Origin of the sequence: Nonomuraea sp. 3N208, from assembly GCF_052245935.1 — a bacterium.
GTDB lineage: Bacteria > Actinomycetota > Actinomycetes > Streptosporangiales > Streptosporangiaceae > Nonomuraea.
The window spans coordinates 166,663-224,333 of the sequence record NZ_JBQQBR010000002.1; the positions used below are offsets into that span (position 1 = coordinate 166,663).

Below are 57,671 nucleotides of genomic sequence, written 5' to 3' on the forward strand. Positions count from 1 at the left end.
CGGGCGTCGCCCAGCGCATGTCCGTCACGCCCGCGCGTATCGGCCGCCTGGCCGGGCAGGGACAGCCGCTGGAGGTCGGGGCTCCGGCCAACATCACGCTCTACGACCCGGCCGTGCGCACCGAGGTGGATCCGTCCGCCTTCGCGTCGAAGAGCAGGAACACCCCGTACGAGGGGATGACGTTGCCTGGCAGGGTGGTGGCCACGTTCCTGCGCGGCAGGCCGACCGTACTCGAAGGGAAGCTGGTTTGAACACAGCGGTGCTCGTCCTGGAAGACGGCCGCGTCTTCCACGGATCTCCATACGGCGCCGAAGGCGAGACGTTCGGCGAGATGGTCTTCAACACCGGCATGACCGGCTACCAGGAGACCCTCACGGACCCCTCCTACCACCGGCAGATCGTCGCCATGACGGCGCCGCACATCGGCAACACGGGCGTCAACGACGAGGACCCCGAGTCCCGGCGGGTCTGGGTGGCCGGCTACGTCGTGCGCGAGCCGTCCAGGATCGTCTCCAACTGGCGGGCCAACCGCTCGCTGGACGACTACCTCAAGGAGCAGGGCGTCGTCGGGATCGCCATCTCGGGCACCCGCGCGCTCACCCGTCACCTGCGCGAGCGCGGCGCCATGCGCGCCGGCATCTTCACCGCGCCCGCGGCGCCGGTCCAGGAGCTGGTCGAGCGGGTGCGGCAGTCGCCGCGCATGGAGGGCGCCGCCCTGGCGCCCGAGGTGGCCACGACCGAGCCGTACGTCGTCCCGGCGATCGGTGCGAAGAAGTTCACCGTCGCCGCCGTGGACCTCGGCATCAAGGGCATGACGCCGCACCGGATGGCCGAGCGCGGCTGCGAGGTGCACGTGCTGCTGGCGGACGCCACGTTCGAGCAGATCATGGCGGTCCAGCCGGACGGGGTGTTCCTGTCCAACGGGCCAGGGGACCCGTCCACCGTGGACGTCTCCGTCCTGCAGAAGGTCCTGGAGGCCCGGGTGCCGTTCTTCGGCATCTGCTTCGGCAACCAGATCTTCGGCAGGGCCCTGGGACTGTCGACGTACAAGCTGCGTTACGGGCACCGCGGCGTCAACCAGCCGGTGCAGGACGTTCGGACCGGGAAGGTGGAGATCTCGGCGCACAACCACGGGTTCGCGGTGGACGCGCCGCTCGACGGACCGTTCGACACCCCGTACGGGCAGGCTGAGGTCAGCCACGTCAACCTCAACGACCGCTGCGTGGAGGGGCTGCGCCTGCTGGACGGGCGGGCCTTCAGCGTCCAATACCACCCCGAGGCCGCGGCCGGGCCGCACGACGCCGCCTACCTTTTCGACGAGTTCTGCTCGGTGATGGCGTCCGTGCAGCACGACGCCGCACAGCGTCCGATTTCGACGAGTTCTGCGAGGTCATGAGCCGTGCCCAAGCGTGAAGACATCAGGTCTGTCCTGGTGATCGGGTCGGGCCCGATCGTGATCGGCCAGGCGTGCGAGTTCGACTACTCGGGCACCCAGGCGTGCCGGGTGCTGCGAGCCGAGGGCTTCCGCGTCATCCTGGTCAACAGCAACCCGGCGACGATCATGACGGACCCCGAGTTCGCCGACGCGACCTACGTCGAGCCGATCACCCCCGAGTTCGTCGAGAAGATCATCGCCAAGGAGCGGCCCGACGCGCTGCTGCCGACCCTGGGCGGCCAGACCGCGCTCAACACGGCGGTCGCGCTGCACGAGTCGGGCGTGCTGGAGAAGTACGAGGTCGAGCTGATCGGCGCGGACTTCGACGCGATCCAGGCGGGCGAGAACCGCGAGCGGTTCAAGGAGATCGTCGCCAAGGTGGCCCGCGAGCACGGGCTCAACGCCGAGTCGGCCAGGTCGGTCATCTGCCACACGATGGACGAGGTCCTGGCCGCCGCGGACGAGCTGGGCTACCCGCTCGTCGTCAGGCCGTCGTTCACGATGGGCGGCGTCGGCTCCGGCTTCGCCTACGACGAGACGGAGCTGCGGCGCATCGCCGGGTCCGGGCTCGACGCCTCGCCGACCACGGAAGTGCTCCTGGAGGAGTCGATCCTCGGGTGGAAGGAGTACGAGCTCGAGGTCATGCGCGACAAGCACGACAACGTGGTCATCGTGTGCTCCATCGAGAACATCGACCCGATGGGCGTGCACACCGGTGACAGCGTCACCGTCGCGCCCGCGCTGACCCTGACCGACCGCGAATACCAGAACATGCGAGACGTCGCCATCGCGGTCATCCGCGAGGTCGGCGTGGACACCGGCGGCTGCAACATCCAGTTCGCGGTGGACCCGCGCACCGGGCGCATGATCGTCATCGAGATGAACCCGCGTGTGTCCCGGTCGAGCGCCCTGGCCTCGAAGGCCACCGGGTTCCCGATCGCGAAGATCGCGGCCAAGCTGGCCATCGGCTACACGCTCGACGAGATCCCCAACGACATCACCAAGGAGACCCCGGCCTCCTTCGAGCCGACGCTCGACTACATCGTGGTCAAGGTGCCGCGGTTCGCGTTCGAGAAGTTCCGCGGGGCCGACGAGACGCTCACGACGCACATGAAGTCGGTGGGCGAGGCGATGGCCATCGGCCGGTCCTTCCCCGAGGCGCTGCAGAAGGCGCTGCGGTCGCTGGAGAAGAAGGACTCGTCCTTCACCTGGGCGGGCTCGCCCGGGGAGAAGTCCCAGCTGCTGGAGGCGTGCCGCACCCCGCACGACGGGCGGCTGCGCACCATGCAGCAGGCCATCCGCGCCGGCGCCACGCCCGAGGAACTGTTCACGGCGACGAATGTCGACCCGTGGTTCATCGACCAGCTCTTCCTGCTCGACGAGGAGGCGCGGGAGATCGCCGGGGCGGCCGAGCTGACCGCCGAGGTGCTCCTGCGGGCCAAGCACCACGGCTTCAGCGACGCGCAGATCGGCGAGATCCGCGGCATCGACGAGGCCCGGGTCCGCGACCTGCGGCACGCGCTCGGCCTCCGCCCGGTCTACAACACCGTGGACACGTGCGCGGCCGAGTTCGCCGCGAAGACCCCCTACCTCTACTCGACCTACGACGAGGAGAGCGAGGTCCCCTCCGGGGAGCGGCAGAAGGTCATCATCCTCGGCTCCGGGCCCAACCGCATCGGGCAGGGCATCGAGTTCGACTACGCGTGCGTGCACGCCTCGTTCGAGCTGTCCAGGGCCGGGTTCGAGACCGTCATGGTCAACTGCAACCCGGAGACCGTCTCCACCGACTACGACACCTCCGACCGGCTCTACTTCGAGCCGCTCACGCTGGAGGACGTCCTTGAGGTGGTGCACGCCGAGCAGCAGACCGGGCCGGTCGCGGGCGTGATCGTGCAGCTCGGCGGCCAGACGCCGCTCGGCCTGGCGCAGGCGCTCAAGGACGCCGGCGTGCCCGTCGTGGGCACTTCGCCGGAGTCGATCCACCTGGCCGAGGAACGCGGCGCGTTCGGGCGGGTGCTGGCCGAGGCGGGCCTGCCCGCGCCCAAGCACGGCACCGCGCTGACCGTGGCCGAGGCGCTGGAGATCGCCGACGAGATCGGCTACCCCGTGCTCGTGCGCCCCTCGTACGTGCTCGGCGGGGCCGGCATGGCCATCGTGTACGACGACGAGACGCTCACCACCTACATGGCGGCCCAGGAGGGCGGCCACCCGGTGCTGGTCGACAAGTTCCTCGACGAGGCCATCGAGATCGACGTCGACGCCCTCTACGACGGCTCCGAGCTGTATCTCGGCGGCGTGATGGAGCACATCGAGGAGGCCGGGATCCACTCCGGCGACTCGGCGTGCGCGTTGCCGCCCATCACGCTCGGCGGCCACGACATCAAGCGCATCCGCGCCGCCACCGAGGCCATCGCCCGCGGGGTGGGCGTGCGCGGGCTGCTCAACGTCCAGTACGCCATGTCCGCCGGCGTCCTCTACGTCCTGGAGGCCAACCCGCGTGCCTCCCGTACCGTGCCGTTCGTGTCCAAGGCCACGGCGGTGCCGCTGGCCAAGGCGGCGGCGCGGGTGATGCTCGGCACCACCATCGCCGAGCTGCGGGAGGAAGGCATGCTGCCGGCCACCGGGGACGGCGGCACGCTGCCCATGGACGCGTCCATCGCGGTCAAGGAGGCGGTGCTGCCGTTCAACCGGTTCCGCGGCGTGGACATCGTCCTGGGGCCGGAGATGCGCTCCACGGGCGAGGTCATGGGCATCGACGAGTTCTTCGGGATCGCCTACGCCAAGTCGCAGGCCGGCGCCTACGGCGAACTTCCCACGAAGGGACGCGCGTTCGTATCCGTGGCCAACAGGGATAAGCGTGCGATGATCTTCCCGGTGAAGGCGCTCGCGGATCTGGGCTTCGAGATCCTCGCCACCGAGGGCACGGCCGAGGTGCTGCGCCGCAACGGCGTCCATGCCAAGATCGTGCGAAAGCAGAGCGAGGGACCGGGGCCAGGAGGTGAGCCTACGAGCGTGCAAGCCATTCTCGACGGCGAGGTCGACCTGATCATCAACACGCCCTTCGGCAGCCCGGGGCAGTCGGGGCCGCGGCTCGACGGCTACGAGATCCGCACGGCCGCCGTGCTGCGCGGCGTCCCGTGCATCACCACGGTGGCGGGACTCGCCGCGGCGGCGGCTGGCATCCAGGCCATCGTGCGCGGTGACGTCGGCGTACGGTCTCTCCAGGAGCACGCGCAGGCTCTCCGGGGCTGACACCCGCACGGGAGGTGAAGACGACTGGCCGGCACTCCAGTGCAGGTGACGGGCACGGTGCTGACAACGCGCCGGGTCGACGCCTACCATGCGCTGACGGTGGTGGCGCCCGGCATCGCCGAGCGCTTCCGCCCCGGTCACTTCGTCTCCGTGGCCGTCGGCGGGGCCCACACGTCGATGGTGACGCGCCGCGCGTTCTCCATCCATGACGTCAAGTCCGACTACGGCGGCACGGTCGAGCTCGTCTTCACCGCCGGCGGGCGCGGCACGGACTGGCTGGCCGAACGGCGCGCCCGCGACACGCTCGACCTGGTGGGGCCGCTCGGCCGCCCTTTTCCGCTGCCGCGCGACCCCGTGCACTGCGTGCTGGTGGGCGCCGAGTACGGCTCCGCCGTGCTGTTCCCGCTCGCCGACGCGCTGCTGGCGCGGGGCTGCCGGGTGGACTTCGTGCTGGGCGGGGCCGGGGCGGAGCGGGTCTTCGGTGCCATGCGAGCCCGCAGGATCGCCGAGACCACCACGCTGACCACTGAGGACGGCTCGCTCGGGCTGCGGGGCAAGGTCACCGACGCGCTGCCCTCGGTGATCGCCGACACGCGGGCCGACGCCGTCTATGCTTGCGCGCCCATGGAGACCCTGCGGGCCGTGACGGCGGTGGGGATGGAGTTCGACATCCCGGTGCAGGTGGCGGTCGAGGAGCAGATGGCCTGTGGCATCGGGGTGTGCATGACGTGCGTGATACCGGTCATCGGGGACGACGGGGCCACCAGGATGGTCCGGGCCTGCGCTGAGGGGCCGGTGTTCCGGGGGGAGCGGGTGCGTTTCGAGGACGTGGGAACGATCCCGTTCGACGCGCTCGGCGCCCCCGGAGGCGGTGCACGACATGTCAGTTGATATGCGGACATTTCTGGCGCATGTGGAGCTGGCGAACCCGATCACCACGGCTGCCGGGTGCGCCTCCTCCGGGCGGGAGCTGGCCCAGTTCTTCGACCTGCACCGGCTCGGGGCGCTCACCACCCGCTCGATCACCATGGCGCCGCGCGCCGGGCGGCCCACGCCCCGCATGGCCGAGACGCCCTCGGGCATGCTCAACGCCGTGGGGCTGCAGGGGCCGGGCATCGACGCGTTCCTGGAACGCGAGCTGCCCTGGCTGGCCCAGCGCGGGATCAAGACCATCGTCTCCATCGGCGGCGGCACCGTCGCCGAATACTCCGAGCTGGCCCGCAGACTCGCCGACGCGCCCGGGGTGACCGCGCTGGAGGTCAACCTCTCCTGCCCGAACATGGAGGACCGCGGGCGGGTCTTCGCCCGCGAGGGCAGCTCGGCGGCCGAGGTGATCGCCTCCGTGCGCTCCATCATGCGCTACGACGTGCCGGTCGTGGCCAAGCTCGCGCCCGACGTGGCGGACATCGTCGCGGTCGCGCGGGCCTGCGTGGACGCCGGCGCGGACGCGCTCTCCATGATCAACAACCCGCTGGGCATGGCCATCGACACCGAGACGCTGCGGCCCTCGCTCGCCGCCGTCACCGGCGGGCTGTCAGGGCCCGCCGTCCTGCCGCTGGCCGTGCGGTGTGTGTGGCAGGTCCACGCCGCGCTGCCTGGAGTGCCGCTGATCGGGATCGGCGGGGTGATGAGCGGCAGGGACGCCTTCCAGCTCGTGCTGGCGGGCGCTTGTGTGGTCGGTGTTGGCACCGCGTTGTTCCACGACCCGTACGCGTGCCTGCGCATCGAACGCGAGCTTGAGGACCTGCTGAGGGCTCGCGGGCTCCAGCGGCTCGCCGACGCCGTGGGGCTGGCCCACCGGCCGCCGGGGAGCGCCCCCCGGCACCTGCTCGTCGACACCGAGGAGAGCACGCCTTGACGCACCGACGAGCGCCCCTCGCACCTTCTCGACCCTGGACGCGTCTCGCCGCCCCATATCGACCAGCACCGGTCCAACACCGGGGTGGACGGCTTGATGCCTCCCAGGCCGAGGGCGGCCTCCTGAGTGCTCCTCACGTCCGGGGAGGGCATGTTGTGGCTCCAGGAGGGCACCTCATGTCTTCGCGATGCCGGGGAGGGCGCCTCGTGGCTCCCCCGGTTCGGGGAGAGCACCGATTGACTCCTTGGCTTCGAGGTCGCACGCCTTGACTCAGAAACCGAGGAGAGCACGTCTTGACTTCAGAAACCGAGGAGAGCACGCCTTGACTCCCGCACCGATCGCCGTCGCCCTCGATGCTCCCGACCTGGAGACCGCCGCCCATTGGGCGGCCCTGGTGACACCCCACGTCAGCACGGTCAAGGTGGGCCTGGAGCTCTACCTCCGCTACGGTCCCGACGTGATCGCCTCCGTGCGGGGCGCCAGCGGCGTGCAGGTGTTCCTCGACCTCAAGCTGCACGACATCCCGAACACCGTCGCCGGCGCCGCCCGCGCCGTCGCCCGGCTGCGGCCTGCGATCCTCACGGTCCACGCGGCCGGCGGACCCGCCATGATCCGGGCCGCCGTGGAATCCGCGCCCCACACCAAGATCGCCGCGGTGACGATCCTGACCTCGCTCACTGAGTCCGACCTGGGCCGCATCGGGCTTGCCGGTCCCGCCGACGAGGCGGTGCGCCGCCTGGCCACCCTGTCGGTGGAGGCGGGCGCCACGGCGCTGGTGTGCTCGCCCAACGAGGTGTCGGCGGTGCGAGCCGAGGTGGGGGGCGGCATCACGCTCATCACGCCCGGCGTGCGGCCCGCCGGGGCGGCCACGCAGGACCAGATGCGGGTGGCCACGCCTGAGCAGGCATTGGCGGACGGCGCCGACCTGCTCGTCATCGGCCGCCCCATCACGGGCTCCCCGGACCCGGGCGCCGCAGCCGCCGCCATCGCCGCGTCCCTCCGCCGCGCCTCCTAGCCCGACCTGCTCGTCATCGGCCGCCCCATCGGGCTCCCCGGACTCGTGCGCCGCAGCCGCCGCCGCCATCGCCGCCTCCCTCCGCCCTTCCTGACCCGACACCGACCGCCCTTCCTGACCCGACACCGACCGCCCTTCCTGACCCGACACCGACCGCCCTTCCTGACCCGACACCGACTTCGCCTACATCAGCCGTCGGTTCGGCCGCCCGCGCCTCCGGGCCCGCTTAGTGGTTCTGCGCCGGGGGGCGTGGGCCGTGCGCGCCCGAGCCGTGCGGCGTTTCCTTGCCCCGGTAAGCGGTGTTCCGCGCCTTGGAGGCGCGGTCGTTGCGTGCTGGGGTCTGTCGCCAGGTGCCGGCCGTACCCAACAGAAGATCCTTTACGGCAAGCCACGTTGCCCGCACGCGCCGTACCCCGTTGCCGTCTGTCATGGCCGATCGTGAAGGCTCACGGGTTGCTCGCCGTGACGAACGCGTGCTTGACCGACGCCGTGGTGAGCGGGCGGCCCGTCGCGAGGGTTTGCGCGGGGTTGCTTGCAAGATCATAGCGGGTCTCGCGGACAAGATCCAAATGTTGTTGGCGCGGTTCTTGATCAGGATTTCGGGCCTGGTCCGGGGCTGGTTTCGGACATTGGGTGATGACTGGAATGTGATCATCGTTGCGTTTCGCGACATCGTCGCGCGCCGACGCGTGAACCCTGAAGTGAGGGCGATTTGATCAGCACTGTGTTATTTTGCAATCACGCAAAGTGATGAAGTGGATTTTGTGGGGAGAGAAACCGCGCTTGACGTTGCTAAGAGGGCGATGACCAGCTAGTTTCCCTTCCCGTCCGAGTACATCGACAGAAATTCGAGGTGACCCGGCGTGGCTCTTCCTCCCCTGACCCCTGAGCAGCGCGCCGCAGCCCTGGAGAAGGCTGCCAAGGCCCGTAAAGAGCGTGCCGAGGTCAAGAACCGGCTCAAGCATGGCGCGGTTTCTCTGGCTGAGGTGCTCAAGGATGGGCAGACCGACGACGTCATCGGCAAGATGAAGGTGTCGGCTTTGTTGGAATCGCTCCCCGGCGTGGGCAAGGTCCGCGCCAAACAGCTCATGGAGCGGCTTGCCATCGCCGAGTCCCGCCGCGTGCGGGGGCTCGGTGCGAACCAGAGGGCCTCCCTCGAGCGCGAGTTCGGTGGCAACGAGAGCTAATCTCTGTTCCACACGAAAGCGCAGGTTCAACGGGGGGTAGGAAAGTGACCGAGAGGTCCTGGTCCGGCGATGTCAGTGCCCACGAGGCGCTCGGATCGGGGGCGGAGGTCGGATTCCTGCCCATGAGCGAACGGCGGCTGACGGTCCTTTCAGGGCCGTCGGGCGTCGGCAAGTCCACGGTCGTCGCCGAGTTCCGGCGGGCACACCCTGAGGTGTGGCTGTCGGTCTCGGTGACCACCAGGAGGCCCCGGCCCGGCGAGGTCAACGGGGTCCACTACTTCTTCGTCGACGGCGAGGAGTTCGACCGGCTGGTGGAGGCCGGCGCGCTGCTCGAGTGGGCGGAGTTCGCGGGCAACCGCTATGGCACACCGCGCGAGCCCGTGCTGAAGAAGCTCGCCGAGGGCGTGCCCACCCTGCTCGAGATCGACCTCGAGGGCGCCAGGCAGGTACGCAGGACCATGCCGGAGGCGCTGCTGATCTTCCTGGCCCCGCCCTCCTGGGAGGAGCTGGAGAAGCGGCTGCGCGGGCGCGGCACCGAGCCCGAGGACGTCATCGCACGCCGCCTGGAGGCCGGGCGGATCGAGATGGCGGCCGAGTCGGAGTTCGACCTGACGCTGGTCAACACGAGCGTCCAAGATGTGTGCCACCGGCTGATAGCCTTGATGACTGACCCTCAGGGGGTCACGACAACCACCAACCGAGAGGTCTGACCATCGTGCCAGGCACCACCGCGGCGCCGGAGGGCATCACCAACCCGCCGATCGACGCCCTGCTCGACATCGTCGACAGCAAATACTCCCTGGTGATCATGGGCGCCAAGCGCGCTCGCCAGATCAACGCCTACTACTCCCAGCTCGGCGAGGGTCTGCTGGAATACGTCGGCCCGCTGGTCGAGACGCACGCCCAGGAGAAGCCGTTGTCCATCGCGCTGCGCGAGGTCTCCGAGGGCCTGCTCAACGCCGAGCCCATCGAAGGCGCGGTCTGACCCCTTCGATGAAGGTCGTCCTCGGCGTCAGCGGCGGCATCGCCGCGTACAAGGCGTGTGAGCTGCTGCGCCTGTTCACCGAGTCCGGGCACGAGGTGCGGGTCGTCCCGACCCGCGAAGCCCTCAAGTTCGTGGGCGCGCCCACCTGGGCCGCCCTGTCGGGCAACCCCGTGTCGGCCGAGGTGTGGGACGACGTTCACGAGGTGCCCCACGTGCGGATCGGCAAGCAGGCCGACCTCGTCGTGGTGGCGCCGGCGACCGCCGACGTGCTGGCCAGGGCCGCGCACGGGCTGGCCGGCGACCTGCTCACCAACACGCTGCTGACCGCGACGTGCCCGGTCGTGTTCGCGCCCGCGATGCACACCGAGATGTGGCAGCATCCCGCCACCCGCGCCAACGTCTCGACCCTGCGCGAGCGCGGCGCCGTCGTGATCGACCCGGCCGTCGGGCGGCTCACCGGTGCCGACACGGGGCCCGGCCGCCTGCCCGACCCCGCCGAGATCTTCCAGGTCTGCCTCCGCGTGCTGCGGGGCCGGCCGCGCGACCTGACCGGGCGCAAGATCGTGGTGTCCGCCGGCGGCACCCGCGAAGCGATCGATCCGGTCCGCTACATCGGCAACCGGTCCTCGGGCCTGCAGGGTTACGCGCTGGCCCGCACGGCGGTCGCGCGGGGCGCCGAGGTGACCCTCGTGGCCGCGAACGTCGCGCTGCCCGATCCGGCCGGGGCCACCGTGGTGCGGGTGGAGTCGGCGGCCCAGATGCGTGAGGCGGTGCTGTCCGCCTCGGACGACGCCGACGTGGTGGTGATGGCCGCGGCCGTGGCCGACTTCCGGCCGGCGGCGCGGCACGAGGCGAAGATCAAGAAGACGGATGCGGAGCCGGAGCCCATCCATCTGGCCAAGAACCCCGACATCCTGGCCGAGCTGGGCGAGCGCCGCCGCCAGGCGCGGGACGCCGCCCTCCGGGCGGGGACGGCGGACGGAGCGGCCCTTGTGGGCGGCGACCTGCTCCCGCACGCGGACGGCAGCGTTCGTGCCGAGGTGGGATCGGGCGCCGGTGCGACATCGGGCGGCCAGGAGCAGGGGCAAACTGGGCGAACGGCCGTGGGGGCCGGTGGCGCCGAGCTCGGGCTGGACGCTGAGGGCTCACAACCCGGACGCGGGGCGTACCCGCTGGTGATCGTCGGGTTTGCGGCCGAGACACACGACGTGCTCGCCAATGGACGGGCCAAGCTCGCACGCAAGGGCTGTGATCTGCTGGTCGTCAACCGCGTCGGGGAGGGGCTGGCCTTCGGCACCCCCGACAACGCGGCCACCGTGCTCGTCGCGGGCGGAGAGCCGGTCGAGGTGCCGCTCGGGCCCAAGGAAGACGTCGCCGACGCCGTCTGGGATCTGGTCGCCGCACGCCTCGGCTGAGCGCGGACGGCGCATGACGCATAAGGCGTAGATCGTACAAATAGTGCAAGACCGATTACCCGATCAGATGTTGCAACACCCCCGGACGCCTACGGATACTTGGGTCGAAGGGGGACAGAATGCCGGTGGGTTCCGCTGTCAGGGATCGTTGTAGGACATTGCTCGGGGACCAAGGGGAGATCCAATACGTCTTCCCGGCATTAGCCTCAAGTCCGGCGGGAACGGGGCATTTCCTGATTGTGGTCACGGACGCGTCCATAGCGGTGCTGGCCACCAGAACGCTCAGGAGCGACCGGCCGGTGTCGGTGTTCGCGGAGTTCCCGCGGCACACCAGGCTGGGTCCTATCCTGCCTGGACCGATCATCGAGCTGGGCTCGGTGGCGTTCGAGTTCGACGAGGAGTACGCGGCGGTGGTCTCGGCCGCCGACGCGGAGATCTTCGCTCCGGAGACCCTGCCTCCCGATCCCCTCCCCGACCTGTGATCGGTGACGGGGTAGTGTCGGTTTCACCACCCGGCACCGGGTAGGGCTAGACTTCGGCGAGGCCCTGGCATGTGTTTGTGTTCCGGGCCTTTAAATTCGTCAGCAGCCGCTGCATGAGGAGCCACTGAGTTGTCACGTCGCCTGTTCACCTCCGAGTCGGTCACTGAGGGCCACCCGGACAAGATCGCCGACCAGATCAGTGACGCGATTCTCGACGCCATGCTCAAGGATGACCCCAAGAGCCGGGTCGCCGTCGAGACGATGATCACTACCGGCCAGGTTCACGTCGCAGGCGAGGTCACGACCGAGACCTACGTCGACATCCCCGGCGTCATCCGGGAGAAGATCCTGGAGATCGGCTACGACGCCTCTTACAAGGGCTTCGACGGCGCCTCGTGCGGCGTGTCGGTGTCCATCGGCGCCCAGTCGCCGGACATCGCCCAGGGCGTCGACGACGCCTACGAGCACCGCGTGGACGGCGACGTCGACGAGCTCGACCGGCAGGGCGCGGGCGACCAGGGTCTGATGTTCGGCTACGCCTGCCGCGAGACCCCCGAGCTGATGCCGCTGCCGATCACGCTGGCCCACCGGCTGGCGCAGCGGCTGTCGCAGGTGCGTAAGTCCGGCACGGTGCCTTATCTGCGTCCGGACGGCAAGACGCAGGTCACGATCGAATATGACGGTGACCGGCCGGTGCGGCTGGACACCGTGGTCGTCTCGACGCAGCACGCGGCCGAGATCGACCTGAAGGAGATGCTGACGCCGGACATCAAGGAGCACGTGGTCGATCCGGTGCTCGCGGACCTCGACCTCGATACCGAGGGCTATCGGTTGCTGGTCAACCCGACCGGCCGCTTCGAGATCGGCGGGCCGATGGGTGACGCGGGGCTGACCGGCCGCAAGATCATCATTGACACCTATGGCGGCATGGCCCGGCATGGTGGCGGTGCCTTCTCCGGCAAGGACCCGTCCAAGGTGGACCGTTCGGCGGCGTACGCGATGCGCTGGGTCGCCAAGAACGTCGTGGCCGCCGGACTGGCCGACCGCTGCGAGGTGCAGGTGGCTTACGCGATCGGCAAGGCTCAGCCGGTCGGCCTGTTCGTGGAGTGCTTCGGCACCGAGAAGCTGCCGGTTGAGAAGATCCAGGTCGCCGTGCTGCAGGTGTTCGACCTGCGTCCGGCCGCGATCATCCGGGATCTGGACCTGCTGCGGCCGATCTACTCCGAGACCGCCGCCTACGGGCACTTCGGCCGTGAGGGCTTCTCCTGGGAGTCCACCGACCGCGCCGAGGCCTTGAGGACCGCCGCCGGCCTCTGACAACCCCCTTTTTCCGCCGCCCAGAGGCGTCTCCTTCGCATGATGGGACGCCTCTCGGCTTTGCCGGTCTGACCGGGGTCAGGCGGCGCGAGCGACCCCGGGCGTCAGGTGGGGTGGGGTTCGGGTCGGTGGACCGGTCGCTTTGGCGGTGTCCGGGGCTTGTGGGTGCTTGCGCCATGCCGTTCGTCCGGGCGTTCCCGGTGGTGGCGTCTGGTAGACGTTATTCGTGACCGACTCCGACGACGCCCTTCTGCCGCTCGACGCCGTGCGGCCCCCGGCGTCGTCGAAGGACACGAAGGGCGCCGTCGTCCCCGCTCCGGAGCGGCCGGTGGCCAGGGTGGCCGTGGACAACCCCCTGCCGCACCTCGACCGTGCCTTCGACTACCTGATCCCCGCGTCCATGCACGAGACGGCCCAGCCAGGGGTGCGGGTGCGGGTGCGGTTCGCGGGCAAGCTGGCCGACGGGTTCCTGCTGGAGCGGGTTGAGGAAAGCGAGCACGAGGGCAGGCTGACGCCGCTCGAACGTGTGGTGTCCCCAGAGCGGGTGCTGACGCCGGAGATCGCCGAGTTGGCCAGAGCGGTCGCCGACCGGTACGCCGGCTCCCTCACCGACGTGCTTCGGCTCGCCATCCCGCCCCGCCACGCCAGGGCCGAGGGGGAGACGCCCAAGCCGGACGCGCCGGCCGCCTCGGAGATCCGAGCGGACACCGCCCTCCGGCCGGCCGAACCGGCGCAGGGCGGGAGCGCCTGGGATGCGTACCCGACCGGCCCTTCGTTCCTGGACGCTCTGCGCAACGGGCGTGCGCCCCGGGCCGTGTGGTCGGCCCTGCCCGGCGCCACGGGGTGGGCCGGCGCGATGGCCGAGGCGGTGCGGGCGACGCTGGACGGGGGCAGGGGAGCCGTCGTCGTCGTCCCCGACGGCAAGGACGTGGCGCTGGCCGACGGCGAGTTCGCACGGGTGCTCGGCCCCGGCAGGCACGTGGCCCTCACCGCCGACCTGGGTCCCGCCGAGCGCTACAGGCGGTGGCTGAAGGTGCTGAGGGGCCAGGTACGCGCCGTCGTCGGCACCCGCGCCGCCATGTTCGCCCCCGTCGCCGAGCTCGGTCTGGTGGCCATCTGGGACGACGGAGACGACCTGCACGCCGAGCGCCTGGCCCCCTACCCCCACGCCCGCGAGGTCCTCGGCCTCAGAGCCCACAGGACCGGCGCGGCGATGCTGATCGGCGGATACGCCCGTACCGCCGAGGCCACGCAGCTCATCGCCGGTCGATGGGCCAGGCCCATCGTGGCGGCCCGCACGACGATCAGGAGCCTCGCCCCCCGCGTACGGCCCGCGGGAGAGGACGCCGAGCTCGCCAAGGACCAGGCCGCCCGCCTGGCCCGGCTGCCCAGCCTCGCGTGGCGGGCCCTGCGCCAAGGGCTGGAGAGCGGGCCTGTCCTGGTCCAGGTCCCGAGGCGCGGCTACCTGCCCGTGCTCGCTTGCCGCCACTGCCGCGCCCCCGCCCGCTGCGCCCTTCCACCCACCCGCATGACCCCGGTCCTCTTGGCGGCGGCCGTCCCGCCCCGCGGGGGCGCCGGGGCCGGCTCCCCGACGGCACTCCCGCTGGCCGGGCCGTTCGGCGGCCTTACGCCGGACGAGCCAGGCCTTACGCCGGGCGAGCCAGAGGCTCCTGGAAGGCTGGATGGCCCGGCGTCCATAGGGCCGTTGGGCGGTGGCGTGGCGTCCCTGGTGGCGCAGGACGAGCCGGCGCCCATCTGCCACGGGCCGCTCGCGCTGAGAGGCGGCCACGCAGCCCCCTACTGCCGCTGGTGCGGGCGGGTGGACGCCGACTGGCGGTGCCCCTCCTGCGGCAGCCCGCGCCTGCGCGCCGTGGTCGTCGGCGCCCGGCGCACGGCCGAGGAGCTGGGTAGGGCCTTCCCCTCGGTCCAGGTACGCACCTCCGGCCGCGACGGCGTGCTGGCCACCGTGCCCGCCACCCGAGCCCTGGTCGTCGCCACGCCCGGCGCCGAACCCGTGGCAGAAGGCGGCTACGCGGCGGCTGTGCTGCTCGACGGGTGGGCGCTGCTCGGCCGGGCCGACCTGCGGGCCGGAGAGGAGGCCGTACGCCGCTGGATGAACGCCGCCGCGCTCCTCCGCCCCGCCGCCGAGCTGGTGGTGCTGGCGGACGCCGCGCTGCCCGCCGTACAGGCCCTGCTGCGGTGGGACGCCGTCACCCACGCCGAGCGCGAGCTGGCCGACCGGGCCGAGCTGGGCTTCCCGCCCGCGGTCAGGATGGCGACGCTCACCGGCGCGGCGAGTGCGGTCAGGCAGATGCTCGACGAGGTACGCCTCCCGGCCGACGCCCAGGTGCTCGGTCCCGTCCCCGTGGACGACGCCGGCCAGGAACGCGCCATGATCCGCGTGCGCAGGAACGGTGGCGCCGCGCTGGCCGCCGCGCTCAAGGGGGCCAGTGGGGTGCGCGCGGCGCGTAAGACGCCAGATGTCGTGAGGGTGAGTGTCGACCCTCTCGACCTGATTTAAACCATTTCCCCGATTCGCTCATCTGGGGACCAGCCGTTAGCGTGCCCATGTGTCGATCGAATGGGTGAACCAGGCCATCGACGACCTGCGTGCCTGGGGGCGCGCGCGGGAAGTCGACGTCGATGCGGACGAGGTCCGCCTGCTCTGCGACTACGCCAGCGACTACCTCAACGTCAACGAACTCGGCGATTTCACTCCGGAAACCTTCGACGAGCTGCTCCTTTCCATCTACCCGCGCAAGGTCATCGCGCCTCCGGAGAGCGCGCAGGAGACCATCGCCGCCGCCCGTACGTTCGTCGGCTACCTCAGCGAGGCAGGCGCGGTGCCCGAGGAACGGGCGGCGCGGATGCGCGCGCGGCTCGACGACATCGAGCCGCGCATGCCCGAGGCGCTCGCCGACCCCGCCAACTTCGGCATGGCCAAGAGCCTGTTCAGCGCCATCGGCCCTGAGTCGCTCGAGCAGTCGATCGCCATCCCGTCCGGCGAGCTGCCCGACCTGGGCTCTGAACTGGACGACGCGCCCTGCGACTGCCCGGGCTGCACGCCGTTGCCGCCCGCCAGGCTGGCCCCGCCCGAGGCGCTCCTCGCCGCGCTCAGGACCGTGCCAATGCTGCGGGAGTGGCCGCTGCCGAGCACCGGCGAGCCGCTGCGCGAATGGGCCGAGGCCGTCGCCCGCATCCTCGATCGCGACACGCGCGGCGCGATCACCGGCTCATCCGAAGTCGACGAGGGTCTCTACGACCTGTTCGACATGCTCTACCGGCTCCAGGTACGCGTGCCCGTCAGCGTGATCGGCGAATACCTCGACGAGATCGCCGGCGACGGCGGGCTCGACCTGGCCGCCGTGCTCGACCGGCTGGCCTGGTGCGGCATGATCAAAGTCGAGGGCGACGACGCCGAGCTCACCCCGCTGGCCGTCTGGGCGCTGCGCGAGCACTACCTGTCGCTCGGCCTCGACGCCCCCCAAGCCCCGGACCTGGCCGACGCCGACGCGCACGTCCTCATCGAGGGTCTGCTCGACGGCGTGCCCGCCGAGCTCGCCGAGGACGACATCAGCCGCTGGCTGAGCGGCAGGACGGCCGGCGAGGCCGCAGGCGAGCTGCTGGCCGCCGCCTCGGGCGCGCCCGCCGTGGCCCGCGGCATCGCGATCACCATCGTCGACCGGCTCGGCGCGGAAGCCGAGCCCCACGTCCGCGACTACCTCGACGATCAGGAGCTGCGGCCGCACGCCATCCACTGGCTGGCCGCCCGCGGCCTGTCCGCCCCGCAGCTCACCCAGGAGGAGTTGCTCTGGGTCAGCGTCGACATGCTCGCCCTGGCCATGCCCGCGGCCGAGGAGGACCCCGAGATCTTCGCCGAGAACATGGCCGCCTCCGGCCCGCCCGCCCATATGATCGAGGAGATGTGGCGGGTCGACCACCCCGATGTCGTCGAGGTCCTGGAGCTGCTCGGACGCTCCATCCCCGACGGCACGGTCGCCAAGGCGGCACGCAAGGCCGCGTTCAAAGCCCGCTCCCGCGCCATCCGTTGAGTACGCTCATGTGACGGCTGTGCAGTAAGTTTCGTGGGTGGCCAACAACGTCTTCGACCTCTCCGAGCTGCGCAAGCTGATCGATGAGCAGGCCGCTGTGCCGCCACGGCCGGCCGAGGAGCCTCCCGCGGAGGAGCACGAAGCGCTGACCTTCCCGCCGGTCCTGCTGGCGCCGGACGCCGAGCTGGCCGCGGCGGTGTCCGCCGTGCCGATCGTGGCCGACGCCATCAGGCTCACCACGTGGACGGGCGCCCGCGAGGTGAGCGCCGACGGGCACCTCCGCGAGGCCGACGCGGCGGCCGCCGCCGAGCAGCTCGCTCTGCCCGCCGCCCGGCTAAGGCTCGTCTGGATCGTCGCCGTCAACACCGGGCTGCTCCGGATCATCGGTGGCCGGGTCTCCCGCGGGCCGCTGTCGACGCAGCTCACGGTGGAGGCCACGCTGGAGTTCTGGGACGGCGTCGTCATGGACGTGCTCGACCGCGCCGACGACGGACTGACCGGCTCGGCCGTGGTCGACGGCCACCTGGCGGAGATGCTCGCCACGATCTACTCCGTGCGCTCCGGCGTGGCCACCGCCAACCTCGCCAGGGGCATCCTGCAATCCCACGAGGTCGCCTTCGCACCAGGGCCCGTCGAAATGCGCAGGATCGCCGCCGCGCTGCCCGCCGAGCTGCTCGAGGCGCTGTCGCTGCTGTCGTACTGCGGCCTGGTCGAGCAGACCGCCGCGGGCCGCACCGCGCTCACCCCGCTCGGCGTCTGGGCCATCCGCCGCGATCTGCTGCGCGAAGGCCACGACGCGCCGACGACGGAGGAAGTGGAGGTGTTCGCCGACCTCTCGGCGGCCGAGCTGGTCGAGGCGCTCGTCAAGGGCTCGGCCACGCAGAGCGCCGTCGCCGGCTGGCTGGAGCGCCGCGCACCGGAGTCGGCCGCCCGCGACCTGATCGAGATCGCGGCGTCCGGCACGGCCGGCCAGCGCGGCGCGGTCGGCGCGATTCTGGAGGAGCTGGGCCCAGAGGCCGAGGCACCCGTCAGGCAGGCGCTCGGCCACCCGATGACGCGCCGCTACGCCGCGTCCTGGCTGCACATCCGCGACCTGGAGGCGCCGCCGCTCAGCCCCGAGGATCACACGTGGATCGCGGTCGACTCGCTGGCCGCCCTCATGCATCTGTCCGGCCCCGCCGCGGGCCGGCTCGACCCGCCCGAGCCGGGAGAGGACCTGATCAAGCTCGTCGCCGAGATGCCCGGAGTCGATCACCCTGACACGATCGCCGTGCTCGACATGCTGGCCGCCGCCCACGACGACCAGGCGGTGGCCAAGGCGGCCCGCAAAGCCGCGATGAAGGCCCGCTCGCTCGAGCACACTAAACTGGGCTGATCCACGCTTGCAGAGCTCGAGAAACGGAGTGACCCCTTGGCGATCCAGTCGATCCGGCTGTTCGGTGACCCAGTGCTGCGCACCCCGGCGGCCCCGGTCGTCGACTTCGACAAGGAGCTTCGCAAGCTGGTCAAAGACCTCACCGACACGATGATGGACGCGCCCGGCGCGGGCCTCGCGGCCCCGCAGATCGGCGTCGGCCTCCGGGTGTTCACCTACTACGTGGACGACCAGCTCGGCCACCTGATCAACCCCGACCTCGACCTGTCCTCCGAGCTCGACGAGGAGGGCGAGGAAGGCTGCCTGTCCTTCCCCGGCCTGTCGTTCCCGACGCCGCGCGCGATCCGCGCCGTCGCCAAGGGCTTCAACATGCACGGGGAGCCCGTCGTGCTGGAGGGCACCGACCTCATGGCCCGCTGCTTCCAGCACGAGACCGACCACCTCGACGGCATCCTGTTCATCGACCGCATGGACCCCAAGCAGCGCAAGCTGGCCATGAAGGCGGTCCGCGAGGCCGAGTGGAGCGGCCTGTCCGCCCCGATGGTCAAATACTCGCCGCACGCGACCGGCGGAAGGGCGCTCTGAGAGCATGCGTCTGGTCTTCGCGGGCACACCGGACACGGCGCTGCCCTCGCTGCGCACCTTGATCGACTCGCCGCGGCACGAGGTGGTGGCGGTCGTCACCCGCCCCGACGCCCAGTCAGGGCGAGGACGCAAGGTCCACCCGTCTCCGGTGGCCGCGCTCGCCGAGGAGACGGGCATCGAGGTGCTGCGCCCGCTGAAGGCCGGTGACCCGGCCTTCCTCGACCGGCTGCGCGCGCTTGAGCCCGACTGCTGCCCGGTGGTGGCGTACGGGGCGCTGCTGCCGCAGTCCGCGCTCGACGTGCCCCGCCACGGGTGGATCAACCTGCACTTCTCGATCCTGCCCGCCTGGCGGGGCGCCGCGCCCGTCCAGCACGCGATCCTGCACGGTGACGAGATCACCGGCGCGACCACGTTCCAGATCGTCAAGGAGCTGGACGCCGGGCCGGTCTACGGCGTGGTCACCGAGGAGATCCGCACCGCCGACACGAGCGGGACCCTCCTGGAGCGGCTGTCGGTCTCCGGGGCGGGGCTGCTCGCCGCCACCCTCGACGGCGTCGAGGACGGCACCCTGGAGGCCCGGCCTCAACCGGCCGACGGCGTCACCATCGCGCCCAAGATCAACGTCGACGACGCCCAGGTGGACTGGGCCAAGCCCGCCATGCACGTGGACCGGCTGATCCGGGGCTGCACTCCCAACCCCGGCGCGTGGAGCGAGTTCAGGGGCCATCGGATCAAGCTGGGGCCGGTCGTGCCGGCTCCCGGTGAGCGGCTGGCGCCCGGCGAGATCGCCGCCACCAAAACGAGCGTGCTGGTCGGGACCGCCACCGACGCCGTGCGGCTGGGTGAGGTGCAGCCGCAGGGCAAGCGGCTGATGGAGGCCGTGGAGTGGGCTCGGGGAGTCCGCCCGGAGGGCAAAGAGACCTTTGAGTGACCCGATCGGGGAAGTCTGACGGTATGAGGACCAGGGGGGACCAAACGGCCAGAAGCGGCGCAAGCCGCGGTACGCCTGGCGGCGGCCGTGGCGCGGCAGGTGGTGCTGGCCGGGATGCGGCTGGCGGCCGAGGCGCGGGCAGCGGTGCGGGCCGGGATGCGGCAAGCGGCCGAGGCGCGGGCAGCGGTGCGGGCCGAGGCGCGGGCGGCGGCGGAGGACGTTCGCGTGGGCCGAGCAGGCCGCCGCGCGACCCCGCCCGCAACGCCGCCTACGACGTTGTGCGCGCCGTCGACGAGCGCGACGCCTACGCCAACCTGCTACTCCCTCGCCTCCTCCGCGACCGCGGCATCAAGGGCCGCGACGCCGCGCTGGCCACCGAGCTCGCCTACGGGACGCTGCGTGGCCTCGGCACCTACGACGCGATCATCGAGCTGTGCAGCGACCGCACGCCCGACCCCGACGTACGCGACGCCCTGCGGCTCGGCGCACACCAGCTCCTGCGCATGCGCGTACCGCCGCACGCGGCCGTCGGCACCACCGTCGACCTCGTACGCCTGCGCGTCGGCCCCGGCGCGGCCAAGTTCGCCAACGCGGTCCTGCGCAAGATCGCGTCCAGGACGCTCGAGGACTGGCTGCCCATCGTCGCGCCGGACCCGGCCGACGACCCCGTAGGCCACCTCTCCGTCGCCTACGGCCATCCACGGTGGATCGTCACGGCCTTCCGCGACGCGCTCGGCGGCGACGGCGAGCTGCCCGACCTGCTCGACGCCGACAACGCCCGACCGCTGGTGACGCTGGTCGCACGGCCCGGGCGCAGCTCGGTCAAGGAGCTCGAGGAGGCGGGCGCCGCCCCGGGACGCTACTCCCCATATGCCGCGTACCTGCCCGAAGGCGATCCCGGACGGATCGAGGCCGTGGCCGGGACGCGTGCCGCCGTGCAGGACGAGGCCAGCCAGCTGGTGGCGCTCGCCCTGACCCGGGTACCGGTCGAGCGGGAGGGCGAGGAGCTGTGGCTCGACATGTGCGCCGGGCCCGGCGGCAAGGCAGGGCTGCTCGACGCCATCGCCACCCACGGTGATCCTTCCGGGTTCCCGGGCGGGGCCCGGCTGCTCGCCGCCGACTTGCAGTACCACCGGGCCCGGCTGGTCTGGCAGACCACCCGGCACGCGTCCGTGGTGACCGCGGACGGGACGGAGCCCGCGTGGCGGCCGGGCGTGTTCGACCGGATCATGCTCGACGCGCCGTGCACCGGGCTGGGGGCGCTGCGGCGACGGCCCGAGGCGCGGTGGCGGCGCGATCCGTCCGGCATCGCCGAGCTCGGCAGGCTGCAGCGGCGGTTGCTCGGCGCAGCGCTGGACGCGGCGCGGCCCGGCGGGGTCGTGGCGTACGTCACCTGCTCGCCGCACCTGGCCGAGACCCGGGTCGTGGTGGGGGACGTGACCGGGCGCAGGGACGATGTCGAGCAGCTCGACGCCCGGGACTACCTGCCCGAGGTGGACGGACTGGGAGACGGCCCGCACGCCCAGTTCTGGCCGCACCGGCACGGCACCGACGCCATGTTCCTGGCCCTGCTCCGCAAGAGACCCTGACGCGCGCCTGCTTCTACACGGGACGGATGCAGTCGGTTGAATTGTCGTTCCCGTGGGCAGATGTGGTCGGATCGATGCCGTGGATTTCCTGGACGACCTTCATAGAGCGGAGCTGGAGCCGATCATCTGGCTCCAGCAGTGGCCGGACTGGGTACGGCCGGTGTTGGAACTCGTGTCCGTGTTCGGCACGGACACGTTCTTCCTGCTGTGCCTGCCCGTCCTTTATTGGTGCGTCGACCCCAAACTCGCCCTGCGGCTCGCCCTCACGGTCATGGTGTCAGCGGCGGCCAACGCGATCGGCAAGCTGGCCGCCCACCAGCCCCGGCCGTACTGGATCGACCCCCGGGTGCGCCCGCTCTCCCTCGAAGGGGCCTTCGGGCTGCCGTCGGGACACGCCCAGAACGGCACCGCCGGCCTGGGCCGGCTGGCCGTGACCGCAGGACGGCCGTGGGCGTGGTGGACGGCGGGCGCGCTCACGGCGCTGGTCTGCCTGAGTCGCGTCTACCTGGGAGTGCACTTCATCTCGGACGTGGTGGCCGGGGTGCTCCTCGGTGCGGCCGTGCTGCTGCTCGTGCACAAGCTGGAACGCCCGCTGACGGCGTGGTGGCGCGGGCTGGAGCTCTGGGCGCAGCTGGCGGCCTCGGCCGTGCTCTCCGGGGCGCTGATCGGCGCCGCCGCGCTGGCCAACGCCCCGTACGCCGGCTGGTCCCTGCCCGCGGCCTGGAGCTCGGCAGGCCGGATCGCGCCCGAGAGTCTGATCACGATCGTCACCATGGCGGGCGTGCTGTTCGGCACGCTGGCCGGGGCGTCGATCATGTACAGGATCGGCTGGTTCGACGCGGGCGGGCCGCTCGGACTGCGCGCCGCCCGGTGGCTGCTCGGCACGGCCGTGGCCGTGCTCATCTGGTACGTCCAGGGCGAGCTGCCCCAGACCGGCGTGGTCACGTACGGCGGATACGCGCTGCTGGCACTGTGGGTGCAGCTGGGGGCGCCGCTGACGTTCATCAAGCTCGGGCTGATGTCCCGGGTGAGGCAGGCGCAGGCCGTTCACTAGACTCGGGAGAATCATGGCCGTACAGATCTCGCCCAGCATCCTCGCCGCCGACTTCGCCAGGCTCGCCGACGAGGCCGCCGCCGTGCCCAACGCCGACTGGCTGCACGTCGACGTCATGGACTACCACTTCGTGCCCAACCTCACCCTCGGGCTGCCCGTGGTCGAGGCGCTGCGCAAGGCAACCGCGACGCCGCTCGACTGCCATCTCATGATCGCCGACCCGGACCGCTGGGCGCCACAGTACGCCGAGGCCGGGGCCGGCAGCGTGACCATCCACGCGGAAGCGGCCAGGGCCCCGATCCGCACGCTGCGCGAGATCCGCTCGCTCGGCGCACGGGCCGGCCTCGCGCTCAACCCTGCCACCGCCGTCGAGCCCTACGAGGACCTGCTCCCCGAGATCGACATGCTGCTGCTGATGACCGTCGAGCCCGGGTTCGGTGGGCAGAAGTTCCTCGACGGCGTGCTGCCGAAGATCCGCCGGGCTCGGGCGCTCGTCCAGCGGCACGGCGGGCGGATCTGGGTGCAGGTGGACGGGGGAGTGGACGCCGAGACCATCGGGCGCTGCGCCGAGGCGGGCGCCGACGTGTTCGTGGCCGGCAGCGCCGTCTACGGCGCCTCTGACCCGGTGGCGGCCGTCGACGAGCTGCGTGCCACCGCCACCCGCGCCATGACGTGAAATATCCCCCTTAGTCCGTCTGGCGGGGCCTTTCCGACGGGCGTGCAACAGTTTCCGCAGCCTGTTCCTCTCGGAGGAGAAGGAACGACGAAGGGCGAGAACTGTTGGAAGGCGATCCCCGTTTCGCGGAGTTCGTCGCCGAACGCGGCGACGCGCTGCTGCGCTACGGCTACGTGCTGGCCGGCAATCCGCACGATGCGGCGGACCTGGTCCAGGAGGCGCTGCTCAAGCTGCGCGGCGCCTGGCATCGATTGCGTCTGAAGGACAACCCGGAGAGCTACGCGCGCACCACGATGGCCAGGCTGCACATCGCCGGCTGGCGGTTGCGCAGGCGCGAGCAACTCGCCTGGGACCCGCCTGAGCGGGAGCACCACGACGAGTTGCCCAGCGGCGACGAGCAGAGGATGTGGCAGGCGCTGGCCTCAGCTACACGGTCGGGGACGACCTCTACGTGATCGACCTGGCCAGGATCCGGTAGCCGTTCGCCAGATCGTCCGTTAACGGCACCCCCTAGCTGGGTAATTCTTCACTTATGGGCGACCATGGGATCTTCGGCCCCAGTTCGGTGACGTGGCGGGTGATGGGGGAGCCCATCCTCCTGGTCGGCGGCATCCGGGCTCTGCTCATGCAGGGGCTGCATCCGCGGGCGATGCGCGGAGTGCTGCAGAACTCCGCGCTCATGGATCCGAACGAGGCGTGGTCGCGCTTCGTGCGCACCACCGAGTTCGTCCGCGTGCGCACGTACGGGACCTGCGCCGAGGTCGAGAAGGCCGGCCGCCGGGTCCGCAAGATCCATGCCAGGCTGACCGCCTACGACCCGGACGCCGGCACCACGTTCCGCCTGGACGAGCCGGAGGCACTGCGCTGGGTGCACGTCGGCGAGGTCGACTCCTACCTGTCCGTCGCCCGGCGGGCGGGCGTGCGGCTGACGGACGACGAGGCGGACGCGTTCGTCCACGAGTGGCGGCGGGCCGCCGAGGTCGTCGGGCTTGAGGGTGCGGACGTGCCCGGTTCGGTGGCCGAGCTGCACGACTACATCGAGGCCGCGCGTCCCGGGCTGCGTTTCGTACCCGAGGCCGCCCATCCGCTGCGCCTGTCGCTCAACGCGCCGCTCCCGCGTCTGCTGCTCCCGCTCAAGCCCGCCGTGCCCGCGCTGATGATCCTTGCCTTCGCCACCCTGCCACGCTGGGCCAGACGGTTGTACGGGCTGCCCGCCACGCCCGTCGGCGACCTGTGGGCGACCGCGACGCTGCGTACCCTGCACACCGGGCTCGGCCTGGTCCCCGCCCAGGTCCGCTACTCCCCGGCGGCCCGCCGTGCGCACCGGCTGACCGCCGCCTGAAGCGGACGCTTGGTTAAAAGGGTGGGGGCGGTCGCGTCCGTTGTTTCGGGCATGGCACACTGATAGCGAAGAGAGCTAGCGTGCTCCGGGGTCGGTGAAACTCCGAACCGGCGGTGAAAGTCCGCGACCCGGCCGATGCCATCGGCCGGTTGATCCGGTGAAATTCCGGGACCGACGGTTAAAGTCCGGATGGGAGGTAGCGCGCGAGGTGTCCGGCGTATCGCCGGATGCCTTCTGTGGTGCATCGCGCATCACGTGAGTCCCCCGGGGCCCGCCGTGGCTTGGAGCTACTGGCGAGTAGGAGACCCGGGTGGAGATACCCGAGCGGGACGCCGCGCACATGGCGCGCGCCGTCGAGCTGGCCGGGCACGGACACGGCACCACCAGCCCCAACCCCGTCGTGGGCTGCGTCGTGCTGGACGCCGCCGGAGCAGTGGCCGGCGAGGGGTTCCACGCGTACGCGGGCGGTCCGCACGCCGAGGTCGTGGCGCTGGCGCAGGCGGGGGAGCGGGCCAGGGGCGGCACCGCGTACGTGACGCTCGAGCCCTGCGACCACACCGGCCGGACGGGGCCGTGCAGCGCGGCACTGCTCGACGCGGGGGTCGCGCGGGTCGTGGTCGCCGTCGCCGACCCCAACCCCAAGGCGGCGGGCGGCGCCGTGCGGCTGCGGGCCGCCGGCGTCGCCGTGACGATGGGCGTTCTGACGGGTGCGGCCGAGCGGGTCAACGAGGAGTGGCTCACCTACGCGCGGCTCGGGCGCTCTCACGTGACCTGGAAGTTCGCCGCCACGCTCGACGGCAGGTCGGCCGCCGAGGACGGGACCAGCCAGTGGATCACCTCCCCGGAGGCGCGGGCCGACGTGCACCGGTGGCGGGCGGCCTCGGACGCGATCGTGGCGGGCATCGGCACGGTCTTGTCCGATGACCCCCGCCTCACCGCCCGCCCCGCCGCCGACCCGCGTCTCGCCGCGAACGCCGGCTCCGCTCCGAACGCCGGCCGTGCGGCGAGTCTGAACGCCGGCCGTGCGGCCGGTGCCGGCTCCGGCTTGGACGTCGGCTCTGGCGCACATGCCGATTCCTGGGGTGGCGCGCACGCCGGCGATGGCGGTGGCGCCGGCGGTGAGCATTCCGCGACGGCAGCCGCCGCACGTGCTGCGGCAAGCGGGAGCGGGCGCGTAGCGGGCACTGTGCGCGGGGATGGCGCGGTGGAACCCCTCGCCGGCCACCGCACCACAGGCGTCCACCACGGCGCCGGGCGTGGCGACGGAGCGGGTGCCGGGCACTCGGCGGCGGCTGACGGGCGCGTGACGGGCGTCGGCGGGGCAGCGGGTGTTCGGGCTCCGCTGCGGGTCGTCGTCGACACCGAGGGCAGGACGCCGCCGGACGCCAGGGTCCTCGACGACGAGGCGCCGACGCTGATCGCGGTCGCCGACGACGTCACGACCGATCTCAAAGCCGAGCTCCTGCGCCTGCCCCGCCACGGAGACGGCCTGGACCTGCGCGCCCTCCTGCTCGAGCTGGCCGCGCGCGAGGTCGTCAGCGTGTTCGTGGAAGGCGGCCCCACACTGGCCGGCGCGTTCCTGCGCGAAGGCGTGGTCGACCGGGTGGTCGCGTACATCGCGCCCGCGTTGCTCGGCTCCGGGCGGGCCGCACTCGGCGCTGCCGGGGTGGAGACGATCGGCCGGATGCACCGCCTGACATTTGACGAAATTTCCCCCATAGGGCCGGATATACGACTAATTGCCCGGCCCATCGCACAACCAGGCAGGGAGCAGTGATGTTCACCGGAATCATTGAGGAAAAAGGCGAGGTCGTCGCCATCGACCGGGCCGGCGGCGGCGCCCTGCTGTCGGTACGCGGCCCCATCGTCACCTCCGACGCCAAGCACGGCGACTCGATCGCCGTCAACGGCGTGTGCCTCACGGTCGTGCGGGTCGAGGGCGACGTGTTCACGGTCGACGTGATGAGGGAGTCCCTCGACCGCAGCTCCCTGGGCCGCCTCACCGAGGGCTCGCCGGTGAACCTGGAGCGGGCCGTACGCGCCGACCAGCGCCTCGGCGGCCACATCGTGCAGGGCCACGTGGACGGCACCGCCGTGCTGCTGTCCCGCGACCCCGGCGACAGCTGGGACGACCTGCGTTTCTCCCTGCCGGAGCCGCTGAGCCGGTACGTCGCCGAGAAGGGCTCGATCGCGATCGACGGAATCAGCCTGACGGTGACGACGGTTGATGACGACAGCTTCGGCGTGAGCCTCATCCCGACCACGCTGAAGCTCACCACCATGGGCGAACGCCAGATGGGCGACGAGGTGAACATCGAGGTCGACGTGATCGCGAAGTATGTGGAAAGGCTGGTGGCCAGACAGTGAACTGGGCGAACGCCGGATTCACCGTATTCGGCACACACGTGCTCTGGACGGACCTGATCGGCAACATCGCCGCGCTGTCCACGGTCCTGCTCGCCATACGGAAATCGATATGGACATGGCCGGTCCAGTTCACCGGCTCGGTGCTGCTGTTCATCGCCTCGATCAACGCGCACATCACCGGGAACGCGCTCAAGCAGGCCATGTTCGCGGGCCTGGCGATCTACGGCTGGTGGGCGTGGCGGCGCGGCACGCAGAACGGCAAGCAGCTGGCCATCAGGCCCGCCGAGTGGTGGGAGCGTCTGGTGCTGATCGCCCTCATGCTCCTGGGCACGGCGGCGGTCGGGGTGCTGTTCTTCTACACCGGCCTGTCGTGGGGGGCGCACGTCCCGCTGCCCGAGGGCGCCTTCCTGGTGGCCGCCGACGCCTACATCTTCGTCGGCAGCGCCCTCGCCACCTGGGCCCAGGGCCGGGCGCTGGTGGACTTCTGGATCGTGTGGGTGGCGGTGGACCTGGTCGGGGTGCCGCTGGCGTTCAGCTCGGGGCTGGTCGTCTCCGGCGCCGTGTACGGCGTGTTCTTCGTCCTGGTCCTCATCGGTTTCGTGAAGTGGCTGCGCGAATACCGGTCCTCCCCGCTGGCCATGGCGGAGGCGGCGGCGTAATGAGCGACATCAAGCTCGACCCGATCGAGCGCGCGATCGAGGACATCCGCAACGGCAAGCCCGTCGTGGTGGTCGACGACGAGAACAGGGAGAACGAGGGCGACCTCATCTTCGCCGCCGTGAAGGCCACGCCGGAGTTGTGCACGTTCACGATCAGGCACACCAGCGGGATGATCTGCGTGGCCATGGAGGGCGACGAGCTCGACAGGCTCGGGCTGCCGCTCATGGTGTTCCAGAACAGGGAGCGCATGCGCACGGCGTACACGATCACCGTGGACGCCCGCGACGGCGTCACCACCGGCATCTCCGCCGCCGACCGGGCCAAGACCATCCGCACGCTCGCCGACTCCGCCACGGAGCCCAACGAGCTCGTCCGCCCCGGGCACATCTTCCCGCTGCGCTACCAGGAGGGCGGCGTGCTGGCCAGGCGCGGGCACACTGAGGCGGCCGTGGACCTGTCCAGGCTGGCCGGGCTGTCGGCGGCGGGCGCGCTGGCCGAGGTCGTCAACGACGACGGCACCATGGCCAGGCTGCCCGAGCTGCGCCGCTTCGCCGACGAGCACGACCTGGCCCTGGTCTCCATCGAGCAGCTCGTCGACTACCGGCGGCGGGCCGAGAGCATGGTCGCCAGGGTCGCCGAGACGCGGCTGCCGAACGTGTACGGAATGTGGCGGGCCTACGGCTACTCCAGCGCTCTGGACGGCGGGGAGCACGTCGCGCTCGTCTACGGCGACCTGAGCGACGGCGAGAACGTCTTGGTCCGGGCGCACTCCGAGTGCCTGACCGGCGACGTGTTCGGCTCGCTGCGCTGTGACTGCGGCGTGCAGCTCGACAACGCCATGTCGGCCATCGCGCAGGAGGGCCGGGGCGTGATCGTCTACCTGCGCGGCCACGAGGGCCGGGGGATCGGGCTGCTGGCCAAGCTCAGGGCGTACAGCCTGCAGGACAACGGCAGCGACACCGTCGACGCGAACGTGGAGCTGGGGCTGCCGGTGGACGCGCGGGAGTTCTCCAACGCCGGGCAGATCCTCGCCGACCTCGGGGTCAAGTCGGTGCGGCTGCTCACCAACAACCCGGCCAAGCTCAAGGGCATGGACGGGTACGGCATCAAGGTCCTCGGCCGCGAGCCCATGCCCGTGGCCATGAACCCCTACAACGAGCGATACCTGATGGCCAAGCGCGACCGCCTCGGCCACGACATCTCGGAGGCCTCATGAGTGGGGAAGGACGGCCGGGCGTCACGGCGCCCGATGCCTCGGGGCTGACGGTGGGGGTGGTGGCGGCCGGCTGGCACGCCAAGATCACCGACCAGCTGGTGGCGCGGGCCGTGCAGGCCTGCGACGACAGCGGCGCCAGGGCCACCGTGGTCCGGGTGCCGGGCTCGCTGGAGATCCCGGTGGTCGCCCAGGCGCTGGCCCGCCGCTGCGACGCGGTGGTGGCGCTGGGCGCGGTCATCCGAGGGGAGACTGCCCATTTCGACTACGTCTGCGACTCGGTGACCTCGGGCCTGACCCGGATCTCGCTGGACGAGGAGACCCCGGTCGGCAACGGCGTGCTCACCTGCGACACGCTCGACCAGGCCCTGGACCGGTCAGGCCTGCCTGGGAGCAAGGAGGACAAGGGGTATGAGTCGGCCGTCGCCGCGCTCGAGACCGCCCTCCTCCTGCGGAACCTCCGCTGAGCTGCGGTAGGTTTCCGTTCGTGTCAGAGCCCGTCCCGCCTCCACCCCTGCCCGTCACCTGGCGTCCACGCCGGCCGAGGATCGTCGCGTACGGCTTCGCCCTGCTGATCGTGCTGGGGGCGGTGGTCATGGCCGTCTTCATCGCGGAGCCGTTCAAGCTGCCCGACCGGGTGGCGATCGTGGCATTCGGCTGCGCGGTGGCCTTCGTGCTGCATTTGCTAGGGCGGGTGCGGGTGGAGGCCGACGACGAGGGCGTCACGATCGTGAACGCGCTCCGTACGCATCGGTATACGTGGCCGGAGATCCTGGAGGTCACGCTGCTGGTGGGGGACCCCTGGCCGAAGATCGACTTCTCGGACGGGCGGACCATCGGCGCCATGGGCATCCAGGGCTCCGAGAAGCCCCGCGCCCGCCGGGCCACGGCCGAACTGGAGGCCTTGATCCGGGAGCGCGGGGAGGCGCGCGACAATTAAGCGTTGTCGGCCTTCCGCTTGGTGATCGACAGCTTACTTTGAGCGATCGGCGACCGGCGGGAATGTCATCGAGCCGGGTGGCGACGTAGCCTGAAGGCGTGCTGCGGCGGACAATCAAGGCAATGGACATCGACTCGCCGGAGAAGCTCATCGAGCTTCTCGACCGGCACGCCTACCTGGCCGACCAAGGACTGGCCACGGCCGCCTTCCTGGCGCTGAAGATGGGGCGGCCGCTCTTCCTGGAAGGGGAGGCGGGGGTCGGGAAGACCGAGCTGGCCAAGACGCTCGCGACGCTGCTCAAGGCGCCGCTCATCAGGCTCCAGTGCTACGAGGGGCTGGACGCCGCCCAGGCGCTGTACGACTGGGACTTCGCCCGGCAACTGCTCCATCTCAAGGCCGCGGAGGCGGCAGGGATCACGGACGTGGGCAGGCTCGAGGGGGAGATCTACGATCGGCGGTTCCTGATCGCGCGGCCGCTGCTCAAAGCCATCGAGACGCAGCCGAGCGTGCTGCTCGTGGACGAGGTCGACCGGGCCGACGACGAGTTCGAGGCGTTCCTGCTGGAGGTGCTGTCCGACTTCACGATCTCGATCCCGGAGCTGGGCACGGTCAGGGCGAAGACGCCGCCCGTGGTCGTAGTGACCTCCAACCGGACGCGGGAGGTGCACGACGCGCTCAAGCGGCGCTGCCTCTACCACTGGCTGGAGCACCCCAGCTTCGATCGGGAGGTCGCCATCCTGCTGCGGCGCCTGCCGGACTGCACCGAGACGCTGGCCACGCAGGTGGCGAGGGCGGCCGAGCGGCTGCGGCAGGCCGACCTGGTCAAGCCGCCCGGGGTGGCCGAGACGCTGGACTGGACGGAGGCGCTGCTCACGCTGGGGGCCAAGGAGCTCGACCCGGGCCTGGCCGCGGCCACGCTGGGGGCGGCGTTGAAGTATCGGGAGGACGTCGCGAACGTGCTCGGCAACGGGCTGCTCTCCCATGCGTGATCCCATGGGTGATCCGATGAGTGAGCTCGTCGCCACCGTGACGGGGTTCGTCAGGACGCTGCGCGCGGCGGGGGTGGGGGCCGATCACGACCGTACGCAGAGCATGGTGCAGGCGCTCGACCACCTCGACGTGACCGACCAGGGCGAGGTCTACTGGGCCGGGCGGCTCACGTTGTGCGCGACGCCCGACGATCTGCCCAGGTACGACCGGTGCTTCGCCGCCTACTTCGGCGGTCAGCGGGCGACGATGGCCCGGACGAGCACGACCACCGTCACCAGGCACCTGGCCACCCGGGAAGACGCCGAAGAGGGCTCCGACGACGGCACGGCGGCGCCCGCGACCGCCAGCCGGGCCGAGATCCTGCGCCACCGCGACGTGGCCAGGCTGACCGAGGCCGAGCGGGCCGAGGTGCACCGGATGCTGGCCATGCTGAGGAGCGGCCGGGCGCGGCGGCGCTCGCGCCGGTTCGAGAGCGCCCACCGGGGCAGCCTGGACCAGCGCCGCACCATCCGTGACGCGCTCAGGAAGGGCGAGGTGGCCAGGCTCCGTTACAAGAGGCACACCACCAGGCCCCGCACGGTGGTGCTGTTCGTGGACGTCAGCGGCTCCATGGCCCCGTACGCCGAGACGTTGCTGCGCTTCGCCCACGCGCTGGTCAGGAGCGAGCCGCGGACCACCAGGGTCTACTCGGTCGGCACCAGGCTCACCCCGATCACTGCCGAGTTGCGGCACCGCGACCCGGGCACCGCGCTCAACGAGGTGTCGAAGGTCATACCGGACTGGAGCGGCGGAACCCGGCTGGGGGAGGAACTCAGGGAGTATCTCTCCCGGTTCAGCGCGCGAGGGGCGATCGCGGTGATCGCCTCGGACGGGTGGGAACGTGGTGATCCTGAGTTGCTGGGCACGCAGATGGCCAGGCTGGCCAGGCAGGCGTACCGGGTGATCTGGGTCAACCCGCACAAGGGGTACGAGGACTACCAGCCGCTCACCGGTGGCATGCGGGCCGCCCTGCCGTACCTCGACGACCTGGTGGCCGGGCATAGCCTGGCCGCGTACGAGCAACTCAGCGAAAGGCTCGCCCATGCGTGACGTGCTGCGGGACATCCTGCCGTGGTGGAGGTCGGGGCTCAAGTTCGGGTTGGCGACAGTGGTGGGCACGTTCAGCAGCGCGCCGCGGCCGCCGGGCGCGGCCATGGCGGTGCGCGGCGACGAGGTGGTCGGCAGCGTGTCCGGTGGGTGCGTCGAGGGCGCGGTGTTCGAGCTGGCGACCGAGGCCGACGCCCCGGTCCTGCAGCGGTACGGCGTGAGCGACGACGACGCGTTCGCTGTCGGCCTCACCTGCGGCGGCATTATCGACATCCTGGTCGAACCCATCTCGATTGAGACATTTCCGGAATTGGGGGAGATAGCGGCGTCCGTTGAGGCGCACGAGCCCGTCGCCGTGGCCACCGTCGTCTCAGGCCCCGGCCAGGTCGGCGCCCGCAGAATCATCTGGCCGGACCGCTCGTCGGGCACCCTGGGCCTGGAACGCCTGGACGAGGCCGTGGACGACGACGCCCGCGGCATGCTCGCGCAGGGCCTGACCGGCATCCGGCACTACGGCGGGCAGGGCGAGCGGCGGCTGGACGATCTTGCGGTGTTCGTGAACTCGTTCGCGCCGCCGCCGCGCATGCTGGTGTTCGGCGCCATCGACTTCGCCGCCGCGGTGGCCAGGGTGGGCAAATTCCTCGGCTACCACGTCACGGTCTGCGACGCCCGGCCGATCTTCGCCACCGCCAAACGGTTCCCCGACGCCGACGAGGTCGTGGTCAAGTGGCCGCACGACTACCTGGCGTCCGTGCAGGTGGACGAGCGTACGGTGATCTGCGTGCTCACCCACGATCCCAAGTTCGACGTGCCGCTGCTGGAGGTGGCGCTGCGTACCGACGCCGGTTACGTCGGGGCCATGGGCTCGCGCCGCACCCACGAGGACCGGCTCGACCGGCTGCGCGAGGCCGGCCTCACCGATGAGGAGCTGGCCAGGCTGAGGTCCCCGATCGGGCTCGACCTCGGAGCGCGCACGCCCGAGGAGACGGCCGTGTCGATCGCCGCCGAGCTGATCCAGCTGCGCTGGGGCGGTACGGGCCGGCCGCTGTCCGCCACCGAGGGCCGCATCCACCACGAGGCCCCATGAGATCCGGCAGGGTCGCGGGGCTGCTGCTGGCCGCCGGCCAGGGTGCCCGGCTCGGCACGCCGAAGGCGCTGGTCGAGTACGCGGGCGAGCGCCTGGTCGACCGCGGCGTGCGACTGCTGGACGAGGGCGGCTGCCACCCCGTCGTGGTCGTGCTGGGAGCGGCCACCGTGCAGGTGCGCGGCGCGGTCACCGTACGCAACCCGGACTGGGCGTCGGGCATGGGCTCCTCCCTGCGCGTCGGCCTCGCCGCGCTGCCGGAGGAGGCGGAGGCCGTCGTGATCGCACTGGTCGACCAGCCGCTGATCCGGCCGGGCGCGGTGCGCGCGCTGATCGGCGCGGGCGCAGGCGTGGCGGTCGCCACGTACGCGGGGAAGCGCAGGAACCCCGTGCTGATCGCCCGGGAGCACTTCGCGGAGGTGGCCGAGCGGGCCGTGGGCGACGTCGGCGCCCGCCCGTTCCTGAAGGCGCATCCCGAGCTGATCATGGAGGTGCCGTGCGACGAGCACGGCGATCCCTCCGACATCGACACGCCTGCCGATCTGAGCTTGCTACAGGCGGAATGAGGCGATGGCCGCCCGGTGGTCGCTGCCGGTCGCCGGGGCCACGCCCGCCTCGGTCGCCTTCATCCCCTTGAACAGGATGTGATCCGGCCGCGTGATCGGGAACCTCGCCGGCCACGTGAACCCGAACCCCTCGCCCGCCACGCTCTGCGCGTCGGTCAGCGGCGGGGTCAATCCCCGCATGCCGCGGTCGGTGGTGGCGGTGTTGAGGTCGCCGAGCAGCAGGATCCGCTTGCTGGAGTCGGCGTCGACGAGCTTGCGCGCCTGCGCGAGCGAGGCGTCGCGGGAGGCGGTGTGCCCTGGCCGGGCCGAAGCCAGGTGCATGACGTAGACGGTGACCTTGCCCTTCGGCGTGGCGACCACCGCGCGCAGGGCCCGCGGCCAGCCCAGGCCGACGTCCAGCGGCTTGGACTCGCTGATCGGGTAGCGGCTCCACAGGCCCACCGTGCTGACCGGGTAGTGGTACTTGAACATCTTGCTGAGCTGTTTGGCCGCGGGTCCGCCGCTGGTGAGCTCCTGGGCGGCCAGCAGGTCGAGGTCCTTGGCGATCGCGCGTACGGCCTCGCCCGAGGCGCTGTTGCGCACCCCCACGTTGACCGTGCCCACGGCCAGGTCACTGGGCCCGCCCGGGGACGTGCGAAACAGCGTGGAGCCGAACATCGCCGCCCACACCACGCCCGGCACCAGAGCCGCCGCGGCGGCCGGCGTGGAACGAGCCAGCGCGGCACCCACGAACAGCAGCGGCACGGACAGCCCGATCCACGGCAGCAGGCTCTCCAGCACGGGCGTGAACCCGCCGAGCGCGGGGATCAGCTGGTGCCCCGCCAGGCCCGCGGCCACGACGACCGACAACACCACCACAACCCGTCCCAGCACCCGAACCAGGCTCCTCGTTCGACTCGCGATCCCGCGTGATTTTACAGTTACTCATCGTTATGGCGTGCCCTGTCATCTGGCGACGCAGGGCACCCTCCCCCTCGGCCCCGGCCGGGCCGGCGTCCGGAGGGGACATGCGCCACCGGTCCGGCGCACGCCGCCGGCGCAAGGGAGTGCTGACGATGGGCGCTCGGCCAGTCAGAGACGCTAGCCGCTCTCAGGCCGACACGCACACGCTGTAGGCTCCCCGATAGAAACGGAACAACATTCGGTTCATGGGGAGCCCGGCATGCGGATCGGTATGGCACTCAACTACTCGGGCGGCTTCAAGGAGTCGGTCGCCGAGCTGGCCGACTACGAGAAGGCCGGACTGGACATCGTGTTCGTGGCCGAGGCCTACAGCTTCGACGCCGTGAGCCAGATGGGGTACATCGCGGCCAAGACCGAGCGGCTGGAGATCGCCTCGGGCATCCTGCCGATCTACTCGCGTACGCCGACGCTGCTGGCCATGACGGCCGCGGGCATGGACTACGTCTCCGACGGCCGTTTCACGCTCGGCCTCGGCGCGTCGGGGCCGCAGGTGATCGAGGGGTTCCACGGGGTGCCGTACACCGCGCCGCTCGGGCGTACCAGGGAGGTCATCGAGATCTGCCGCAAGGTGTGGCGGCGCGAGCGGCTGGAGCACGCAGGCAAGAACTACACGGTGCCGCTCCCGCCGGACCAGGGCACGGGCCTCGGCAAGGCCCTCAAGATCATCAACCATCCGGTACGCCCCCGCATCCCCATCGTGGTCGCCGCCATCGGGCCCAAGAACGTCGAGCTGGCCGCCGAGCTGGCCGAGGGCTGGGAGCCGATCTTCTACGTGCCTGAGAAGGCCGGCGAGGTGTGGGGCCCGTCGCTGGCCGCGGGCCAGGCCAAGCGGGATCCCGAGTTGGGCGAGCTGGATGTGATCGCGCAGGCGGCGCTCGCGATCGGCGAGGACGTTGCGGGGCTCCTGGAGTTCGGGCGGCCGATGGCGGCTCTCTACATCGGCGGCATGGGCGCCAAGGGCAAGAACTTCTACAACGACCTGGCCAGGCGCTACGGCTACGAGAAGGAGGCCGAGCGGATTCAGGACCTCTACCTGCAGGGCAAGAAGGACGAGGCGGCCGCGCTGGTGCCGGGCGAGCTGCTGGAGAAGATGTCACTGATCGGCGGCGAGGGGTTCGTGCGCGACCGGGTGCAGGCGCTGAAAGAGTCGGGGGTGACCACGCTCAATGTGACGCCGCTCGGCAGGACGCACGAGGACCGGGTGCGGCTGATCGAGAAGATCAAGGAGATCGCCGGCTAGCGGGGTGAATCCTCGCCCACCGAGGCTCCGGCCGGCCCCCGTCGGCACGGCCGGCCTGATCGCCGCCGCGCGGCCTACTCGTAGGACAGCAGGTCGCCCGGCTGACAGTCGAGCGCCTCGCACAGGCGGGTCAGCGTGGAAAAGCGGATCGCCTTGGCGTGGCCGTTCTTGAGAATCGACAGGTTGACCACGGTGATCTCCACGCGGTGTGACAGCTCGGTGAGCGTCATGCCCCGCTCCTGGAGCAGCTCGTCGAGGCGGACCCTGATGGCGCGCTCACCCATCAGATGGTGGCCTCGACCTCTTCGAGCAGGGCCAGGCCGCGCCGTACGATCTCCGACACGCCCAGCGCGGCGAACCCCGCCACAACGGCCCCGAGCACCTCGCCCGGCGGCCAATGGATCGGATGGGTCTCCGCAAGCAGCATGGAGGAGAGTATGGCCTCCGCAACCATCCCGATCGCGGCCGACACGAGGGAGCCGGCGATCAGGATCCAGCCGAGCCTGCGCAGGTCGCGGCCCGTCGCGGCGGAGAACAGCGCCCGGTCGCCCATCGTCGCTCGCCGCAGCGCGCGGACCAGCGTGAACAGCGCGAGCACCCACGTGGCCGTGCCGGGACCCCACAGAAGCAGGTAAAACAGGCCGGCGAGCGGTGCGGCGCCCTCCGGGCGGACCACCACCTCGGCGGTCGCGTCGCCGACCGTGGCGCCGGGCGCCGCCATTCCCTCGGCCGGCACGTCGAACACGCGCAGCGGGATGCCGATCCCCGCGGGCGTGCCGAAGAAGGCCATGCCGGCGGTCGCGGCGAGACCGGCCAGGGCGCCCAGGCAGCCCAGGACGAGCCCGAAGCTCAGCAGGATCTGGAGTCGGATCAACCATCGTGTGGACATAACGATAATCGTAAATAACGAAAGTCGTTATGTCGAGACCGGTTGTGAGGCGGAGGGGGCAGTGGGGCCCTATGGTGGGTCGCAAATCCTGATGTTCGAGTAATTGGCGGGGATATGTCCGACGCGACGCCGGTCGCCGGCCGGTACCGGCTTGACGAGCTCATCGGCAGCGGGCCCATGGGCGAGGTGTGGCGGGGGTACGACACGCGGGCCGACTGGGTCGTGGCCGTGAAGATGCTCGGCGCCAAAGCCGCGGAGGCCGCCACCCGCGAGAGGCTCAGACGGCACGCCCAGGCCGTGGCCAAGGTGATCCATCCGAACGTGGCCATGGTGCTGGATGTCGGCGAGCACGATGGGACCCCGTTCCTGGTGATGGAGTACCTCACCGGGCTCAGCCTGGGCGAGGAACTGGCGGCCGGCGGGCGCATGAAGATCGTCGACGTGTGTGATCTCATCGGGCAGGCCGCGGCGGGGCTGGACGCCGCGCATCGGGCCGGGGTGGTGCACGGGGAGATCGATCCTGACAGTTTCCGGCGGGCCGGGAGCGGGGTGCTCAAGGTCGTCGGATTCGGGCTCGGTGATGAGGAACCGTCGGCGATCGACGGCCGGTACGTGGCGCCCGAGCGGGCCGCCGGGGGGAAGGCGCAGGCCTCCGGGGACGTGTACGCGCTCGGGTGCGTCTGCTACGAGCTGCTCTGCGGCCGCCCGCCCATCGAAGGGGGCGGTGCCGATGTGGCTGGTGGCGCCGCTGTGAGTGATGGCGAGCCTGTGCCGCCCAGCGCATACCGGGCCGAGGTGCCCGCCGAGTTGGACCGGCTGGTGCTGGCCATGATCGCTGAGGATCCGGCGGCACGGCCGTCCAGCGGCGAGGCGATCAGGCGGGCGCTGGCCGCCATCGCCCGGCCGCGCGCCAACCCGAGCGCGACGCCCGTCACCGGCGCCGCCTTCCGCGACGGCGTGGTGACCGGGCCCGCGCGGTCCGCAGGCAACGCCGGGCCCGCGGGTGCTGTGCACGGTGGTGGGCCTGTTGGGACAGGCCCAGTGGTCGCCGCGGGGCACAATGCCACCGAGATCTATCAGCCGGCCGAACCCGGCGCCGGCGGGCCGTTCGGCGGTGGCGGGGCTCGGGCCGGTGATACCGCCGTCTACCAGGCGGGTGAGCTGGAGGCGGCGGCGCCCTCGTCCAACCGGAAGCTCTTCGTGCAGCTCGGCGTGGCCGTGGCGGTCATCGTCGCGGTGACCGTGGGCATGGTGATGTGGGCGGGGGCACGCCAGGACCCTGCGGCGGTGATCACGCCGAGCGCCACGCCCACCACATTCGCGCCGCCCAGCGAGACGCCCACGCAGACGCCGACCGGCGATCCGTCCCCAGACGTGGTGGCCACGATCCCGCCGGACATCGACCAGCCCAGCGAGTCGGCGCGTCCCAAGGCCACTCTGGGGGACGTGATCCCAGCGGGCGGGTGGGGCACGTGGCTGGACAGGTTCGACGAGGCGGTGTCGATGCAGGAGAGCTCTGGCGGGATCAACCCCAAGGTCGCCGCCAAGATTCGGGAGAAGATCCAGCAGGCGGCCAGGAAGGTCGATGAGCGGCGCCAGGACGCGACGCTCGACAAGATCGCCGGTGTGTACCGGGACCTGCAGCAGGCCCAGCAGCAGGGCGAGATGGAGTCGTCGGGACCCTTGGCGGATTTCATAAATGACTGGCGCATTTTGGACAGGTGAGCATCATTGCCGCTAACGCGTACATTGACGCAATGACCTTCGACTACCCGGCGCGCCGTGCGCGGCTCGCCGGGCTGCTGGCCGCGCACAAGGTCCCCGCCCTGCTCGTCACCTCCCCGGTCAACGTCCGGTACCTCACGGGCCTGGCCAGCTCGAACGCGGCCGTACTCGTCAGGGCGGACGCGTCGGCGCTGCTGGCGACCGACAACCGCTACATCGACAAGGCCCGCACGCTGGACGTGCCCGCGGTCGAGGCGCCGGACGTGGCGGGCAGGCTCGCCGAGCCGGACGTCGGGATCGAGGCGGCGAGCATGAGCGTGGCCACGTACCGGCGGCTGGGCGAGGGACTGGTGCCGCTGGGCCCGGTGGTGGAGGTGCTGCGCGCGATCAAGGACGACAGGGAGCTGGAGCTGCTCCGTACGGCCTGCGAGATCACTGATCAGGCATTCGCCGATATATCGGGAAGAATCATCCCGGGCATCACCGAACGCGACCTCGCCCGGCTCCTCGACAACCGCATGACCGAGCTGGGCGCCGACAAGCCCGCGTTCGACACGATCGTCGCCGCGGGGGAGAACGGCGCGGTCCCGCACCACGCCCCCACGGATCGCCCGTTGCGCGCCGGCGACCTGGTGACCATGGACTTCGGGGCCAGGTACCACGGCTACCACGCCGACATGACCAGAACCGTCAGCCTCGGCCTGCCCGCCGACTGGCAGCGCGAGATCTACGACCTAGTGGCTCAGGCGCAGCGCGCGGGCCGGCAGGCGCTCACCCCCGGCGCCGATACCAGGGACGTGGACGCGGCCGCCCGCACCGTCATCGCGGACGCGGGCCACGGCGGCCACTTCCGGCACGGTCTGGGCCACGGCGTCGGCCTGGAGATCCACGAGGAGCCGTTCCTGGGCCCCTCGCGGACCGGTAGACTAGAGGATCGAGTTCCGATCACCGTCGAGCCTGGGGTCTATCTTCCGGGCCGGGGCGGGGTTCGCATCGAGGACACCCTCGTGACACGTGATGGCGGGCCGGAACTTTTCACGAAGACGACCAAGGAGCTGCTCGTCCTGTAGAGCGGCCGCACCCGGGAGAAGAACGAGTGGCGACGACCAACGACCTCAAGAACGGCATGGTGCTGAAGCTCGACGGCGGTGAGCTCTGGGCCGTTGTGGAGTTCCAGCACGTCAAGCCGGGCAAGGGCGGCGCGTTCGTGCGGACCAAGCTCAAGAACGTGCTCTCCGGCAAGGTCGTCGACAAGACCTTCAACGCCGGCGTCAAGGTCGACGTGGCCAACGTCGACAAGCGCGAGATGCAGTATTCGTACAAGGACGGCGACGACTTCGTGTTCATGGACACCGAGACCTACGACATGGTCAACGTGCCCAGCAACACCGTCGGCACCGCCGCCAACTACATGCTGGAGAACACCCTGGCCACCGTGGCCTTCAACGAGGGCTCCGCGCTCTACGTGGACCTGCCGGCGGCCGTCGAGCTGACCATCGCCAACACCGAGCCCGGCCTGCAGGGCGACCGCTCCACCGGCGGCACCAAGCCCGCCACGCTGGAGACCGGCGCCGAGGTCAAGGTGCCGCTGTTCATCACCACCGGCGAAAAGGTCAAGGTAGACACCCGCAGCGGCGAATACCTCGGCCGGGCCTGAGGTGTCGGCACGCGGCAAAGCACGCAGGCGGGCGCTCGACATCCTCTTCGAGGCCGAACTGCGCAGCGAGGATCCGCTGAAGGTCCTCGCCGAGCGCGTGGAGCGGCAGGAACCCCCGGTGAACGAATACACCTTGACCATCGTCGAGGGCGTCGCCAGGCATCACGCGCGCATCGACGAGCTGATCACCACGTACGCCGAGGGCTGGACGCTCGACCGCATGCCCGCGGTCGACCGCAACCTGCTGCGCGGCGGCACGTACGAGCTGCTGTGGATGCCCGGTGTGCCCGAGGGCGTGGTCATCAGCGAGTGGGTGCACCTCGCGGGTGAGCTCTCGACCGACGAGTCCCCGCAGTTCGTCAACGGTCTGCTGGCGCGCTTCAAGCAACTCAAGCCAAGCCTCACCCTTTAGACAGCTTTTTCCGCGGGCCACGGCCGCGTGTTCGGGGTACGTTCCAACCACGTCGGCCTGCACACGGCTTGCGCAGGCGAGGGACGTGTACCGTCACGCGGTCAGGCGTCCGGCGCCGTCACGGCGGAGCCTGGCCGTGTGATGCGGGCGCCCCCGCCCGTACGGAGAAGTGGCGCGTCACCAGCCGCGACGCGCCCCTTTTCTGTTTGTGCCAGCATCCACCCCATGGTGACCGAAGATGACATCCGCCGAATCGCGCTGGCACTGCCCGAGACGGGCGAGAAGACCATGTACGGCACCCCCGCGTTCTGCGTGAGCGGCAAGTGGTTCGCCAGGATGCGGGAAGACGGCGACATGCTGGTGCTTCCGGTCGCGAGCGAGGAGGAGAAGGCCGAACTGCTTGCGGCCGAGCCCGCCACGTTCAGCACCACCCCCCACTACGACGGATACGCGATCGTGCTGGTCCGGCTCGGCCAGGTGGGCCCCGAGCAGATGGGCGAGCTGCTGACGGACGCCTGGCGGCTGCGTGCCCCGAAGCGGCTGGCGGCCGAATACGACGGGTAGGCGGGTCTTTCCGCGTGCCGCTTCGCCGCAGGACGGCCTCCCCCAAGGACCTGTGCCGAAGTGCGGAGGGCGGCGTAGGTCGCGGGAGTCGTAGGCGACATGCGGAAACAAGGCTGAGGATCTCCCTCTCCCGGGCCGGGTGTCGCCGGTGTGGAGCGGGCGATCACGCGCACGGCGTAGGCTGGGCCCGTCCGCTGAGGACACGAAGGAGCCGTGCGCGAAGAAGCAGTTCGCGGGGGAAAGGGAGGCGAACCGACGTTGCGTGCTGAAGGCGTCACGAGGACCCCGGCGGTGCGGACCGCCGTCGTCTGGGACGCGCTGCGGTCGGTGCTGGCCGAGCGGACGGCGGCCACGGGCCGCGAAGGGCTCGACATCGTCGACGCCGGCGGCGGCACCGGCGGGTTCGCCGTGCCGCTGGCCGCATTGGGCCACACCGTCACCGTCGTCGATCCGAGCCCTGACTCGCTGGCCGCGCTGGAGCGCCGGGCCAAGGAGAAGGGCGTGGGCGTCAGCGCCCTGCAGGGCGACGCCGACGACCTGGGCGAGCTGCTCCACCGCGACAGCGCCGACCTGGTGCTGTGCCACAGCGTGCTGGAATACGTCGAGGACCCGATCAGCGCGCTGACCGCCGTCGCGGGCGTCCTGCGCAGGGGCGGCGCGGTGAGTGTGCTGGCCGCCAACCCGGTCGCCAGCGCCATCCACCGGGCGCTCGTCGGCCACTTCGCCGAGGCGCGGGCGGTGCTGGACGATCCCGCCGGCAGCTGGGGCGACCGCGACCCGACGCCGCGGCGCTTCACCGCGGAGACGCTCGTGGAGCTGATGGCCGCGACCGGGTTCGTCGTCGGCGCGATCCACGGGGTGCGGGTCTTCGCCGACCTGGTGCCGAGCAGGCTCGTGGACGGTGAGCCGGGCGCCGCCGAGGCTCTCGTGGCGCTGGAGCAGGCCGCCGCGACCCATCCCGTGCTCAGGGACATCGCCACACAGTTGCACGTCCTCGGACACCGGGCTTAGCCCTCGTTATCGAATCCATGTTCGGATAGAATCGGCGGCGTGTCTCGCAAGCAGATCACCGGCATCGGCCCCGCTCCGCGGACCGGGGTCGATGACAGCGGCTGCCCGATCCTGCACGTCGACATGGACGCCTTCTTCGCCAGCGTCGAGCTGCTCGAGCGCCCGGAGCTGCGCGGCCGCCCGGTGATCGTGGGCTCGCCCGCCGGGCGCGGCGTCGTGCTCAGCGCCACCTACGAGGCCAGGGCCTTGGGGGTGCACTCCGCCATGCCGATGAGCAGAGCGCGCCGGCTGTGCCCGCAGGCCACGATCATCCCGCCCAGCCACGGCAAATACTCCGAGGTCTCCAAGGGCGTCATGGAGATCTTCCACTCGATCACCCCGCTGGTCGAGCCCATCGCGTCCGACGAGGCGTTCCTCGACGTCGGCGGCGCCAGGCGGCGGCTCGGCTCGCCCGCGGCCATCGCCGCCATGATCAGGGAGCAGGTCCTCGACCGCTACGGCATCACGTGCTCCGTGGGCGTGGCCAGCAGCAAATTCGTCGCAAAGCTGGCCTCCAAGCAGTGCAAGCCGGACGGGTTGCTGGTGGTGCCCGCGGATCAGGTCGTGGACTTCCTCCATCCGCTGCCCGTGTCGGCCCTGTGGGGCGTCGGCGAGCGCACCGAGCAGTCTCTCGTACGTCTCGGCATCCGCACGGTCGGGGATCTGGCCAGAGTGCCTCCCGCCACGCTTCAGCGCGAGCTGGGCCAGGCCGCGGGCGGTCACCTGGCGGCGCTGGCCTGGGGACGCGACGAGCGGCCCGTGAGCGCCCACGTGCCCGACAAGAGCATCGGCAACGAGGAGACGTTCGCCACGGACATCGACGACCCCGAGGTGATCAGGCGGGAGCTGCTGCGCCTGTCCGAGCGGGTGGCCGCCAGAATGCGTAAGGGCGGACACGTGGGAAGAACTGTAAGTGTGAAGCTACGCCGAGCCGATTTCACCACGATCACCCGCTCGCGCACGCTGCGTGAGGCGACGGACGTGGCTCAGGTGATTTACGCCACGGCCTGCGAGCTCTACCGGGCCGCGGGCCTGGAGCGGGTGCGGCTGCGCCTGGTAGGGGTCAGGATGGAAAACCTCAGGCCAACCGAGGAGGCCGCCTGGCAGCTCGGTCTGGGCGAGCGGGAGACCGGCTGGCGCGAGGCCGAGCAGGCCATGGACAAGGCGATCCGAAGATTCGGTCCCGATGCGGTGCTCCCGGCGTCGCTCGTACGTGGCAAGCTTGATGAAATAGAGACATAACGCTGATGTCCGGACTCTGTGGCGCGCCGGTGTCACGATTTTGGGGGAAGGGGGGCGAGATGGGCCACAATGGAGCCATGACGTCACCTCCGGTTTGGTCTGCGTTGGACGTTTGCTTTCGCGTACGTCTACAGCCTCGTATTCTGGGGATAACCGACCGCGAGGTTCGGACACCCCGTGTCGTCCGTTGCCGTCTTCCCCGTCCTGGGGCCGTCCTTGGGAGGCGCCGTGCCGCTCTCTGAGCACGAGCAGCGCTTGCTCGACCAGATCGAGCAGGCCCTCTACGCCGAGGACCCGAAGTGGGCCAACACCGTAAGGATCAGTGACCCGCGCAGCCATTACAAGCGTCGCCTGATCAGGGCCTCCATCGGCTTTGCTCTCGGCGTCGTCATCATGATGGTCGGCGTGGTGTCGAGCGGCAGCGCTCTGATCCCCCTCGGCGTCGGCGGTTTCGTGGTCATGCTCGCCGCGTGTCTGTGGGGCTTGTCCAGTTGGAAACGCATGAACGGGTTCGGTGACTCGGCGCCGTCCTCCGGCCCAGCCATGCCACCGGGCAAGCAGGCCCGCCGGGGCAACCGGGGCAGCTTCATGGAACGCATGGAGGAGCGCTGGCGCCGTCGTCACGACGAGCGCTGAGCGGGCCTTCCCACGGTCGGCCCGGCCATGACGGCATCCCGCCCACCCGGCGGGACATCAGGCCGGGTCCCCGGCGGGACGACCCGGGGCGTCATGCCCTGATCCGGAGATGACCCAGGCGGCGTGCCTGGGTCTAACAACGCCCGCGACGCCGAAGCCCGCCGTCCATGGACGGGCCCAGGCGTCGCGTTCGCGTCCCCGGACCCGTGAACCGCTCAGGCGCCGCGCCCCGCCTCCCTGGGGGCGGCGATGGCTCAGGCCTCGCGTCCGCCTCCCTGGGCCCCGGGCGCGCCAAGGCCCCCGGCCACTGGGCGACCGGCACCGGCCAGGGCGATGGGTCCCCGGACGGCGTGCCGGAACGACGCTCCACGAACGACATCCCCATGAACAACGTCTCAAAAACGACGTCCCAGAAACGACGGAGCGTGCGTCCGTCCCCTCGACGGGGATGGGCGCACGCTCCGTCTTTGCGTCCCTCAGGAGCCCTTCTGGGCCGCCGTACGCCGCAGCCTGATGTTCTCCAGCAGGTCGAACCCGTCGAGCAGGCGCTCACCGAGCCCCCGCAGCCCACGTAACGTCGACGGGGGCATCAGCACCGCCCGCACTCGCCGCCCGCGTGACACCGTGGCCGCCAGAGCCTGCCGCACCGTACGCAAGTCCTTCTTCATGGGCTCGATCCGGCCGGGGTCCCTGGCGAACAACACCCGTTCGACCCCCGACGCGATGGCCGACACGGCAGCCGCGGCCGCGGCGTCGAACTCGTACTGCTGGGTCAGCCGCCGCGCGAGCGCCCGCGGGGTCTCGCTGGTCTGGCGGGCCATGCCGTAGTCGTACAGGATGTCGTCCAGCTCGGCCCAGGCCGCGGCCACCGACGGATGCCCGCCCGCGGCCCCCTCGCCCGACACGATCCTGGCCGTCAGCTCGTCCGACGGCTGCGACACCTTCCAGCCCAGCGTGCGCACGCGCCGGTTCCTGGTGATCAGACGCACGCCGGCGGGGATCAGCAGGAAGAGGAGCAACGCCCCCGCCCCGATGCCGATCTTGGCGATCAGCGGCATCGACTCCTCCGGCGTCAGGGCGCCGGGGATGAGCTGGCTCTCCCGGTCGAGCGCGCGGGTGTTCTGCCGCGCCTGCGGGTCGAGCGGGTCGTCGGCGGACGAGGAACTGGTGGCCCCCGGCGTCGGCGCCGCGGACGAGTCCGTCGGGCGGGGCGCGGGCTGCGTGTACGCAGGCACCTGCGCGCTGCCCTGGCCGAGCACCCCAGCAGGAGTCGGTTCGAACGGCAGCCAGCCCACGCCCTCGAAGTACAGCTCGGGCCAGGAGTGGGAGTCGCTCGTGCTGACCTCCCACCGGTTGCCGATCTTCGTGCCGCCGGTGTAGCCGATCGCCACCCGTGACGGGATGCCGACCAGCCTGGCCAGCACGGCCATCGACGCGGCGAACTGCTCGCAGTAGCCCGCCCGGTCACGCAGCAGGAAGTCCCGCAGTGCCGAGCTGCTGTGCCCCTGCGTACGCAGGGTGTAGGTGAAGCCGCCGGTCTTGGTGAAGAACTGCTGGAGCTTCACCGCCGCGTCGTAGTCCGACGTGGCGCCCGCGGTCTCCCTGTCGGCCAGCTCCCTGATCTCAGGAGGGAGGTTGTCGGGCAGCCGCAGATAGCGCTGGTCCACCGCGTCCGCATTGCCGTCCAACGACTCCAGCAGGTCCGCGGTCGGGTCCGGCTCGCTGGTGGCCACCTCGTACTCCAGTCCCGCGGCCTCGTCGCGGGTGGAGAAGACCATCAGCGAGCTGACGTCGGCGCGCCAGTCCCCGTCCACCTGGACCTGCCTGGGCGGGTACGGCAGCGGCAGAAATTTCAACTCGGAGATCTCGTCGCTGATCTGAATGTTGGTCAGCACGCTGTTGATCTTCGGATTCCCGGTGAGCCCGGGTGGCGGCGGCAGCGGGCCGTTGTCCGTCCTGTTGTCGGGAGACCCCTTCGGCTGCGTCATGCCGAACTGCTGGCCGTCGAACGCGTCCAGCGAGTAGATCCGCAGGTAGCGCGGTTTGTCGTCGTTGTTGGCGTAGGTAAGGACCGTCCGCCGCTCCGGCAGGTCCAGCTGGCCCTTCAGGTTCGCGATCGGGTTGGGGATGCTGATCGAGTTGCCCCGCCCGCCCGTGCCGCTGCCGCCCACGCCGAACTGGAAGAACGACACCGGCTCCATCGCCGGCAGCAGGGCCGGCACCAGCACGGCCAGCGCGATCGCGGCGAACCCGATGCGCTTGCCGGACAGCCGCAGGCCGCTGGTGTCGGCGGAGGCACGGGCGCCGCTCGCGGACGGTCCCGCGGCAGGCCGCGCCGCCATGCGCGTGCGGCGCACCAGCACCGCCCGGCCCCAGTGGCCCACCCGCTCGCGCCCGTCGGCGATCAGCAGGCCGACGAAGCCGAGCGCGGCGACGATGAAGGCCGGCCAGCTGATCGGGTCGGGCAGGATCGTCGCCGGGACCGTGGCCAGCGCCAGCAGCGGCAGCCCGGCCAGCGCCGTCCGCCGCAGCCGCGCGGCGAACAGGTCCACGGCGATCGCGATGAGCGCCACCCCGCCGGCGGTCAGCAGCGTGATGCCCTCCGTCGTGGGCACGGGCGCGGCGAACCGCTGGATGTCGTCCCACCCGACGCCGAGCAGCCTGCCAAGCTCCACCACCGAGCCCCTGGTCGGCACGAACACCGCCCAGGCCTCCTCGGCGGCGAACGACGCGGTCAGATAGATCCACGTCGCGGCCACGGCCAGTAGCGTCGCCGCCCACGCCGGCAGCGACAGGCGGCTGCTCACCAGGCCTGCCCCCACCACGGCGAGCACGGCGCCCAGCGCCGACCAGAACCACGTCCCGCCCTCGAAGAGCGGGTAGAGCAGCATGGCCGCGGTGAACGCGGCCACGCCTGAGGCGACCGTCAGCCTCATGCCGCACCTCCCGCCGGGTTGACCGCGAACCTGCCGCGGTTGGCTGCGCCCTGCCAGACCGACGCGATCGAGGTGCCCGCCGGCAGCCGGACGATGCGCCAGCCGTACCCGGCCAGCACGGTCTGCGCGGCCTGGTGGTTCTCCGCAGTCTCCCGGTCGCCGCCGTCCCACGTGCCCACGTCGAGCAGGACCGCGACCCCGGTGATGCCGCTGTGCCGCAACCTGGCCAGTTCCCTCGCCTCCTCCGCGTCCAGCGCGCCGAGCACGGCCACGATCAGCCCGTCGCCGCCGCCCTGGCGCAGGGCGGACACGCCCATCTCCAGCGAGCGGGCCGGGCTGTGCCGTACCACGGCGAGGGTGTCGAGCAGCGAGTAGCTCAGGCCGGTGTCCGTCAGGTGCTCGGCGCCCTGGTCGGTCACCAGCCGCAGGCCGAGGCCCTCACGGGCGAGGTGCACGCCGATGGAGGCCGCGGCCGAGACCGCCGCCTCGAACGACGAGCGCGGTCCCTCGCCGCGATGCGCGTGCCTGCGGGTGTCGAGCAGGAGCGCGCCGCGGCTCTGCCACTGCTGCTCCTCGCGGCGCACCATCAGCTCGCCGTGGCGGGCCGTCGAGCGCCAGTGCACTCGACGCAGGTCGTCGCCCTGCCGGTACTCGCGCGGCGCCACGTCGTCGTCGCCCGCGGCCGCCACACTCCTGGTGCGGCTGTCGCCGCCGCCCGTCCACTCGCCCGACAGCCGTACGTGCGGCAGCGCCGCCACGTGCGGCGTCACCACGAGCGTGTCGCTGATCGTGAACGAGCGGGTCAGCTCCACGAGCCCGAACGGGTCGGCGATGCGGATCGACAGCGGGCCGATGGTGTAGCGGCCGCGCAGGTCTGACCGCACCCGATAGTCGATCTCCCGCACGCCCCGAGGTTCGACCCGGTCCAGTACGAACCTGGGCCGCACGCCCAGGGCGTACGGGACGGTGTCCTCGATGAGCAGCAGCCCGGTCGGCAGCCTGGTGACGTTCTCCAGCCGCAGGGTCACGGTGGCGTCCCCACCCACCTCGGCCCTGGGCGGGTCGAGCCGCCTGGCGCAGCTGAGCCGGTAGCGCGTCCGCGCCACTACCATCGCGGCCAGCAGTGGCAGCGCGGTCACCAGCACCCCGATCCTGAACAGGTCGTTCTCGCCCAGGAAGAGCGCCATCAGCAGCGCCGCGATCCCGGAGGCGAGGAACGACCTGCCTCTGCTGGTCAGCGCCCGCAGCCCGGCCCTCACCGCGCCTCACTCAGCCCGTGCCGCTGATGGATGTCCTCGCTCCGCTGCGGATCCATTAACGGCCTCGCGTCTCAGGCACCGGCACGCGCCTGATCAGATCGGTCACCACCTGCTCGGGCAGGCGGCGCTGACCCTGGGCCTCGACGCTGGGCAGCAGCCGGTGCGCCAGCACGGGAACGGCCAGGTCCTGCAGGTCGTCGGGGATGACGTAGTCGCGTCCCGACAGCGCCGCGTGCGCCCTGGCCGCCCTGACCAGCTGCAGCGTGGACCGGGGCGAGGCGCCCAGCCGCAGGTCGGGGGAGTGGCGGGTGGCCACGACCACATCGATGGCGTATTTCTTGACCGCCTGCGAGACATAGACGCCGCGTACGGCCTCGATCAGCGCGCGCACCTCCGCCGTCGTGGCCACCGGCTGCAGCTTGTCCAGCGGTGAGGTGCCGCCGTGCACGTCGAGCATCTCCAGCTCGGCCGTCGGCTCCGGGTAGCCCATGGCCACCCGGGCGGTGAAGCGGTCGCGCTGCGCCTCGGGCAGGGGATAGGTGCCCTCCATCTCGATCGGGTTCTGGGTGGCGATCACCATGAACGGCGCGTCGAGCCCGTACGTCACCCCGTCCACCGTCACCTGGTGCTCCTCCATGCACTCCAGCAGCGCGGACTGGGTCTTGGGGGAGGCGCGGTTGATCTCGTCGCCGACGACGATGTTGGCGAAGACGGGTCCCGGCTTGAACTCGAACTCCCGGGTCTGCTGGTTATAAGCGCTCACGCCGGTGATGTCGCTCGGCAGCAGGTCGGGGGTGAACTGAACCCGGCGCACGGGACAGTCGATGGAACGCGCCAGCGCCTTGGCCAGCATGGTTTTGCCTACTCCTGGGACGTCCTCGATCAGGAGGTGGCCCTCGGCGAGAAGGACGGTCAGCGTGAGGCGGACGGCGTCACTCTTGCCCTCGATCACCGATTCGATCGCTTCCCGGATCCGGTGGGCTGTGGTGACCAGCTCGTCGAGCTGGGGAGGGACGTCATGGGTTACTGCCACCAGGCCTCCATGAGAAGTGCGACGGCTGTCCCGGGCTGCTTTGCGGGAGCCATGCCATTCCTTTTCATTGTGCTTACGACCCTACGACGCTGCGGGTTCTGGAGCGACATTTGTGGATATTCCAGGGAACCTGGGCGATGTTCCCGTTCTTGTCGCGTAGCAGTGCGAATCCCGTGACAGACCGGCCCTCGAACCGCTCCACTTTCCTCCACCGGGACCTACGCATAGGGCCTGAGCCCCTATTTCGGCGATCTTTTCAACCCTCGACACGCCCATGAGGGTTGGCCGGGCGCCCACCGCGCTCCACCCCGCTCCATCGCTCTGACCTGCGGTAACGCAACGGAAACCAGTGATGAAGACGGTTCGAATCAGTTGACGGTGGGGAGAAGTGGAGTATGGTGGTGCGCAGTGGAGAGCACGGGGCACCAGCGCTGAGCGCTTCACGAGGCACGGGAGGTGGGGCCGATGTTCCTCGGCACCCATCAACCGCGTCTGGACGACAAGGGACGGCTGTTCCTGCCGGCTAAGTACCGTGAGGAGCTGGCGGAGGGTCTTGTGATCACCAAAGGCCAGGAGCGATGCCTCTACGTCTTTCCCGTAGAGGAGTTCCAGCGCATAACCGAGGCTCTCAGCACCGCCCCGGTCACCGCCAAGGCGGTGCGTGACTACAGCCGCGTCTTCTTCGCCAGTGCGTCCGACGAGAAGCCAGACAAACAAGGACGCATCACGATCCCGCAGAGCCTGCGTCAGTACGCCGGCTTGGAGCGTGACTGCGTTGTCATCGGGGCCAACACCCGGCTGGAGATCTGGGACGCGGGGGCTTGGGACACCTACCTCAGCGATCAGGAGCAGGCGTTCGCCGATCTGTCGGAGGAGGTGCTGCCAGGGATCTTGTAGGAGTCACGGTCGATCCGTCGGTGTTGTCGTTCGGCGAGGTCTCCACCCGCAACCACTGTCTGCCAACTGATGCACCTTCCCCGGTGTCAGAGGGCAGGCGTCCACGAAGAGGGTGCGGATGGGGACCTGGCCGGGCGGCGCCGGGTGGGGACCCAGGAATGACCACAATCGACCGGTAACCGCGTCATCCGCGAGCAAGGACGCGAGAGGGGGGTTTGGAGATGGACGACAACGTCGGCACGGGCGGTCACGTTCCGGTGATGCTCGAGCGCGTTCTGGAGTTGCTCGGCCCCGCGCTGTCCGGGCCCGCACCCGTCGTCGTCGACGCCAACCTCGGCCTCGGCGGACACTCGGAGGCCCTGCTCGCCACCTACTCGGCGCTGCACCTGATCGGGATCGACCGCGACCCTTTCGCGATCGAGTTCTCGACCCGCAGGCTGAGCCCGTACGCAGGACGGATCACCCTGGTCCACGCCTCCTCCGGCGATCTGGCCGAGGTGCTCGCCCAAGCAGGGCACACCACGGTCAACGGAGCGCTGTTCGACCTCGGGGTCTCCTCGCCGCAGTTGGACGAGGCCGAGCGTGGGTTCGCCTATTCCTACGACGCGCCACTGGACATGCGGATGGACACGTCGCAGGAGCTGACGGCGGAGACGGTGGTCAACACGTACTCCGCCGCGGAGCTGACCCGCATCCTGCGCGACTACGGCGAGGAACGATTCGCTCCGCGTGTCGCGGGCCTGATCATTAAGGAACGGGCTAAAGAGGCAATAACCTCGACGAAGCGGCTAGCGGACATCGTTCGCGAGGCGATTCCCGCCGCTACTCGGCGCACCGGGGGAAACCCCGCCAAGAGGACTTTTCAGGCGCTGCGCATCGAGGTGAACGCGGAGCTGTCCGCCCTGGAGGCGGCGCTCCCTGCGGCACTCGATGCGCTGACGCTGGGTGGACGAGTCGTCGTGCTCTCGTACCACTCACTCGAGGACCGGCTCACCAAGCAGGCCCTCACGGCGCGAACCAGGGACACCAGCCCCCCTGGGCTGCCCGTCCCGCTGGAGTCTCACCAGCCGAGGTTCCGCATGCTGACGAGGGGAGCAGAGCTCCCAAGCGAAGAAGAGCTCGCCCGCAACCCGCGGGCGGCCTCGGCCCGGCTACGGGCGGCAGAGAGGATCCGTGTTGACGACTGAGCAGGAGACCGGCCGGGTTGCGCCCGTCCGCCGCGCGGCGCCCAAGACGGGCACGCGCCGGTATGGGGCGCCGCACCAGTCCAAGCCGCGGCCCCGTCCTGACACGCGCCCCGACACCGGCGGGAAGGCGCCGGGCGCCGAGCAGGCGAGTGCTCGTCCCGTGCCGCGGCGGCGGTCCGCGCGCCGCCAGCGCACGCCGTTCGTGCTGCTCGTCGTCGGGCTCATGTCCGGCGGCCTGGTCAGCCTGCTGCTGCTCAACACCATGCTGGCCCAGGACGCCATCACCGAGGGGACGCTGCGCGAGGAGATCGCGGTGGCTCGGCAGGAGAAAGAGAAGATCGACCAGGAATACCAGCTCAAGACACAGCCGGACGCGATCGCCAAGCTCGCTGAGCAGCAGGGGCAGAATCCCGATTGGGACGACGTCAACGGCTGGAGCAGCGCCGGTGACCGGGTCGGCCAGGTGGACACGGAGCGGTGAGGGACTCAGGCGGCAGGGGGCAGGGTCCCGGCCGTGGCGCTGGCGGCGCCGGCTCTCAGGGAGGGCCCGGCGCCGTTCGTCGTACGCCGGGCGGCCCGGGACGTGCAGGGCGCCAAGGAGGCCCTGCACGTTCTGACGGTGCCCGTTCTGATGGGGCGGGCCGCCCGGCGTCGCCGGAGAACCCGCCGAGCACGCCACGCAAGCGGCCCGACCCTCTGGACCTGCCGTTCGGGCACGACGACGCCTTCCGCGGCCGTTCCCCGCAGGACCCGGCCGACGCTCCGGGCGAATCCGGCGGCGCCCGCCCCTCCGATGCCGACCGCCCTCGTTCGGAGGGCTCCGACCGGGCGCGGCGGGACGGGGCCGACGGCCGTCGGTCCCGCGGCTCCGACCGGGGCCGGCAGGACCGCGCCGACCGGTCAAGGAACGGCGGGCCCGCGCGCGTCCGGCGGGAGGAGGATCCCCCCCGGGCCCAGGACGACGGCGCCCGCGCTCGAGGCGACGACGGAAGCGTCCGCAGGCGTCCGCGCGACGAGGGTGATCGCGCGAAGGGCCGCGCCGCTCAGGGCCGCGCCGCTCAGGGCCGCGCCGCTCAGGGCCGCGCCGCTCAGGGCCGCGCCGCTCAGGGCCGCGCCGCTCAGGGCCGCGCCGCTCAGGGCCGCGACGCTCAGGGCCGCGACGCTCAGGGCCGCGACGAAGGCGGCCGCCGCCGGGGGCCTGTCTCCCGGGGGCGTGAGGACGCCGACCGTCCCCGTCGCCCCTCCCAAGGACGGGACGACCGGCTCCGGGGGCGCGACCAGGGGCCGGACGACCGGGGGCGCGGACGCGGGGACGGCGGCCCGCCGTCCGACGCGGCGGCGCGCGGTCCCCGCGTGCGCCGTGACGGCGCACGGCCGGACGCCGGCGAGCCCCGCCGCCGTGACAGACGGGACGACGACCCTCGAAGCCGTTCCCGGCAAGACGAGAGCCTCGGAAGCAACTCGCGGCAGGACGGCGCCCCCCGAAGAAGGTCCCCGCAGGACGACGGCCTCCGGCGGCGTGAGGACGACCTGCGCGGCCGCGACAGGTATGGAGACGGGCCGCTGCGCCGCGCGCAGACCGGGGGCCCCCGGTCCGAGCAGGTGCGCGGCCGTGAGCGGGTGGCGGCGCGTCGCGGCGGAGACGTGCCGCCACCCAGAGGACCCCGGCGGCCCCCCACGCCGCCGCGCCCGCCAAGGCCGCCGCTGGTGCTGCGGCTGGGCAGCCCGCGCAGGCGCATCAACATCGGCCTCATCGGCATGACGTTCGTTCTGTCGATCTTCGCGGGCCGGCTGATCCAGATGCAGGGCCTGGACTCCAAGGTGTACGAGGCCGCCGCCGTGGACCAACGCCAGCACACCGAGACCATCCCCGCCAAGCGCGGCTCGATCACCGACGTCAACGGCCATGACCTGGCCGTGACCGTGGAGGCCCGGGAGCTGTCGATCGACCCGTCCAAGATCAGCGCCGACGTGCGCGCGAAGGTCGCCACGATCCTGGCGAGGCAGCTAGGCAAGAGCGAGCAGGACATCGCTTCCAAATTGGCCAGAACGGATACCCGCTACCAGCGCCTGGCCACCGACGTCGACCCCGTCGTGGCCACCCGCCTGCTGCAGGCCGGCGTGCCGGCGCTGTCGGCCAAGAAGACCTACCGCAGGCTCTACCCTGCGGGCGATCTCGCGGGCAGCCTCATCGGCTTCGTCGGGGACGAGGGCAGCGGCCTGGCCGGCCTCGAGCAGACCAGGAACACGCTCCTGGGCGGCCGCGACGGCAAGCAACGGGTGGAGACCGGCCGCGACGGCCAGCGCATCCCGATGACCAGCAGCCAGCGCACCGCCCCCGTGGACGGCCAGGACATACGGCTGACCATCGACCGCGACATCCAGTGGGCCGCCCAGAAGTCGATCGGCGAGCAGGTCCGCAAGGCCGGCGCGGACAGCGGCACCGTGATCGTCATGGACGTCCAGACCGCCCAGATCGTCGCCATGGCCAACGCCCCCGAGCTCGACTTGAACAACTGGCGCAAGGCTCCCCAGTCCAGCCAGATCAACAAGGCCGCCGCCGACGTGTTCGAACCTGGCAGCACCAACAAGGTGATCACCGCCGCCGCCGCGCTGGAGGCCCGTGCGGTGTCCCCCGGCACCGTGTTCCACGTGCCCGACCGGATCAGGTGCGCCGACCAGGTGCTGCGTGACGCCCATGCGCACAAGGCGGAGTCGATGACGTTCCGCCAGGCCATGGCCCAGTCCAGCAACGTTGCCACGATCATGGCGGCGCGGAAGGTCGGCAGCGCGCGCCTCTACCAGATGCTGAAGGCCTTCGGCTTCGGCGCCGAGCCGGGCGGCGGCGTGCCAGGCGCCGAGGCCGGCCTGCTGCCCGACTACAAGAAATGGTCGGGCAGCCAGAGCTGCACCGTCGCCTATGGTCAGGGTGTGTCGGTGACGGCGTTGCAGATGGCCAGCGTTTACCAGACCATCGCGAATGGCGGCGTCAAGGTCGAGCCGCAGATCGTCGCCGGGGCCACGGACAGCTCGGGCAGGTTCGTTCCCGCTTCCGCTGGTAAGCAGACCAGAGTGGTGAGCGAGACGACGGCCAAAGAGATCACGGCGATGCTGGAGGGCGCGGTGGGCGAGGAGGGCACCGGCCAGCTGGCGGCCATTCCCGGCTACCGGGTGGCGGGCAAGACGGGCACGGCCAACCGCTACGACGCCGAGCTCGGCCGCTACGACGGCTACACTGCCTCCTTCGCCGGGTTCAGTCCGGCGGACAAGCCCAGGCTGGTGGTGTTGTCGGTGCTGCAGAACCCGAAGAACGGCCACTTCGGCGGGCAGCTGGCGGCTCCCGTGTTCAAGGATGTGATGACGTTCGCCATCAAGAGCAAGAAGATTCCTCCCACAGGCTCCGTCGTGCCGCCGGTGCGTACGGGCGCGGGACAGTGACCAGGGAAGGTACGCTGCCGCCGTGCGTCCCCCGTCGTCTATGCGTCCTACGACCAATCCGCCCCGCCCGCTGACCGGGCTGGCGACCATGCTCGATGCCGATTCGGGCACTTCGCGCTCGCCACACGCCGCCCTGACCGGCGTCACCATCGACTCCCGCGACGCCAGACGCGGGGATCTCTACGTCGCGCTGCCCGGCAGCCGCGCCCACGGCGCCGCCTTCGCCGCCGAGGCGATGGCCGGCGGCGCGGTGGCCGTCCTCACCGACAGGGAGGGCCGCGACGCGGCCGTCGCCACCGGGCTGCCCGTGCTGATCGTGCCCGATCCGCGCGCCCTGCTCGGGCAGATCTCCTCCTGGGTGTACGGGCAGCCGGCCCACGACATCCAGATCCTCGGCGTGACCGGCACCAGCGGCAAGTCCACCACCACGTTCATGCTGGAGGCGGGCCTGCGGGCCGCCGGGCACCGGACGGGCCTGGTGGGCGGCGTCGAGATCCACGCGGGCGACCTGCGCTTCCAGCCGACGCTGACCACGCCGGAGGCCTCGGTGCTGCACGGCCTGTTCGCGCTCATGCGCGAGGAGGGCGTCGGCGCGGCCGCCATGGAGGTCTCCAGCCACGCGCTCGCCCTCGGCAGGATCGACGGCGTCTACTTCGACGTGGCCCTGTTCACCAACCTGTCCCAGGACCATCTCGACTTCCACAAGGATTTCGAGGACTACTTCGCCACCAAGGTGCGGCTGTTCCAGCCGGAGCTGAGCCGCGTCGGCGTGACCAACATCGACGACCGCTACGGCCGTGAGCTGCTGGACCTGGCGAAGGTCCCGATGACGACGTTCTCGGCGCAGGGTGACCCCGAGGCCGCGTGGCGGGCGCTGGAGGTCAGGCTCGGCGCGGACGGCAGCGCGTTCCGCGTGGTCGGCCCGGGCGGCGTCGAGGCCGACACGCAGATCGCGCTGCCGGGTCCGTTCAACGTCGCCAACGCGCTCGGGGCCATCGTCACGTTGGTCGAGGCGGGGGTGCCGCTGCAGACGGCGGTGCACGGCGTCGGCACGCTCACCGGCGTGCCCGGGCGCATGCAACGGATCACGAGCGGCGAGGACGAGTTCCAGGCGATCGTGGACTACTCCCACAAGCCCGGCGCCGTGGAGTCGGTGCTCCGGTCGCTGCGTACCGTCACCGCGGGCCGGCTCGTGATCGTGCTCGGTTGCGGCGGCGACCGCGATAAGGGCAAAAGGCCCATCATGGGAGAGATCTCCGCGCAGTTGGCAGATGTGGCCATTTTCACGAGCGACAATCCCCGTTCGGAGGATCCGCTCGCCATCCTCGCGACGATGATGGAAGGAGCGCTCCGCGTTCCGCAGCACGACCGCGCTCATGTGATCATTGAGCCCGACCGCGCGGCCGCCATCGGCCTGGCGATCGCCGGCGCCCAGCGCGGCGACGTGATCGTCGTGGCAGGCAAGGGTCACGAGCAGGGTCAATACATGTCAGGCGAGGTGATCCCCTTCGACGACCGGGAAGTGGTCGCCGAGGCGATCGACGCACGCAAGGAAAGCAGGAAGCACTAATGATCCCGTTGCCTCTGGCCAGGATCGCCGAGATAACCTCGGGCGCCCTGTCGGGCATGGCCGATCCCCGCGCTGTGGTGCGCGGGCCCGTCGTGATCGACTCGCGGGCCGTAGAACCGGGATCGCTGTTCGTCGCCTTCAGGGGCGCGCGGGTCGACGGTCACGACTATGCCGCGCAGGCGATCCGGGCCGGAGCCGTCGCCGTGCTGGCCACCCGGCCGGTCGACGCGCCCGCGGTGATCGTGCCCGACGCGGCCGTCGCGCTGGCCGAGCTGGCCGCCGCCCAGGTCGCCGCGCTGCCTGGCGCCACCGTGATCGGCGTGACCGGGTCGGCGGGCAAGACCAGCACCAAGGACCTGCTGGCCCGGCTGACCGCCCGGATCGGGCCCACCATCGCGCCGGTCGGCAGCTTCAACAACGAGCTCGGCCACCCGCTGACCGTGCTTCGCGCCGACGCCGGCACCCGGTTCATGGTGCTGGAGCTGGCCGCGCGCAACCTCGGCCACATCAAGGACCTGACCCGCATCGCGCCGCCCAAGATCGGCGTGGTGCTCAACGTCGGCACCGCGCACCTCGGCGTGTTCGGCGGCAAGGAGGCCATCGCCAAGGCCAAGGGCGAGCTGGTGGAGGCGCTGCCGCGCACCGGCGTGGCCGTGCTCAACGCCGACGACCCGTACGTGCGGGAGATGGCCGCGCGCACCGACGCGCGCGTCACGTACTTCGGGCGGGGCGAGGACGCGGCGATCCGGGCCGAGGGGGTCGTGGTGGACGTCCGCGGGCGGGCCTCCTTCACACTGCGCACCCCGTCGGGGTCCGCGCACGTGTCGCTGAAGCTGTACGGGGCGCACGCGGTCGAGAACGCGCTGGCGGCCGCGGCGGCCGGATACGAGCTAGGCCTGCCCGTCGCCACGATCGCCGAGGAGCTGTCCGTGGCCACCCCGCGCAGCCGGTGGCGGATGGAGGTCACCGACCGGGCCGACGGGGTGATCGTGGTCAACGACGCGTACAACGCCAACCCGGACTCCATGCGGGCCGCCTTCGAGGCGTTCGAGGTGCTGGGGCGGGGGCGGCGGCGTTTCGCCGTCATCGCGGCGCTCCGGGAGCTGGGCGACGAAGGGCCCGCGCTGAACGCCGAGCTCGGCCGCATGGCCGGAGGCGCCGGCCTGGCCGGCCTCATCGTGGCCGGCCCGGATGCCGAACCGGTCCTGGAAGGTGCCCACGCCGCCGCCCACGCGCCCGCACCAGGCGCCCCGCACGGCCCGGCCACTCAGCCCTCAGCCGCGCAGCCTGCCTCCGGCCCTCAGAGCCCCGGCCCGTGGCCCATCTCCGGTCCTCAGGCTTCTGACGCCCATGAGGCCGGCTCGCAGCACTTTTCCGGCCCTCAGGGGCCGGTCGGGTCTCCGCCGGCGGCGGTGCCGGGCGCGCCGGTGCCTGGTCCGCGGCAGGACGCGCCCCAGGGGCCCGCCGGGTCTCCGCCAGTGGTGCCGCCGCCGGGCGCGCCGGTGCCCGGTCCGCAG

53 protein-coding genes, 2 pseudogenes and 1 riboswitch (1 of these 56 running past the window's edge) are annotated in these 57,671 nt (G+C 71.2%); of the genes and pseudogenes, 48 read left to right on the plus strand and 7 right to left on the minus strand.

Annotated elements, in window-relative coordinates:
- The 33 genes and pseudogenes from ACTWPT_RS03180 to ACTWPT_RS03340 all read left to right on the plus strand — a co-directional run.
- Positions 1–251, plus strand: partial view of a dihydroorotase gene (locus ACTWPT_RS03180; protein ID WP_443175693.1) — the final stretch only. It extends 1,051 nt beyond the left edge of the window; 251 of the gene's 1,302 nt are visible here — the last part of the coding sequence; its start codon lies beyond the left edge, outside the window; its stop codon occupies positions 249–251.
- The gene (gene carA, locus ACTWPT_RS03185) at positions 248–1,396 is read left to right on the plus strand and encodes a glutamine-hydrolyzing carbamoyl-phosphate synthase small subunit (RefSeq protein WP_443175694.1); all 1,149 of its coding nucleotides are present in this window, start codon (positions 248–250) and stop codon (positions 1,394–1,396) included. Before ACTWPT_RS03180 ends, carA begins: the two co-directional genes overlap by 4 nt.
- 3 nt (positions 1,397–1,399) lie before the next feature.
- The gene (gene carB, locus ACTWPT_RS03190) at positions 1,400–4,687 is read left to right on the plus strand and encodes a carbamoyl-phosphate synthase large subunit (protein WP_443175695.1); all 3,288 of its coding nucleotides are present in this window, start codon (positions 1,400–1,402) and stop codon (positions 4,685–4,687) included.
- Positions 4,688–4,711: 24 nt separating this feature from the next.
- Entirely contained in the window at positions 4,712–5,578 is an 867-nt protein-coding gene (locus tag ACTWPT_RS03195; protein WP_443175932.1) for a dihydroorotate dehydrogenase electron transfer subunit, read from the plus strand.
- Entirely contained in the window at positions 5,568–6,545 is a 978-nt protein-coding gene (locus tag ACTWPT_RS03200; RefSeq protein WP_443175696.1) for a dihydroorotate dehydrogenase, read from the plus strand. Before ACTWPT_RS03195 ends, ACTWPT_RS03200 begins: the two co-directional genes overlap by 11 nt.
- A 322-nt stretch (positions 6,546–6,867) precedes the next feature.
- Positions 6,868–7,560 (plus strand): orotidine-5'-phosphate decarboxylase, encoded by a 693-nt coding sequence (gene pyrF, locus ACTWPT_RS03205; protein WP_443175697.1) that lies wholly within the window; start codon positions 6,868–6,870, stop codon positions 7,558–7,560.
- 428 nt (positions 7,561–7,988) lie between these two features.
- Positions 7,989–8,276 carry a hypothetical protein gene (locus ACTWPT_RS03210; protein ID WP_443175698.1) on the plus strand — a complete coding sequence of 96 codons (288 nt, stop codon included), beginning with the start codon at positions 7,989–7,991 and terminating at the stop codon, positions 8,274–8,276.
- Between the two features lie 147 nt (positions 8,277–8,423).
- Positions 8,424–8,747, plus strand: coding sequence for an integration host factor, actinobacterial type (gene mihF, locus ACTWPT_RS03215; protein ID WP_020541698.1), 324 nt, complete (start codon positions 8,424–8,426; stop codon positions 8,745–8,747).
- Positions 8,748–8,869: 122 nt separating this feature from the next.
- Positions 8,870–9,457, plus strand: a complete 588-nt coding sequence (gene gmk, locus ACTWPT_RS03220; RefSeq protein WP_443175933.1) for a guanylate kinase — start codon at positions 8,870–8,872, stop codon at positions 9,455–9,457.
- A gap of 5 nt (positions 9,458–9,462) precedes the next feature.
- Positions 9,463–9,732 carry a DNA-directed RNA polymerase subunit omega gene (gene rpoZ, locus ACTWPT_RS03225; protein WP_443175699.1) on the plus strand — a complete coding sequence of 90 codons (270 nt, stop codon included), beginning with the start codon at positions 9,463–9,465 and terminating at the stop codon, positions 9,730–9,732.
- An 8-nt stretch (positions 9,733–9,740) separates the two neighbouring features.
- On the plus strand, positions 9,741–11,147 hold the full coding sequence (gene coaBC, locus ACTWPT_RS03230; protein ID WP_443175700.1) for a bifunctional phosphopantothenoylcysteine decarboxylase/phosphopantothenate--cysteine ligase CoaBC: 1,407 nt from the start codon (positions 9,741–9,743) through the stop codon (positions 11,145–11,147).
- A gap of 239 nt (positions 11,148–11,386) precedes the next feature.
- Positions 11,387–11,629, plus strand: a complete 243-nt coding sequence (locus ACTWPT_RS03235) for a hypothetical protein (RefSeq protein ID WP_443175701.1) — start codon at positions 11,387–11,389, stop codon at positions 11,627–11,629.
- A gap of 129 nt (positions 11,630–11,758) precedes the next feature.
- A complete protein-coding gene (metK, locus tag ACTWPT_RS03240; RefSeq protein WP_443175702.1) occupies positions 11,759–12,946 on the plus strand; it encodes a methionine adenosyltransferase in 1,188 nt (395 codons plus the stop codon).
- Positions 12,947–13,172: 226 nt separating this feature from the next.
- Entirely contained in the window at positions 13,173–15,467 is a 2,295-nt protein-coding gene (locus ACTWPT_RS03245; protein ID WP_443175703.1) for a primosomal protein N', read from the plus strand.
- A gap of 49 nt (positions 15,468–15,516) precedes the next feature.
- Positions 15,517–16,998, plus strand: coding sequence for a hypothetical protein (locus ACTWPT_RS03250; protein WP_443175704.1), 1,482 nt, complete (start codon positions 15,517–15,519; stop codon positions 16,996–16,998).
- Positions 16,999–17,035: 37 nt separating this feature from the next.
- Positions 17,036–18,373 (plus strand): hypothetical protein, encoded by a 1,338-nt coding sequence (locus ACTWPT_RS03255; protein ID WP_443175705.1) that lies wholly within the window; start codon positions 17,036–17,038, stop codon positions 18,371–18,373.
- A gap of 36 nt (positions 18,374–18,409) precedes the next feature.
- The gene (gene def, locus ACTWPT_RS03260; protein ID WP_443175706.1) at positions 18,410–18,958 is read left to right on the plus strand and encodes a peptide deformylase; all 549 of its coding nucleotides are present in this window, start codon (positions 18,410–18,412) and stop codon (positions 18,956–18,958) included.
- 4 nt (positions 18,959–18,962) lie between these two features.
- Positions 18,963–19,889: a methionyl-tRNA formyltransferase gene (fmt, locus tag ACTWPT_RS03265; RefSeq protein ID WP_443175707.1), complete on the plus strand. Its 927-nt coding sequence runs from the start codon at positions 18,963–18,965 to the stop codon at positions 19,887–19,889.
- A gap of 194 nt (positions 19,890–20,083) precedes the next feature.
- Positions 20,084–21,478 (plus strand): annotated as a pseudogene (locus ACTWPT_RS03270) (RsmB/NOP family class I SAM-dependent RNA methyltransferase); the annotation flags it as partial.
- A gap of 79 nt (positions 21,479–21,557) precedes the next feature.
- Complete coding sequence (locus tag ACTWPT_RS03275; RefSeq protein WP_443175708.1) at positions 21,558–22,532, plus strand: phosphatase PAP2 family protein; 975 nt, start codon at positions 21,558–21,560, stop codon at positions 22,530–22,532.
- Positions 22,533–22,545: 13 nt separating this feature from the next.
- Entirely contained in the window at positions 22,546–23,208 is a 663-nt protein-coding gene (gene rpe, locus ACTWPT_RS03280; RefSeq protein ID WP_443175709.1) for a ribulose-phosphate 3-epimerase, read from the plus strand.
- A 104-nt stretch (positions 23,209–23,312) separates the two neighbouring features.
- On the plus strand, positions 23,313–23,663 hold the full coding sequence (locus ACTWPT_RS03285; RefSeq protein ID WP_443175710.1) for a sigma factor: 351 nt from the start codon (positions 23,313–23,315) through the stop codon (positions 23,661–23,663).
- Between the two features lie 77 nt (positions 23,664–23,740).
- On the plus strand, positions 23,741–24,550 hold the full coding sequence (locus ACTWPT_RS03290; protein WP_443175711.1) for an oxygenase MpaB family protein: 810 nt from the start codon (positions 23,741–23,743) through the stop codon (positions 24,548–24,550).
- 76 nt (positions 24,551–24,626) lie between these two features.
- Positions 24,627–24,757, plus strand: a riboswitch (FMN riboswitch).
- 103 nt (positions 24,758–24,860) lie between these two features.
- Positions 24,861–26,327 carry a bifunctional diaminohydroxyphosphoribosylaminopyrimidine deaminase/5-amino-6-(5-phosphoribosylamino)uracil reductase RibD gene (gene ribD / locus ACTWPT_RS03295; RefSeq protein WP_443175712.1) on the plus strand — a complete coding sequence of 489 codons (1,467 nt, stop codon included), beginning with the start codon at positions 24,861–24,863 and terminating at the stop codon, positions 26,325–26,327.
- Complete coding sequence (locus ACTWPT_RS03300) at positions 26,327–26,917, plus strand: riboflavin synthase (protein ID WP_443175713.1); 591 nt, start codon at positions 26,327–26,329, stop codon at positions 26,915–26,917. The genes ribD and ACTWPT_RS03300 overlap by 1 nt, the downstream gene beginning before the upstream one ends.
- On the plus strand, positions 26,914–27,576 hold the full coding sequence (locus tag ACTWPT_RS03305; protein ID WP_443175714.1) for a nicotinamide mononucleotide transporter family protein: 663 nt from the start codon (positions 26,914–26,916) through the stop codon (positions 27,574–27,576). Before ACTWPT_RS03300 ends, ACTWPT_RS03305 begins: the two co-directional genes overlap by 4 nt.
- Complete coding sequence (locus tag ACTWPT_RS03310) at positions 27,576–28,793, plus strand: bifunctional 3,4-dihydroxy-2-butanone-4-phosphate synthase/GTP cyclohydrolase II (RefSeq protein ID WP_443175715.1); 1,218 nt, start codon at positions 27,576–27,578, stop codon at positions 28,791–28,793. Before ACTWPT_RS03305 ends, ACTWPT_RS03310 begins: the two co-directional genes overlap by 1 nt.
- A complete protein-coding gene (ribH, locus tag ACTWPT_RS03315; protein ID WP_443175716.1) occupies positions 28,790–29,257 on the plus strand; it encodes a 6,7-dimethyl-8-ribityllumazine synthase in 468 nt (155 codons plus the stop codon). Before ACTWPT_RS03310 ends, ribH begins: the two co-directional genes overlap by 4 nt.
- A 20-nt stretch (positions 29,258–29,277) precedes the next feature.
- Positions 29,278–29,730 carry a PH domain-containing protein gene (locus tag ACTWPT_RS03320; protein WP_443175717.1) on the plus strand — a complete coding sequence of 151 codons (453 nt, stop codon included), beginning with the start codon at positions 29,278–29,280 and terminating at the stop codon, positions 29,728–29,730.
- Between the two features lie 122 nt (positions 29,731–29,852).
- Entirely contained in the window at positions 29,853–30,719 is an 867-nt protein-coding gene (locus tag ACTWPT_RS03325; protein WP_443175934.1) for an AAA family ATPase, read from the plus strand.
- Between the two features lie 16 nt (positions 30,720–30,735).
- Positions 30,736–31,809: a vWA domain-containing protein gene (locus ACTWPT_RS03330; protein WP_443175718.1), complete on the plus strand. Its 1,074-nt coding sequence runs from the start codon at positions 30,736–30,738 to the stop codon at positions 31,807–31,809.
- Positions 31,802–32,893: an XdhC family protein gene (locus ACTWPT_RS03335; protein WP_443175719.1), complete on the plus strand. Its 1,092-nt coding sequence runs from the start codon at positions 31,802–31,804 to the stop codon at positions 32,891–32,893. The genes ACTWPT_RS03330 and ACTWPT_RS03335 overlap by 8 nt, the downstream gene beginning before the upstream one ends.
- On the plus strand, positions 32,890–33,456 hold the full coding sequence (locus tag ACTWPT_RS03340) for a nucleotidyltransferase family protein (protein WP_443175720.1): 567 nt from the start codon (positions 32,890–32,892) through the stop codon (positions 33,454–33,456). Before ACTWPT_RS03335 ends, ACTWPT_RS03340 begins: the two co-directional genes overlap by 4 nt.
- Here the strand turns inward: ACTWPT_RS03340 and ACTWPT_RS03345 are convergent.
- Positions 33,442–34,329 carry an endonuclease/exonuclease/phosphatase family protein gene (locus ACTWPT_RS03345; protein WP_443175721.1) on the minus strand — a complete coding sequence of 296 codons (888 nt, stop codon included), beginning with the start codon at positions 34,327–34,329 and terminating at the stop codon, positions 33,442–33,444. The genes ACTWPT_RS03340 and ACTWPT_RS03345 overlap by 15 nt on opposite strands.
- A gap of 289 nt (positions 34,330–34,618) precedes the next feature.
- Here ACTWPT_RS03345 and ACTWPT_RS03350 point away from each other — a divergent pair, with 289 nt between their 5' ends.
- Positions 34,619–35,659: an LLM class F420-dependent oxidoreductase gene (locus ACTWPT_RS03350; RefSeq protein WP_443175722.1), complete on the plus strand. Its 1,041-nt coding sequence runs from the start codon at positions 34,619–34,621 to the stop codon at positions 35,657–35,659.
- Positions 35,660–35,733: 74 nt separating this feature from the next.
- Here ACTWPT_RS03350 and ACTWPT_RS03355 read toward each other — a convergent pair whose 3' ends face one another.
- Positions 35,734–35,943 carry a helix-turn-helix domain-containing protein gene (locus tag ACTWPT_RS03355; protein ID WP_443175723.1) on the minus strand — a complete coding sequence of 70 codons (210 nt, stop codon included), beginning with the start codon at positions 35,941–35,943 and terminating at the stop codon, positions 35,734–35,736.
- A complete protein-coding gene (locus tag ACTWPT_RS03360) occupies positions 35,943–36,548 on the minus strand; it encodes a DUF2975 domain-containing protein (RefSeq protein ID WP_443175724.1) in 606 nt (201 codons plus the stop codon). Before ACTWPT_RS03360 ends, ACTWPT_RS03355 begins: the two co-directional genes overlap by 1 nt.
- Positions 36,549–36,662: 114 nt before the next feature.
- On the opposite strand from ACTWPT_RS03360, the gene ACTWPT_RS03365 reads away from it, so the two are divergent.
- From ACTWPT_RS03365 to ACTWPT_RS03400, 8 genes are all read left to right on the plus strand, one after another.
- Positions 36,663–38,273 (plus strand): serine/threonine-protein kinase, encoded by a 1,611-nt coding sequence (locus ACTWPT_RS03365; protein ID WP_443175725.1) that lies wholly within the window; start codon positions 36,663–36,665, stop codon positions 38,271–38,273.
- Positions 38,274–38,305: 32 nt separating this feature from the next.
- Complete coding sequence (locus ACTWPT_RS03370) at positions 38,306–39,343, plus strand: M24 family metallopeptidase (RefSeq protein WP_443175726.1); 1,038 nt, start codon at positions 38,306–38,308, stop codon at positions 39,341–39,343.
- A gap of 26 nt (positions 39,344–39,369) precedes the next feature.
- Positions 39,370–39,930: an elongation factor P gene (gene efp / locus ACTWPT_RS03375; RefSeq protein ID WP_443175727.1), complete on the plus strand. Its 561-nt coding sequence runs from the start codon at positions 39,370–39,372 to the stop codon at positions 39,928–39,930.
- 1 nt (position 39,931) lies between these two features.
- The gene (nusB, locus tag ACTWPT_RS03380) at positions 39,932–40,342 is read left to right on the plus strand and encodes a transcription antitermination factor NusB (protein WP_443175728.1); all 411 of its coding nucleotides are present in this window, start codon (positions 39,932–39,934) and stop codon (positions 40,340–40,342) included.
- 225 nt (positions 40,343–40,567) lie between these two features.
- Positions 40,568–40,906: an MmcQ/YjbR family DNA-binding protein gene (locus tag ACTWPT_RS03385; RefSeq protein WP_443175729.1), complete on the plus strand. Its 339-nt coding sequence runs from the start codon at positions 40,568–40,570 to the stop codon at positions 40,904–40,906.
- Positions 40,907–41,197: 291 nt separating this feature from the next.
- Entirely contained in the window at positions 41,198–41,917 is a 720-nt protein-coding gene (locus ACTWPT_RS03390; RefSeq protein WP_443175730.1) for a methyltransferase domain-containing protein, read from the plus strand.
- Between the two features lie 39 nt (positions 41,918–41,956).
- Positions 41,957–43,198, plus strand: coding sequence for a DNA polymerase IV (dinB, locus tag ACTWPT_RS03395; RefSeq protein WP_443175731.1), 1,242 nt, complete (start codon positions 41,957–41,959; stop codon positions 43,196–43,198).
- Between the two features lie 228 nt (positions 43,199–43,426).
- On the plus strand, positions 43,427–43,834 hold the full coding sequence (locus ACTWPT_RS03400) for a DUF3040 domain-containing protein (protein WP_443175732.1): 408 nt from the start codon (positions 43,427–43,429) through the stop codon (positions 43,832–43,834).
- A 476-nt stretch (positions 43,835–44,310) separates the two neighbouring features.
- Here the strand turns inward: ACTWPT_RS03400 and ACTWPT_RS03405 are convergent, their stop codons facing one another.
- The 3 genes from ACTWPT_RS03405 to ACTWPT_RS03415 are packed head-to-tail and all read right to left on the minus strand — an operon-like array spanning position 44,311 to position 49,062.
- A complete protein-coding gene (locus ACTWPT_RS03405) occupies positions 44,311–46,770 on the minus strand; it encodes a transglutaminase family protein (RefSeq protein WP_443175733.1) in 2,460 nt (819 codons plus the stop codon).
- Positions 46,767–48,029 (minus strand): DUF58 domain-containing protein, encoded by a 1,263-nt coding sequence (locus tag ACTWPT_RS03410; protein ID WP_443175734.1) that lies wholly within the window; start codon positions 48,027–48,029, stop codon positions 46,767–46,769. Before ACTWPT_RS03410 ends, ACTWPT_RS03405 begins: the two co-directional genes overlap by 4 nt.
- Positions 48,030–48,084: 55 nt before the next feature.
- Positions 48,085–49,062 carry an AAA family ATPase gene (locus ACTWPT_RS03415; protein WP_443175735.1) on the minus strand — a complete coding sequence of 326 codons (978 nt, stop codon included), beginning with the start codon at positions 49,060–49,062 and terminating at the stop codon, positions 48,085–48,087.
- A gap of 465 nt (positions 49,063–49,527) precedes the next feature.
- Here ACTWPT_RS03415 and mraZ point away from each other — a divergent pair, with 465 nt between their 5' ends.
- From mraZ to ACTWPT_RS03430, 3 genes are all read left to right on the plus strand, one after another.
- The gene (gene mraZ, locus ACTWPT_RS03420) at positions 49,528–49,959 is read left to right on the plus strand and encodes a division/cell wall cluster transcriptional repressor MraZ (protein ID WP_443175736.1); all 432 of its coding nucleotides are present in this window, start codon (positions 49,528–49,530) and stop codon (positions 49,957–49,959) included.
- A 221-nt stretch (positions 49,960–50,180) separates the two neighbouring features.
- Complete coding sequence (gene rsmH, locus ACTWPT_RS03425) at positions 50,181–51,146, plus strand: 16S rRNA (cytosine(1402)-N(4))-methyltransferase RsmH (protein WP_443175737.1); 966 nt, start codon at positions 50,181–50,183, stop codon at positions 51,144–51,146.
- Positions 51,136–51,627: a hypothetical protein gene (locus ACTWPT_RS03430; RefSeq protein ID WP_443175738.1), complete on the plus strand. Its 492-nt coding sequence runs from the start codon at positions 51,136–51,138 to the stop codon at positions 51,625–51,627. Before rsmH ends, ACTWPT_RS03430 begins: the two co-directional genes overlap by 11 nt.
- A 419-nt stretch (positions 51,628–52,046) precedes the next feature.
- Here ACTWPT_RS03430 and ACTWPT_RS03435 read toward each other — a convergent pair whose 3' ends face one another.
- Entirely contained in the window at positions 52,047–52,586 is a 540-nt protein-coding gene (locus ACTWPT_RS03435; protein ID WP_443175739.1) for a pentapeptide repeat-containing protein, read from the minus strand.
- Positions 52,587–52,853: 267 nt separating this feature from the next.
- Between ACTWPT_RS03435 and ACTWPT_RS03440 the strand changes: the two genes are divergently transcribed.
- The 3 genes and pseudogenes from ACTWPT_RS03440 to ACTWPT_RS03450 all read left to right on the plus strand — a co-directional run.
- On the plus strand, positions 52,854–54,584 hold the full coding sequence (locus tag ACTWPT_RS03440; protein WP_443175740.1) for a peptidoglycan D,D-transpeptidase FtsI family protein: 1,731 nt from the start codon (positions 52,854–52,856) through the stop codon (positions 54,582–54,584).
- A gap of 40 nt (positions 54,585–54,624) precedes the next feature.
- Positions 54,625–56,154, plus strand: a complete 1,530-nt coding sequence (locus tag ACTWPT_RS03445; protein WP_443175741.1) for a UDP-N-acetylmuramoyl-L-alanyl-D-glutamate--2,6-diaminopimelate ligase — start codon at positions 54,625–54,627, stop codon at positions 56,152–56,154.
- Positions 56,154–57,383 (plus strand): annotated as a pseudogene (locus ACTWPT_RS03450) (UDP-N-acetylmuramoyl-tripeptide--D-alanyl-D-alanine ligase); the annotation flags it as partial. The gene ACTWPT_RS03445 and the pseudogene ACTWPT_RS03450, both read left to right, overlap by 1 nt.
- Positions 57,384–57,671 lie beyond the last annotated feature (288 nt).

What these genes read in the sequence shown, in the direction of transcription:
- ACTWPT_RS03200 (WP_443175696.1), top strand. Translation starts at nt 5,568, where the DNA reads ATGTCAGTTGATATGCGGACATTTCTGGCGCATGTGGAGCTGGCGAAC.
- ACTWPT_RS03210 (WP_443175698.1), top strand. Translation starts at nt 7,989, where the DNA reads ATGGCCGATCGTGAAGGCTCACGGGTTGCTCGCCGTGACGAACGCGTG.
- gmk (WP_443175933.1), top strand. Translation starts at nt 8,870, where the DNA reads ATGAGCGAACGGCGGCTGACGGTCCTTTCAGGGCCGTCGGGCGTCGGC.
- coaBC (WP_443175700.1), top strand. Translation starts at nt 9,741, where the DNA reads ATGAAGGTCGTCCTCGGCGTCAGCGGCGGCATCGCCGCGTACAAGGCG.
- fmt (WP_443175707.1), top strand. Translation starts at nt 18,963, where the DNA reads ATGCGTCTGGTCTTCGCGGGCACACCGGACACGGCGCTGCCCTCGCTG.
- rpe (WP_443175709.1), top strand. Translation starts at nt 22,546, where the DNA reads ATGGCCGTACAGATCTCGCCCAGCATCCTCGCCGCCGACTTCGCCAGG.
- ACTWPT_RS03290 (WP_443175711.1), top strand. Translation starts at nt 23,741, where the DNA reads ATGGGCGACCATGGGATCTTCGGCCCCAGTTCGGTGACGTGGCGGGTG.
- ACTWPT_RS03300 (WP_443175713.1), top strand. Translation starts at nt 26,327, where the DNA reads ATGTTCACCGGAATCATTGAGGAAAAAGGCGAGGTCGTCGCCATCGAC.
- ACTWPT_RS03310 (WP_443175715.1), top strand. Translation starts at nt 27,576, where the DNA reads ATGAGCGACATCAAGCTCGACCCGATCGAGCGCGCGATCGAGGACATC.
- ribH (WP_443175716.1), top strand. Translation starts at nt 28,790, where the DNA reads ATGAGTGGGGAAGGACGGCCGGGCGTCACGGCGCCCGATGCCTCGGGG.
- ACTWPT_RS03325 (WP_443175934.1), top strand. Translation starts at nt 29,853, where the DNA reads ATGGACATCGACTCGCCGGAGAAGCTCATCGAGCTTCTCGACCGGCAC.
- ACTWPT_RS03330 (WP_443175718.1), top strand. Translation starts at nt 30,736, where the DNA reads ATGAGTGAGCTCGTCGCCACCGTGACGGGGTTCGTCAGGACGCTGCGC.
- ACTWPT_RS03335 (WP_443175719.1), top strand. Translation starts at nt 31,802, where the DNA reads ATGCGTGACGTGCTGCGGGACATCCTGCCGTGGTGGAGGTCGGGGCTC.
- ACTWPT_RS03340 (WP_443175720.1), top strand. Translation starts at nt 32,890, where the DNA reads ATGAGATCCGGCAGGGTCGCGGGGCTGCTGCTGGCCGCCGGCCAGGGT.
- ACTWPT_RS03350 (WP_443175722.1), top strand. Translation starts at nt 34,619, where the DNA reads ATGCGGATCGGTATGGCACTCAACTACTCGGGCGGCTTCAAGGAGTCG.
- ACTWPT_RS03355 (WP_443175723.1), bottom strand. Translation starts at nt 35,943, where the DNA reads ATGGGTGAGCGCGCCATCAGGGTCCGCCTCGACGAGCTGCTCCAGGAG.
- ACTWPT_RS03360 (WP_443175724.1), bottom strand. Translation starts at nt 36,548, where the DNA reads ATGTCCACACGATGGTTGATCCGACTCCAGATCCTGCTGAGCTTCGGG.
- ACTWPT_RS03365 (WP_443175725.1), top strand. Translation starts at nt 36,663, where the DNA reads ATGTCCGACGCGACGCCGGTCGCCGGCCGGTACCGGCTTGACGAGCTC.
- ACTWPT_RS03370 (WP_443175726.1), top strand. Translation starts at nt 38,306, where the DNA reads ATGACCTTCGACTACCCGGCGCGCCGTGCGCGGCTCGCCGGGCTGCTG.
- ACTWPT_RS03385 (WP_443175729.1), top strand. Translation starts at nt 40,568, where the DNA reads ATGGTGACCGAAGATGACATCCGCCGAATCGCGCTGGCACTGCCCGAG.
- ACTWPT_RS03405 (WP_443175733.1), bottom strand. Translation starts at nt 46,770, where the DNA reads ATGAGGCTGACGGTCGCCTCAGGCGTGGCCGCGTTCACCGCGGCCATG.
- mraZ (WP_443175736.1), top strand. Translation starts at nt 49,528, where the DNA reads ATGTTCCTCGGCACCCATCAACCGCGTCTGGACGACAAGGGACGGCTG.
- rsmH (WP_443175737.1), top strand. Translation starts at nt 50,181, where the DNA reads ATGGACGACAACGTCGGCACGGGCGGTCACGTTCCGGTGATGCTCGAG.
- ACTWPT_RS03445 (WP_443175741.1), top strand. Translation starts at nt 54,625, where the DNA reads ATGCGTCCTACGACCAATCCGCCCCGCCCGCTGACCGGGCTGGCGACC.